Origin of the sequence: Nonomuraea sp. KM90 (genome assembly GCF_052246675.1) — a bacterium.
Taxonomy (GTDB): domain Bacteria; phylum Actinomycetota; class Actinomycetes; order Streptosporangiales; family Streptosporangiaceae; genus Nonomuraea.
On record NZ_JBQQCB010000014.1, the window covers coordinates 57,672 to 114,138 of the forward strand.

A 56,467-nucleotide genomic window follows, 5' to 3' on the forward strand; every position below is an offset into this window, starting at 1 on the left:
AGTGGTCTGACCCGGAAAGAGCGTGCTCATGACCATGGCAACCCTGTCCATCATCGTGCTGGCCGTCCTGCTCGCGGCGACCCTGATCCCCGGCTTCGACCTCGGCCTCGGCGCCCTGGCGGCGGCGTTCCTGCTCGGGCTCGCCGCCGGCGTCCCGACGAACGACGTGACGGCGTTCTTCCCGGCCGACTTCTTCGTGCTCATCGTCGGGGTGACGGCCCTGTTCGCCGTCGCCCAGCTCAACGGGACCCTCGACTGGCTACTCGACCTGCTGCTCCGGCTGGCCGGCGGCCGGCTCGTCCTGATCGCCCTGGCGCCGTTCGCCATCGGCGCCGTACTCACCGCGGCCGGCACCCTGCCCGCGGCCGCGACCGCCATCGTCTCCCCCATCGCGCTCGGCTTCGCCGCCCGGTACCGGATCTCCCCCATGATCGCCGCCGTCCTGGGCGTCACCGGCATCATCAGCGGGCTGCTCTCGCCGCTCGCCGTCTACGGCGTCACCGCCCGCGAGCTGGGCACCAAGCTCGACCTCGGCCTGCCCGGCTCGGCCCCGGTGACCTTCCTGGCCGGCGGGCTGCTCGCCGGGCTGGTCGTGTGCGCGGGCTGCCTGGCCGTCGGCCGGTTGAACGGCGGCATCCCTCGCGGCCGCGCCTCCACCCCGGCCGATTCCCCGGCACCCCCGTCCAGCACCACCACCACCGCACCGGCCAGCCCCGCCTCCGACCCCACCCCCGCGTTCAGCCCCGCCCCCGCCCCCGCGTTCAGCCCGGCTTCCGCCCCCGACCCCGCACCCGCCTCCGACCCCGTTCCCGCGTCCGACCCCGTTCCCGCGTCCGACGCCACCGCCGGCACCGCCAGCACCGCCTGTGCCAGGACGGCAACGGCCGACCTCGCCGACTCGTCCGACCGGGCCGACCCGGCCGCGCCCGCGGCAGGGGCGCAGCGCCCCGGAGCACGCGCCTTCACGCTGCTCTGCATGGCCGCCGTCGTCATCCTGTCCGTCGGCTTAGACATGAACGTCGGCTATCTCGGCCTGACCGCGGCGCTGATCCTGCAACTGGCCTTCCGGCTGCCGCTCGGCGCCATCGTGTCCAGGATCCCGTGGAACGTGGTCCTGCTGATCGGCGGCCTGCTGACCTACGTGGGCCTGATGCAGCACCTGGGCGCGTTCAAGCAGATCAGCGAGCTCCTCGGGGTGGCGGGCTCGCCGCTGCTCAGCCTGCTGGTGCTGTGCTACGTCGCCGGCATCACCTCCTTCGCCGCCAGTTCCATCGCGGTGTTCGCGACCGTCATGCCCCTCCTGCCGCCACTGGTGGCCGCCGGCGTCTCCCCGGTCGGCGGCGTGCTCGCCCTGGCCCTGGCCTCGGTGCTGGTCGACCTCAACCCGCTCGGCATCACCGGCGGCCTCATCCTCGGTGCCGCCGAGCCCTCGGCCAGATCCCGCCTGTTCCGCCAGTTGCTCATCTACGGCCTGATCTCGATCGTCGTCGCCCCCATCCTGACCTGGGCCGCCTTCGGCTGGTGGTGAACCGGCAGGGACAGAAGGCAGGCGTACGGCCTTCAGACGGTGCAATCGGCCCCAGGCGACGTACGCGCCCGTCAGGGAAACCGCCCTTACGTAAAGCGCCGTTATTGGACGGCGAATGAAAAGCAACTTCGCAAATCGAGCATCGACCGGCTCAAGAACTTCCGGGCGTGGCAATCCGATACGGCAAGCGTGCCTACATCTTTCCCGGGCTTTATCAAGCGCTTTGAGCACTCATTTGAGTCAGCGTAGGAGCCATGGCGTTCACCGCAGTTCACGACGAGATTTGAAGCGGTACAGGTCGTTCCAGTGCCCGCCCCGACGGCGGCTTACGCCGCTCCTACTCGGTGCTCGTCAAGTCACCCCGTCCCTCACTGACGATGTACGGCCGGGCGCCGTCGCGGTCGTAAGCCTCGTAAACGACGCCCTGCCCCCTGCCCCCTGCCCCAGGCGGCGAATGGTTCGGCCGCCCACCTGGTCGCTCCTCACCTGTCGTCGAGCTGAACCCGGGCCGGCGCTCTGACCGAGCACGCGCAAGATCGAGTCGACCAACAGTTGGATTTCCTGCCGCTCAACCTGGAGGATCCGATCGGCTTGCGGCCCTGCTCATCGCGATCTTCCGGGAGATACGGCTCAGTAGTCGGCGACCGTGATCTTCACGCGGACCGAGCCGTCGTTGTCGCGCAGGCAACCGTCGGCGTCGTTGACGCGCAGCTCGAGGAAGCCTGCCTGGCGCGCCTGGATCAAAGCACTCCTGCCGACCTTGTAGTGGGCGCCGTTGATCTTCGCGATCATCGAGCCGTACGGGTGCCCGTTGAGGATCTTGCACCCCTGGTAGATCCTGCGGTCGATGTGCCTGGCGTAGCCGGCCGAGGACACGTAGGGGAACTTGCGGTAGTCGACCGTCCACCGGCCGGTGACGTAGTGGATCCGTACCATGTCGCCTGGCTCGACGTACACGCCCGCGTGCTGCCAGCCGCTCTCCGAGTTGATCCATTTGCTTTTGCCGTAGGACGACGTGGCCGAGGCAGGCGAGGCGCCGGCGAGGACGCAACTGCCGGCGGTGAGTGTGGCGAGGAACAGGGTGGTCAGCTTCGATCGCATCTGTGGATGCCCTTCCGGAGTCTGTTTTTATGTTCCTTGTACATTTGGGTTGGATAGCGCCAGGGGAAGGAAGGTTCGCGGCCTTACGATCTTTTTTCCGCCGCCACTCACGTGTACCCCGCCTCAAAAGTCATTCGGATCAGATCTCACCAGGACAATGAGGTCCTGGTGCGGGGAGATGCGTTAAGCGGCTGATCCCAAAAAGGTGACCTGCGCCCGGCGCAGGCCACCCTCCAGCGAAAGCCGCGCCGGCCGGCATCCCGTCAAGCGGCGTCGAGCGCTTCGGTGATCTTGCGGCTCATGTCCGTCACGGTGGGGCTTGGCCGGCCCTGGTGGGTGCGGGCGGACGCTTCGACGGCGACGAGGACGGTGCGGCGGAAGTTGTCGGCCTCTTCCGGGGCCTGCTCCTTGAGCAGGGCCATGGCCGCGGTCAGGGCCGGCAACACCTGGTCGGCGATGGCGGCTACGGACTTGCTGTCCAGCTTCAGTTCCTTGGGGTACGTGGCGAGCACGTGCCCGACCAGCCCGGTCGCGGAGGACAGGGCGATGGAGCCCTCGGTGGCGGCCTTGTGGGGCGAGCCGGCGGCATCGGCGGCGGACATCAGCGTGACGGCGCCGTACGCGGCGGTGCGCAGGGTGAGCTTGTCCTGGTCGGTGAGGGTGACGGACATGGTCGTGTGCTCCTTGATCGTGTTCTGACGTTCGATGGATCGGATGAGGGGTGGAACGCGGTCCTGGTGGGTGCCAGGGGTGTCTGGATGGCTGAGGCGGGGGTCGCCGAGGGAGTCCCGCCCTCGGCGGCCCACCGGCGTCAGTCGTCGATGGCCTGGTAGAGGGTGGTCCAGAAGTCGTTCATCAGGTGCGCCGGGTTCGGCACGGTGTAGCCGAGCTGGCAGAGCAGGATGCCGGTGAGCTGGTTGGCCGGGTCGGCGTAGGCCGAGGTGCCGCTGCCGCCGTCCCAGCCGAACTGGCCGATGGGGGCGTAGTCGCCGCGGTAGGTGCGTACCGCCATGCCGTAGCCCCAGCCGCCGTGCTGGCCCTGGCCGAAGGAGATGTGCACGTTGTCGGTGGCCATGGCGTGGCGGGCGGCCTGCTGCTCGGGCGTGAGCCGGTTGGTGGTCATCAGCTCGACGGCGGACCGGGACAGGATCCGCCTGCCCTGGTGGGTGCCGCCGTTGAGCAGCATCCGGAAGTAGGCGTGGTAGTCGTCGGCCGTGGAGACCAGCCCGCCACCGCCGCCCTGGAACGCCGGCGGCCGGCTCCAGCGTCCGCCCTTGGCCTCGTCCCAGACCAGGAACTCGCCGGTGGCCGGGTCGGGCGCGTACAGGGTGGGCAGCCGGTCGATCTGGTCGGCGGGCACGTGGAAGCCGGTGTCCTTCATACCGAGGGGCTCGAAGATGCGCTCGCGCAGGAACTCCTCGAACGACTGGCCGGTGACCCGGGCCACCAGCACGCCTACCAGGTCGTTGCTGAGGTGGTACTGCCAGCGCTCCCCGGGCTGGTACTGCAGCGGCAGCTCGCCCAGGCGGCGGATCCACTCGTCCGGCCCGGGCTGCGGCTCCGGTCCCGAGGGAGTGAGGTTCTGCTCGAAGATCGCGTTCATGATCGGGGTGCCCAGCGATGTCATGTCCATGCCGAGCCCGAAGGTGGAGGCCAGCACGTCCCGTACGGTAATCGGCCGGCGCGCCGGCGCGGTGTCGTCCAGCGGGGCGTCGGGCCGCGTCAGCACCTGGCGGTTGGCCAGTTCCGGCAGCCACGCATCCACCACGTCGTCCAGCCGCAGCCGGCACTCGTCCAGCAACACCATCGCCGCCGCCATCGACAGCGGCTTGGAGGTGGAGGCCATCCGGAAGATCGTGTCCCGGCGCACCGGCGCGCCACCGTCATGCCGCATCGTGCCGAGCGCCTCGACGTGCGTCCGGCCGCCCCGGCTGACCAGGGCGACCAGCCCGGGGATCTTCCCGGACTCGACATGCCGCGCCAGCACCTCACGCAGCCTGCGCAGCCCCGCTGCGGAGAAGCCGCTGTCGCTGTGTTCCATCATGAATCTCCTTGCCGACAGTGTTCGATCTTGCGAAAACCGCGTCCCGGTGCGCCGCTCATGCGTGTCCATGAGCGGCGCGTGCGGGCCGGGGGTGAGCTCGGCGTGGCCCGGTTCGCGACCCGAGGCCGGGAGCGGTGGGCCTTGCATGGGGTCAACCATCGCCGAACGCTCTGATACCGGGCTGTCGCCGTCCTGACACCGCCGCTGACACGACCCCTGCGGGCGATGACGTTGCCGGGGTATGGGGGCGGCGCTGCTGTCGGCTCGGATCCGGGGGCCGAGGAAGAGGCGCCCGCGCGTGCGCGCGCCGCCCGCTACTTCACCCGGCCTGACATCGCATCCGTCCATGCGCGGCGCCCCTCCGGCGCGATGGGCGCTGATCTGGTGCACAGCCGTCGAGAGCAACCTCATCCGGGCTCGCGCTCGCCCGGGTTCAGGCTCACTCGACACATCGGCCCCGTGGAGGTGGTCAGGCCGGTCGTCGTCTTCCCCGGGCCACCCGGACCGGCCCTGAACGGTCACCGGCCCGCACCTGCAGCGAGATCGCGCGGGCCGTCCACGTCGACCCCACGTTGCGGCGCCGCGCGCCTCGAAGGCTGCTGGGAATGGTCGGCGATTCCCTCGCGCCATCGCTCCCTCAACCGGGGGGTACCGCCGACCGACGTGGCGGCATCCGCCTCACATCAGTGAACTTCTGATCGATTCCGGAGCTGACACTTCCGAGCGCCTATTTGGCCACGTACTGCTGGACGAGCTCGTCTGTGGCCCGCGCGACATGGTCGAGGTCGGCCCCGAGCGTGACCAGCACCTGGGCCGCCGCACTCGCACGATCGCGGACGAGCCCGAGCAGGAGGTGCTCGGTCCCGATGTAGTCGAGGCCGCGCTGCAAGGACTCCTGGTCCGCCGACTGGAGGACTTCGCCGGCCGACGGGGTGAACGGAAGGTGCCCCGACGCAGCGGTCTGGCCTCGGCCCTGGCTCTCCTCAACCTGCCGGCGAACGCCGTCAAGGCTCAGGCCCAGGTTCTTGAGAACCGTGGCGCCCACGCCCCCATCCTCGCGGATCAGACCGAGGAGAACATGCTCGGTACCGATGTAGTCGTGGTTGAGCATCCTGGCCTCGTCCTGGGACAGGACGACCACACGCCGCGCCCGGTCGGTCAACTTATGGAACATCCCGCAGCTCCTCGCAAAGCAGTTGGTCAGGCCGATGACTTTGTTTCATCGATACGCATGCTAGGGAGCGACCGACAAATGATCAAAGTTCGCTGTTGCTCGCGGGTGGAGCTGCCGGTGACCGAGTGTTGGCGCCGGTGTTCGGGATCGAGCCGGGCGATCCGCGATCGGGCTCAGCGGTCGGTGGGCAGCGGGACGCGGTCAGCCGCGCGGGCGCACGCGATAAACCAGGCGACGTCATTGGTCGCTCCCGCGATAATGGCCGACGTGAAGCAGGTCGAGGTCGTCGTCGCCCATCACGAGTGCGCGACCCTGCGCGTCGGCGACGTGTTCCTGAAGGTCGACGCTGATCAGACGCGCACCGACGTCGAGGTCGAGGCGATGGCCATGGCGCCGGTCCCGACACCGGAGGTCCTGTGGCGGAAGCCGCCCGTGCTCGCGCTCGCCGCCCTCCGAGGGACGGCGCTCGGCCGCCTCGGCAAGCCGTCGATCGCGTCGCCGGCGGCGTGGGCCGCGGCGGGTGCCGCCGCACGGATGCTGCACGACGCGCCGCTGCCGCCATGGCCCGGTCGGAGCATCGACGAGATCGCATCGCGCCTCGACGGCGAATGCGAGTGGCTCGTCACGAACGGCGTCCTTCCCACCGACCTGGTCACGCGCAACCGCCGGGTTGCCGAGGCCGCGCTAAAGCCGTGGACACCGGTGTTCACGCACGGCGACCTGCAGGTCAGCCACGTGTTCGTCGACGGTGACGAGATCACCGGCGTGATCGACTGGTCCGAGGCGGCCCAGGGCGACGCCTTGCACGATCTCGCCATCTTGACGCTTGGTCACGAGGAGCACCTTGGCGACGTCGTCGCCGGCTACGGCACCCACGTCGACCTCGACGTGATCCGCGCGTGGTGGTCGTTGCGAAGCCTGCTGGCGATCCGCTGGCTGGTCGAGCACGGCTTCGACCCGTTCCTGCCCGGCTGCGAGGTCGACGTGCTGAGAGCCCGGATGTGAGGCTGCACGAGCCCGACGGGCGCCTCGGCCGAGGACCAGCGACTGCGCCGGGTTGGCGGAGCGTACGAGCACGCACCGAGCACGCCCGCGACCACTGCTCCCTTCGGCGCGCGCAGAGTCTCCGGGATGGCCGCGGCGTTCGTACGGTGGCCGACCGGACGCTACGACGTGACGTCCACCACGACCTTGCCGACCGCGCCGCTCTCCACCGCGCGATGCGCGTCGGCCGTGCGCTCGAGCGGAAAGCGGATCAGCGGCAGGCCGTGCTCCTCGCCGACCGGCAGCGCGCCGGCGCGGACGGCGGCGGCGACGTCCTCGACGGCCGCGGCGCGCGCCTCCGGACCGACCGTGTAGAGCACCAGGAACTGCAAGCGTGTGTTCAGCACCATGTTCTGGAGCACGTCCAGTTCGACCGGCTTGCCGCCGTCGTTGGCGTAGGTCGAGATCGTGCCGCGCGTCCGCAGCACGGCGAGGTCGAGTGCGAGGTTCGCGCCCAGCGCCACCTCGGCGACGATGTCGACGCCATGCGGGGCGATCCTGCGGATCTCAGCGGCCGGGTCGCCCTCGCGATAGTTGACCACGTGATGGGCCCCGGCGGCGGTGGCCAGCCGGGCTTTCTCCGGGCTGCTGATTGTGCTGATCACGGTGGCGCCGGCCCATCGGGCGAGCTGGATCACCGCGTGCCCGACCGCTCCGGCCCCGCCCGCGGCGAGCACCACTTTGCCGTCGAGCGCCCCGGGCCGCAGCCGGCCCGGGCCGTCCTCGGCGACCGTGAGCGCGCGGTGAGCGGTGAGCGCGGGGACGCCGAGTGAGGCGCCGACGTCGAAGCCGGCCTCGTCGGGCAGCGGCACGGCCTGTTCGGCGGGCACGACGGTGAACTCGGCGGCGGTACCGGTGGGCCGCCCGGCGGCGGCCATGAACAGCCAGACCCGCTGACCGACCCGGCTCCGGTCGATCCCCTCACCGACGGCGTCGATCGTGCCGGCGCCGTCGAGGTGCGGGGTGACCTCGGGGAAGTGCTTGGGATGGGAGGCGCCGGAGCGGGCCTGCCAGTCGGTTGGATTGACCCCGGAGACGGCGACCCGGACCCGGACCTCGCCGGGGCCGGGCGCGGGCAGGTCACGGTCGACAAGCTGGAGAACGTCGGGGGCGCCGTTGTCGCGGTAGATGATGGCCTTCATGATCCGTCCTTTTGGCCTGGTGGAGCGGGGCCTCCCGGCACGGCCCGGCGTTCCGTCAGGGTGTGTGGTGGGCCGGGTCGCGTCGGTTCCGGTCAGCCGAGAGGGACCTCGTTGGAGCGGGACTCGATGGCATCGAGGGTGGCGAGGGTCGCGGCGTCGAAGGCGATCTCGCTGACCGCCATGTTGGCCTCCAGGTGGGCGGGGTCGGCGGTGCCGGGGATGAGCAGTACGTTCGGGGCGTGGTGCAGCAGCCAGGCGAGGCCGACCTGGGAGGGCGTGACGCCCAGGGCCCTGGCCACGGCGTGCACCGCCGGCTCGTCGCCCGCCTTGGGCAGGCCCGGGAAGGCCCCGCCGAGCGGGAAGAACGGCACCCAGGCGATGCCCTCGGCCGCGCACAGCCGCAGCAGCTCCTCGTCGTCGCGGGAGACGAGACTGTACGCGTTCTGCACGCAGACGATGCCGGCCGGCAGGGCGCGGCGCAGGCCGTCGAGGGTGACGCTGCTCAGGCCGATCGCGCCGATCTTGCCCTCGTCACGCAGGGCGATCATCATCGCGAGCTGGTCGTCGAGGTCGACGACCTGGTCGCCCTCGGGACGCAGCCCCGGGCCGGTGTCCAGGCGGCGGAGGTTGACGACCGCGAGGCGGTCGACGCCGAGGCTGCGCAGGTTGTCCTCGACACTGGCGCGCAGCTGCTCGGGCCGCTGTGCCGGACGCAGCGGCGCGCGCCCGCCGGGGTCGGGGTCAGCGCCGACCTTCGTGACGACCAGGACGTCGTCCTCGGGACGCAGTGCCTCGCGGATCACGTCGTTGGCGAAACCGAAACCATAGAACTCGGCGGTGTCCACGTGGTCGACGCCCAGCTCGACCGCGCGGCGCAGCAGCGCGACGGCCTCCTCGCGGCGATCGTGCAGGCGCTCGAGCTGCAGCGCGCCGTACCCGATCCGGTGAACGGAGCGGTCGGCGAACGACGCGGTCGCGGTGGTCATGACGCTGTCTCCTCGGTCGATGATCGCAAGGCGATGTACAGCAGTTCGGCCTGGTAGAGCGCCATGAGCCGGTGGGCGATCGGGGCGGCGCGCTCCCGGGCCGCGGCCGGCTCGTGGCGCTCGACCTTGACGAGCCAGGCCGTGACGCAGTCGTGCAGCATCGCGCGCATCCGCTCGGTCATGTCGACGACGATGTCGCGGACGTCCGGGTCGGTGGTCGCCTCAGCCCAGGTCTGCACGCCGACCCGGGCCTCGGCGGGGTCGACCGCGGCGATCAGGCGGGAGAGCAGCTCGTCAGGGCCGGGCGGGGCGTCGCCCGCGGCGTACTCGCCGAGGACGTCGGCGCGCTTGGCGAACACCTCGCGGGCGGCGGCCCGGACCAGGTCGGCCTTGTCGCGGTAGTGCGCGTAGATCGAGCCGGCCGAGAGGCCGGACTCGGCGGTGATGTCGGCGATCGAGGTCCGCTTCAGGCCGTTACGACCGAAGCAGCGTACGGCGGCCTCGGCGATCTGGGCACGCCGGAGTTCCTTGCGCGCGTCGGTGAGCCGCGGCACCACACCTCCACAAAGAGAATGACGGTTCTGCTTGTGGAGCACACTAACAGAATGCTCGTTCTTTTTGTGTGGAGCGCCCCGAACAGGCCAGGTCGTGGCGACCTGTCCGGGATGGAACCTCGGCGCGCCGGCTGACCGAGCGCCGCACGAGCTGGAGCGCCTACCGGACCGGCGTCATCGGGGTGGCTCTTCGCCGCAGAGCGCTCGGCGGAGGGCATCGTGCCGGTAGCCGCGGACTCGAACGCTCAGCCCGGCGTCGGGCGCGAGGGTTTCACCGCCGTGGATGCCGCCTGGATAGACGTGCAGTTCGACGGGCACGCCGGCCCAGGACAGCCGGCGTGCGTAATCGATCGCCTCGTCGCGCAACAGGTCGAGGTCGCCGACGTCGACGTACGCCGGCGGCAGGCCGGAGAGATCGCCGGCGCGCGCTGGCGCGGCGTACGGCGGCACCCGGTCTGTGCCGAAGTCCTCGCCGAGCAGCGCCCGCCAGGCCTGGATGTTGGCCTCACGACTCCACGCGCCGAAGCCGGTGTTGGCCGTGGTCGAAGGGGTCGACGACAGGTCGTCCAGCATGGGGGACACCAGCATCTGGTGGGCGATGGCCGGGCTGCCGCGGTCGCGGGACAGCAACGCCACCGCCGCGGCCAGCCCGCCGCCCGCGCTCGTCCCGTAGAGACCGATCCGGCCGGGGTCGATCCCGAGCTCGCGGTGCCGGTCCGCGACCGCCACGAGTCCGGCGTAGCAGTCGTCCAGCGCCGCGGGGTACGGGTTCTCCGGTGCCAGCCGGTACTCGACCGAGACGACGACGAGGCCGGTCGCCCGGGCCAGCCCGACGGCCTTCGCCTGATCGCCGTCGACGCTGCCCGCCACCATGCCGCCACCGTGAACGTAGTAGACGCAGGGCGACTGCCGGGCGCTCGCGTGCGGTCGGTACACGCGCACCAGCACGGGCACCGCCACACCATGAGTGATCGGCAGGTCGTACACCTCGATGTCGTCGGGCACGGCAGGGGCGGCTCGCCGGGCGGACAACTCGGCCTGCCGCCTGCGTCGCTCGGGAATGTCGCTGACACCGCTCAGACCTTGGGGACCGACCAGCCGCAGGTACTGATCGAGGCGCGCGCGGACCTGGGGATCGATGCGCTCGGTGATGTCCACGGTAGGCAACCTAGGAATCGGGTGGCGGTTGGACAACGCCGTCGCCGGCAAAGCGACCTTTCTCCACGGGAAAGCGCCGTCCCACCGGAGCCGGCGATCCCGTCCGGCGATCCGGTCAGGCGATCCGGTCAGGCAGGCGTGCGGCCAGATGGTCGACCAGCTCGCTGATCCGTCGGGGCACGTGGACGTCGTCGGACAGGAGCGCGTAGATGTCGGCAGGCGGCGTCGGCACCCCGGGCAGCACGCGCACCAGGGCCCCGCTCTCGAGGTGAGACCGGATCTGCCATTCCGACCGCATGATCACCCCGCGGCCCTGCAGCGCCCAGTCGGTCACGATGTCCCCGTCGTTGCTGGACAGGCGGCCGTGCACGCGTATCTGGCGCGGGTTCCCGGCGTCGCCGAAGCGCCACAGGGCGAAGTCGCCCTCGTTCTCGCGGAGCACGATGCAGTCGTGGTCGGCCAGGTCCTCCACGCGTTCGGGCGTTCCGCTCCGTTCCAGGTAGGAGGGTGCGGCGCAGGGAACGCGGCGGTTCGCCGCCAGCCGGCGCATCCGCAGGGAGGAGTCCGGGGGCGTGCCGACGTGGACGGCCAGGTCGAACTCGCGGCGGTGCGGCCGCAGGGGCAGCGCCGTCGTGCGCAACTGGATGCTCAGCCGGGGGTGCCGGGCGGTGAACTCGCCGAGCAGCGGCGCCACGTGCGCGCGTCCGAGGCCCAGGGTCGCCTGGACCACGACGGAGCCCCGCAGGTCGCCGGAGCGATGCGTGACCAGGTCATCGAGTTCGCGGACCTGGTCGAGGATCGTCTCCAGGCGCGCGGCGTAGACCTCCCCCTCGGGGGTCAGCGCGAGCCGGCGCGGGCCGCGGTGCACCAGACGTACGTCGAGCCGGCGTTCCAGGGCGCTGAGGCGCTTGCTGACGACAGGCAGGGAGCAGTCCAGCTCGCGGGCGGCCGCCGTGAGCGTTTCGCTGGAGGCGACCACCTGGAAGAAGTGGAGGTCGTCCATCGAGGTGGTCATCGCGTCGTACCGCGGCGGGATTGGCGCCGGCGTCTTTCCATGAGCGAAAGGATAGGTTGCTCCAGGCGTTCTTGTTGCGGCGTTTCCCGCCGACGAAGGTGGAGGCGCACCCGCCGGCCGGACCGGGTGCGCGCACTGTCGACGAGGCCGGAGGAGCGCCTGTGTCCCACCGTCACCGCATCGCGGTCATCCCGGGCGACGGCATCGGAGGTGAGGTCGTCCCGGAAGGGCTGCGGTGCCTGCGCGCCGCCGCGGAGGCCCATGGATTCGAGCTGGAGACCGTCGAGTTCGGGTTCGCCTGCGCCGACTACTGGGTGCGGCACGGCGAGATGCTGCCGCCGGACTGGCGGCAGGTGCTCGGCGGCTTCGACGCGATCTTCTTCGGCGCGGTCGGGTGGCCCGAGGTCGTGCCCGACCACGTGTCGCTGTGGGGCAGCCTGCTGAAGTTCCGCCGCGAGTTCGACCAGTACGTCAACCTGCGTCCGGTACGGCTGCTGCGCGGGGTGCGCAGCCCGCTGCGCGACCACGAGCCGGGCGACATCGACTTCCTGGTCGTCCGCGAGAACACCGAGGGCGAGTACTCCGACATCGGGGGCCGGATCTTCGAGGGCACCGACCGCGAGACGGTCGTGCAGGAGACCGTGATGACCCGAACCGGGGTGGACCGGGTGCTGCGGTACGCGTTCGAGCTGGCCGGCTCCCGGCCACGCAGGCACCTGACGTGGGCGACCAAGAGCAACGGCATCTCCATCACGATGCCGTACTGGGACGAGCGCGCGGCCGCGATGGCGGAGCGGTACCCGGACGTGGTCGCGGACAAGGACCACATCGACATCCTCGCGGCCAAGTTCGTCCTGCGCCCCGAGCAGTACGACGTCGTCGTCGCCAGCAACCTCTTCGGCGACATCCTCTCCGACCTCGGGCCGGCGTGCGCGGGGACGATCGGGATCGCCCCGAGCGCCAACATCAACCCGGACCGCACCTGGCCCAGCCTGTTCGAGCCGGTGCACGGCTCGGCTCCCGACATCGCCGGACGCGGGATCGCCAACCCGGTCGGTCAGATCTGGAGCGGCGCCATGATGCTCGACCACCTGGGAGAGCCCGCCGCGGCGGCGCGGATCGTGGCCGCGATCGAGACCGTGCTCGACGAGCGGCCGGAGGTGCTCACTCCCGACCTCGGCGGCTCCGGGACGACCGCGGGTCTCGGCACGGCGATCGCCGCCGAGATCGCGACCGGGGCAGCCGGGCGACGCGGTTCGCGGCCGAAGGCGACCACGACGTCATGACACCATCCTTCTCCGACCCGATCGGCCTGGAAGTGCGGTGGGACCGGCTCGCCGCCGCGACCGACGAGGCCGCCTCGACGATGCTGCGCACGGCCTTCTCGACCATCATCCGCGAGTCCAACGACTACACCGTCGTCCTGATGGACCGCCAGGGACGCACCATGGCGGAGTCGCGCGCCGGCATCCCCGGTTTCGCGGCCCTGATGAGCTCCCTCTGCGCCGTGGTGCTGGACAGGTTCCCGGCCCGGGAATGGCGGGACGGCGACTGCGTCATCACCAACGACCCGTGGATCGCGACGGGGCACCTGCCCGACATCGCCATGATCACCCCGATCTTCCACAGAGGCGCGCTCGTCGGCTTCGCCGGGACCGCGGCGCATTCCCCCGACATCGGCGGCACGCCGTCCATGGGAGCCACCGAGCTGATCTCGGAGGGCATCCTGATCCCGCCGTTGCGGCTGTTCCGGGCCGGCGGGGTGGAGCAGGGGGTCAAGGACCTCCTGCTGGCCAACGTCCGCCTCGCCGACCAGCTGTGGGGTGATCTGGAGGCGCAGGCCGCCGCGCACGCGGTGTGCCGGCGGCGGGCGCGGGAGTTCCTCGACGACTTCGGCGAGCCGGACTTCGAGCGGTTCGCCGCCGAGGTGCACGCGCTGGCCGATGCCGCGCTGCGGGCGGCGATCCGCGACCTGCCGGACGGCGTGTACCGGGCGGGCGTCGACGCCGACGGTGTCGAGGGGCACCCGACGCACATCGAGTGCACGGTCACGGTGAGCGGGGACCGGATCGGGATCAACTACGCCGGGAGCTCGGCCCAGGTGCCCTACTCGACCAACTCCACGCTGAACTACACGCGCGCGTACTCGATGTATCCGCTGAAGATCCTGCTCGATCCGGCCACGCGGACGAACTGGGGCTCTTACCAGGCGATCACCGTGACCGCTCCGGCGGGCACGATCGTCAATCCCACGTTTCCCGCGCCGGTCGTGGCGCGCCACCTGACCGGGCACCTGCTCTCGTGCGCGATCTACCAGGCGCTCGCACCGGTGCTGCCCGACCGGGTCATCGCCGACAGCGGCGGGGCGCCCGCGCTCCGCGTCCGATTCGCCGGTGTCGACGACGACGGTCGCCCCTTCTCGCAGATGCTGTTCGCCAACGCCGGCATGGGGGCCTCCAGGGACAAGGACGGGCTTTCGACCACCGCGTTCCCGACCAACTCCGGGAGCGGGAGCGTCGAGGCGATCGAGGTCGCCTCTCCCCTGCGGTTCGTGCGCAAGGAGCTCCGGGCTGACTCGGGCGGTCGCGGGCGGCGCCGCGGCGGGCTGGGGCAGGACATCGAGGTGCACAACCCGACCCGTCGTCCGGTGCAGATGGTGCTGCTGGGGGATCGCGAGCGGCACCCGGCCCTCGGGCTCGCCGGAGGGGAGCCGGGGGCGACGGCGTACGCGGTGCTGGACACCGGCGAACGCCTGTCCCTGAAGTCGATCTCCCAGCTGGCCCCGGGTTCCTCGGTGGTCATCTCGTTCCCCGGCGGCGGAGGGTTCGGTGCGCCGGAGGAGCGGGAGCCGCACCTGGCCGTGGCCGACGAGCTGGGTGGATATGTCCGTCCACCTGCGGTGGGACGGGAACAGACGGGTGAGGAGTCTCATCGATGAGTCGTACGGTCCGGATCGGGGTGGACGTCGGTGGCACGTTCACCGACCTGCTGCTGCACGACCCGGCACGCAACCTGACATGGCCCGGCAAACTGCCCTCCACGCCGCACGCCCCCAACGAGGCGATCACCGCGGGCATCGCGCGTCTGCTGGCGGAGACCGCCACGCCGGCCGGTGACGTCGCCGGGGTGGTGCACGGCACGACCCTGGTGACCAACACGCTGCTCGAGCGCACCGGCGCCGTCGTGGGACTGCTCACCACCAGGGGTTTCCGCGACACCCTGGAGATGGCCCGGGAGATCCGGTTCGACACCACCGACCTCCTCGCCCGCCCGGCCGATCCGCTGGTCCCGCGGCACCTCTGCCGCGGGGTGCGGGGGCGCATCGCCGCCGACGGCACCGAACTGGAGCCGCTGGACGAGGCCGAGGTGCTCGCGCAGGTGCGGGAGCTCCTCGATCGAGGCGTCGAAGCGGTGGCGGTGGCCCTGCTGCACTCCTACCGCGACGACAAGCACGAACGGCGGGTGCAGGAGCTGCTCGCGAGGGAACACCCGGCGCTGCCGGTCACCGTCTCCAGCGCGGTCGCTCCCGTGATCGGCGAGTACGAACGGGCGAGCACCGCATGCCTCAACGCCTACGTGCAGCCCCTGGTGGTGCGCTACCTCGACGCGCTGCGTGACGACCTGCTCGCGATGGGCATCGACGCGCCGCTGCACGTCATGCTGTCCGGAGGCGGGGTCACCTCCTTGGAGGAGGCGAAGGCGTTCCCCTTCCGCCTGCTCGAGTCCGGTCCGGCCGCGGGTGCGATCGCCGCTGCCGCCGTGGCACGCCGGCTGGGCGAGCCGGATGTCGTCTCGTTCGACATGGGCGGCACCACGGCCAAGATCGCGATCGTCGGCGGCGGTGAGCCTCGCCGCAAGCACGACTTCGAGGCGGGCCGCGTCGACAAGTTCAAGCCGGGCTCGGGGCTGCCGTTCAGGCTGACCGTCGTCGACATGATCGAGATCGGCTCGGGTGGCGGCTCGATCGCGGCGCCGGACCCGCTGGGGTTGCTCAAGGTCGGCCCGCGCAGCGCCGGGTCCGTGCCGGGGCCCGTCGCCTACGGCAGGGGCGGGGACCATCCGACCGTCACGGACGCGGATCTCGTGCTCGGCTATCTCGATCCGGCCGCCTTCCTCGGCGGGGAGATGGTGCTGCGGACCGCCGAGGTCCACAAGGCGGTGGACCGGGAGGTGGCGGGGCCACTCGGCCTCGACCGGGTCGGCGCCGCGTCGGGCATCGTCGAGGTGGCCACCGCGAGCATGGCGGCCGCCGCCCGGATGCACCTGTCCGAGCACGGCAGGGACCCCGCCGACTTCGCCCTCGTCGCGTTCGGCGGGGCCGGCCCGGTGCACGCGTACGGTCTGGCCAAGCAGCTGAAGATGTCACGGGTCATCGTCCCGATGCGCGCCGGCGTCATGTCCGCCTACGGGTTCCTCGTCGCCGCACCCACCGTGGACCAGGCGCGCAGCCTGCCCTCGGCCCTCGCCGGCGTCGAGTGGGACCGCGTCGCCGCCGTCTATGACGAGATGGCCGCGCACGCCACCGCGGTGCTGCGACCGGACCGTCCCGATCTGGTGCGGATCCGGCGGTCAGTCGACATGCGGTACGTGGGGCAGGGGTTCGAGATCGAGATCGGGCTCCCCGGGACGGACGTCGCCCGCACCGACGTCGAACTCCTCCACCGGGCCTTCGAAGAGACCTACCGCGCGACGTTCGGTCGCTCCCTCGACGGACCCGCGGAAGTCGTCAACTGGCGGCTTTCGGCACAGCTGCCCGGCCACGACATCCCCGTGGGATGCGCGCCCGTGGCCGGCGACCCCCGGCGCGGGGTACGCGAGGTGTGGCTCCCCGGGCACGGCCGGCTCCGGGCGACGGTCTGGGACCGGTACCGCCTGCGACCGGGAACGGAGATCACGGGGCCGGCGATCTTCGAGGAGCGCGAGTCCTCGTGCTGTTTCGGACCGGAGTGCCGCATCCGGGTCGACCGTGATCTGACGCTCCTCGTCGACCTCGCGCGCTGACCTCGGGCGGCCGGGCATGGTCCTTCAGAACCGGGCGACGGTGGCCGCCGCGGGTGTCGTGGGCGCGGCGAGCAGGTCCCCGAGCCCGCCACGGGCGTCCTCGATCACGAGCGCCTCGGCCGCCGCCGAGTCACGCGCCCGCAACGCCCGGACGAGCGCCCGATGGCTCGTGTAGCGGTGCAGGCCGAACTCGGCGTCGTGGCTGATCCGTTCGATCAGCCTGGCCCGGCGCTCCGGCCACGAGAACACCCGGGTCTGGTCGAGCAGCCGCACGAGGACCGGGTTGCCGGCGCAGGACTCGACGACCTCGTTGAAGCGCTGCATGGCGTCGAGCAGCCGGCCGAGGTGCCGCGACAGCTCCTGCCCGGCCTTCTGCCGCTGCTTGATGAGGATCAGCAGGTCGTCGGCCTCGTCGAGGATGGCGTCGAGCTGGTCCAGCTGCTCCGGGGACGCGTGCCGGGCGGCGAAGCGGGCCACCATCCCGCGCAGGGCCACCTCGACCTCGGCGAGGTCCTGGATGGCGACGTCGCCGAACGTGGCCACCTGCACCGTCCTCGGCCCCGTCCGTTCGAGCAGGCCGTCCTGCTCCAGGCGCCGGATGGCCTCGCGCACCGGCGTCGGGCTGACCGACAACCGCTCGGCGAGCCCCCGTTCGGTGACCTTCTGGCCGGGACGTAGCTCCCCGATCGTGATCGCGTCGCGGATGGCGCGGTACGCGCGGTCGGCCAGGGTGCCGGCCGTCAGGCCCTTCAACGTCTCATCCGCCATGCGATCAGTCTAACTGCCATGGCAAAGCCCACTTGAGACTCTTGACCGTCTTGCTATAGCAACCGTAGCGTTGTGCTCGCCACAACGGCGAAGTGAAGGGAAGGTGTCCAATGTCCACGACGATGAGCGGGCAGCCCACGCGAGCGGGACGCATCACCTTCCTCGTCTCCCTGGCGGTCTTCGCGCAGGAGTCGACGTGGAACCTCTACGACTCGCAGGTGCCGCCGTTGCTCCGCGAGCACATCGGCAGTGCCGCGCTCATCGGCCTGCTCATGGGGATGGACAACCTGCTCGGCATCTTCATCCAGCCGTGGATGGGCAACCGGTCGGACAACACCCGCACCTCGTGGGGAAGACGTATCCCGTACCTCGTCGTCGGGATGCCGCTGGCGGCGCTGCTGTTCCTCGTCATCCCGCATGCCGCGGCCTCGTTACCCCTGCTGATCCTGGTGATGTTCGCCTACGCGCTGGTCGCGAACTCGTTCAAGCCCATCGCCGAGTCCCTGCTCCCGGACTTCATCCCGCCGCAGCGCCGGAGCCGGGCCAACGCGGCGGTCAAGATCGCGTCGAGCCTCACGGTGATGGTCGCGGCGCTGATCAGCATCTTCCTGATCGACGACTTCCCGAGATTGTCGTTCGCGATTCCCGCGGTCCTGATGGTGGCGTCCGTGGCCCTGCTCGCCGCGAAGCTGCGGGACAGCCGGTCCCCGGCCTACCGGACGGCACTCGAGGAGGACCGCGAGCGGCAGGGTACGGCGGCGGCGAACGTGCGGGTGCGGGTGCGGGACGTCGTGCTCGACATCGTGCGGGATCCGAACCGCAGCAGGTTGCTGCTCATCGTGGCCATCCTCCTCTTCGGCGGTGCGTGGGCCGCCTCCCGGGCCCTCATGACGCCGTACGGCATGGAGGTGCTGGACCTGTCCCGCGGCGAAGCGGGCGGGCTGACCCTGCCCAGCGGGGTGGCCTTCATCGTGGCGGCCTACCCGGTGGCGATGCTCGCGGAGCGCTTCGGCCGGCTGCGCGTGATGATGGCCGGGATGGCGGTGTTCGCGGCCGGCCTGGTGCTCGGCACCGTGGTGCAGACGCCCACCGGCGCGGTGGTCGGCCTGTGCGTCGCGGCGGCGGGCGCGTCCTCGTTCCTGGTCAACGCGGTCGTCGTCCTGTGGAACCTCGCCCCGTCCGACGGGGTGGTCGGGACCTATACCGGTCTCTACACCGTCGGATGGGTGGGCGGCGGCTTCCTCGGGCCGGCGGTGGTCGGCGGCATGGTCGACCTGACGAGCTGGTCCCTGCTGCTGGTCCACGTCGCGATCATCGCGGTCGTCGCCGTGCTGACGGTCGCGCGCGTCAGCGCCCTGCAACGACGCTCCTCCTCCGGACGTGTGCTGTGACGGCGACCCGCGTGCTGATCACCACGGACTACCTCCGCCCCGGCGACGAGGTCGACGAGTTCCTGCGACTCTCCGGCCTGGAGACCGTGCACCTGCCCATGGTCGGCCGGCGCGACCCCGAACAGCTCGTGGCGGCGCTCGCCGGGATCGACGCCGCGCTGGTGGCCAACGAACCGCTGACGGCCGACGTCCTCGCCCGCGCGCCGAGGCTGAGGGTCATCGTGCGGACAGGCGTGGGCTACGACTCGGTCGACGTGGCCGCCGCGGCCCGGCTGGGGATCAGCGTGAGCAACCTGCCCGGCATCAACGCCAACGCCGTCGCCGAGTACACCATGGGTCTGTTGCTCGCGGGCGCCCGACGCCTCGTGCAGTCCGCACACGGTGTGGCCCGGGGGGCCTGGCCGCGCGAGGACGGACGTGAACTGCGCGGGTCGACCCTCGGGCTCATCGGCTACGGCGCGTCGGCGCGGGCGGTGGTGCCGCTGGCTCGCGCCTTCGGCATGAACGTGGTCTGCTCCACCGGCGTGCCGGCGCGGCTGCGCAGCGATCCGTCGGTCGCGTTCGTCGACCTGGCCGAGCTGCTGGCCACCGCCGACTACGTCTCGGTGCACACCTCGCTCACGGAGCGGACCCGAGGCCTGCTCGGCGAGTCGGCGTTCAAGCGGATGAAGCCGACCGCGCTGCTGGTCAACACCGCGCGTGGTCCCATCGTCGACGAGGACGCGCTCGTCGCGGCCGTACGGGCGGGACAGATCGCGGGCGCCGCGCTCGACGTCGTGAGCGAGGAGCCGCTTCCGCCCGGCAGCCCGTTGCGCGGCGTCGACGGCATCGTCGTCTACTCCCACATGGCCGGGCAGACCGCCGAAGCACGAGCCGCCGCGGGGCTCAGAGGGGCCGAGGAACTCGTGGCGGCGCTCGAAGGCCGAGCACGGTTCCCGGTGAACTGACACCGAGAGAAAGAGGGACATGGACAGCGAACCCGTCAAGCCGGTCCGGGTCCTGTCGCCGAGCGGCATGCTCGGCGCGGGCTGGGACCACGCGACGATCGAGCGCGGCATCGCCCTGGGTGCCGACGTCATCAGCATCGACGCCGGGTCGACGGACTCCGGCCCCTACTACCTCGGCTCCGCGACCCCCAAGACGACGGCCAAGGCGGTGGCACGCGACCTGCGCAGCCTGCTGACGGCCGCGTCCGGAGCGGGCATACCCGTGATCGTGGGCTCCTGCGGTACGAGCGGGACCGACAGCGGCGTCGACTGGGTCGCCGGGATCGCGGCCGAGGTGATGGCGCAGGAGGGCCTGGACCTGAAGGTCGCCCGGATCTACAGCGAGCAGGACGCGACCCGGTTGAAGGAGCACCTCGACGCGGGCCGGATCCACCCGCTGCCCCCGTTGGGACAGCTGCGCGCCGAGACCCTCGAGAGCTGTACCCACATCGTCGGCGCGATGGGCCACGAACCGATCGTCGAGGCACTCCGGGCCGGTGCCCAGGTCGTGCTCGCCGGCCGTGCCACCGACACGGCGGTGGCCGCCGCCTACCCGCTCATGAAGGGGCTGCCCGCCGGGCCGACGTGGCACGCCGCCAAGATCGTCGAGTGCGGCGGTCAGTGCACCGGCAACCCGCGCGCGGGCGGCGTCCTCGCCACCATCGACGCCGACGGCTTCACCATCGAACCGCTCGACCCCACGGTGTCGTGCACGCCGATCTCGGTGGCCGCCCACATGCTCTACGAGACCGCGAACCCGTTCGAGATGCGGGAGCCCGACGGCACCCTCGACGTCCGGGACGCGCGCTACACCGCGGTCGACGACCGGATCGTCCGCGTCGAGGGGTCGCGGTTCCACGTCGCCGACCAGTACACGATCAAGCTGGAGGGCGCCCGGATCACCGGCTACGAGACCATGTCGTTCACCGCGATCCGGGACCCCCTCATCCTCGCCGACATCGACGCCTGGGCGGACCTGATGCGCACGATGATCAAGCGGCGGGTGGGCCAGACGCTGGAGCTGGCGGACCACGAGTACGCCTTCGACCTGCGCCTCTACGGCCACAACGCGGTGCTGGGCGACCTCGAGCCCGAGACCGGGCCGCCGCGGGAGGTGGGCGTGATGCTGCTGGTCAACGCGCCCGACCAGGCGACGGCCACGGCGATCGCCAAGGTCGCCAACCCGCTGATGCTGCACCTGCCGACGCCGGCGATGGACTACCTGCCGAGCCTGGCGTTCGCGTCCTCGCCGGCCGAGGTCGAGCGCGGCGCGGCGTACGAGTTCGTGCTGAACCATGTCGTCGACTGCGCCGACCCGACGAGCCTGTTCCGCATCGAGACGGGAGACGACGCCGATGCCTGAGACCACCCTGGCGGACCTCGCCCACGAGGTCCGGTCCAAGAACGCGGGCCCGTTCTGGGTCACCATGGAGCTCTTCATGCGCGACGCCGACGGCTACCGGATCGCCGCGGACGAGTCCTTCCTGAACGAGCGCGTGATCGCCGAGCTCTACCGGGTCGAGGAGAGCACGGTCCAGATGTTCCGGATCCCGTCGCTGAACGTCGTGAAGATCTCCTTCCCGCGTCCCATCAGCCAGGGATCGCTCCGGGACCGCGACATGCACGCCGGCCAGCACCACGTCCCTCTCGCGCGCATGCCGATCAGGCGGCCGGCCGACCATGATCGCTGACGACCTCGGCACCTGGGCGGCCGCGCTGCGGTTCGACGACCTCAGCGAGCACGCGGTCCACACGGTCCGGCAACGCCTGGTCGACACCCTCGGCTGCGGGCTCGGCGCGTTCGACGCCGAGCCCGGCCGGGCGGCGCGACGTCTAGCACGCGCCCTTCCCCCGGGCCCGTCGACGGTACTGGGCACGAGAAACACCGCCACCGCGGACGTCGCCACGTTCGTCAACGGGACGATGGTGCGCCACCTGGACTTCAACGACGGCTACCTCGGGCTCGAGCCCGGACATCCCAGCGACAACATCGCGGCGTGCCTGGCGGTCGCCGAGGCCGAAGGGCGCTCCGGCCGGGACCTCGTCACCGCCATCGCGCTCGCCTACGAGGTACAGGTCCGGTTGCAGGACGCCGCGAACCTCTACCGCCGCGGCTGGGACCACGTGAACTACGTGCTCGTGTCCGCCACGCTCGCCGCGGGCAAGCTCATGGGCCTGGAGGCGCGGCAGCTCACCCAGGCGGTCAACATCGCCCTGAACGGGCACATCGCGATGCGCCAGGTCCGGGCAGGCGAACTGTCGTCGTGGAAGGGTTCCTCCGCGCCGAACGCCGCCCGGAACGGTGTCTTCTCCGCCTGGCTGGCCAGGGAGGGGTTCACCGGCCCCGCACCTATCTTCGAGGGCGAAATGGGGTTCATGCGGCAGGTGAGCGACTCCTTCGTGCTGGAGCCACTGGCGTTCCCTCGCACCCCCGGCAGCACGTACGCCGTGTCCCGGACGCTCACCAAACTGCTGCCGACCAACGGTGAGATGCAGACCGCGGTGTGGGCGGCGCTCGACCTGCGCGAGAAGATCGCCGACCTCGCCGAGATCGACCGCGTCGTCGTCGACACCACGCACATCGGCTGGACGATCCTGGGCAAGGACCCGGAGAAGTGGCGCCCCACCACGCGCGAGACCGCCGACCACAGCCTCCCGTACACGGTGGCCCGCGTGCTCGTCGACGGGGAGCTGACGGCGTCCTCGTACGAACCGGACGCGCTCGCCGACCCCGCCGTCGCGGCGTTGATGGCCCGCGTCGAGGTTCGCGAGGACCCGGTTCTCACGGCGATGCTGCCGACCCGCATCCCCAATCGGGTCACCGTCCGCCTCAGGTCCGGTGAAGAGCTCGTCCGCGAGGTCCACGACGCCCCCGGCGGCCACCGGACCCCGATGACCGACGAGCAGTTCGAGAAGAAGTTCGTGGCCCTGGTGGAACCGCTGACGACGGCAGCGCGGTGCGGCCGGATGCTCGACGAGATCTGGAACGTCGACCTGGCGCCGACCGTCACCACCCTCATGCGGGCCCTGGTCGTCGACGACGAGCCCGATGGCGGATGAGCCCGCCTGCTCTCGCCTCGATCCGAAAGGGGAGCTCTCGTGATCCGTCTCGCGGACCTGCCTGCCGCACACCCCGGCCGCCGGCTGCTGACCGGCCGTACCCCGTTCTTCGCCGCGCCGGCCGAACCGCGCTGCGGCTACTGCGCCTACGTCCCCAGGACCTGGACTCCCGATGCCCGGATGCCGGTGCTGGTGGCCGTGCACGGCACCGGGCGCAACGTCGGCGCGTTGCGGGAGGGACTCATCCCCTTTGCCGACCGGCACGATGTCATCGTCGTGGCACCGCTGTTCCCGGCCGGCATCGACGATCCGGACGACGTGCACAACTACAAGAGCATCGACGCCCACGGCATCCGGTTCGACCTGGTGCTGCTCGATGTCCTGGAGCAGGTCCGGGTCCGGTGGAACGCGCGGGTGGACACGGTGATGCTGTGCGGGCACTCCGGCGGTGGCCAGTTCGCCCACCGGTTCCTCTACCTCCACCCGGAGCGGCTCGCCGCCGTCGCGGTGAGCGCGCCGGGCAGCGTGACCCTGCTCGACCACTCGCTCGCCTGGCCGGCCGGCATCGGCGACACCCGGGAGCGATTCGGGATCCCCGTCGACCCCGCCGCGGTCGCCCGGGTGCCGGTGCTGCTGGTCATCGGCGGTGACGACGACGGGCGGGCCGACCTGGCCGCCATGGGTCATCCCGGCCGCAGCCGGCCGGAGCAGCTCGACCGCCTGGCCGGGAGCCTGGCACGGCACCGAACCACCGTCCGGAAGGTCGAGGTGCCGAAGGTGGGCCACGATGCCGCGGGAACGCAACCGCCGATCATCGACTTCTTCGGCGACCTGCTCACCGGCCACGCCGACTCCGGGATGCGGTCGGAAGCCCGTTCGCCCGGGCGCGACGCGCCGCCGGCACAACAGCGCACCCCGGTCCACCGCGAGCGGTGAACTCGAAGACGCCCCCTGGCCGAGGCGACGGCGCTGACGGCGGAGCTCACGTTTCGCTGATCGTGTCGCCGCAGGTTCGGGGTCACCAGGGGATGACGCCGTCGTCCTCGAAGAACGAACCGGTCGGGCCGCCGTCGGGCAGCGTGGCGAGCCGGATCGCTGTGGCTGCGCCCTGTTCGGGCGCGGGGTCCTTGGAAGCCGGTGAAGTCGGTCGCGACCAGGCCCGGGCAGGCGGCGTTGATCAGGATGCCGGTATCGGCGAACTGCCGGGCGTACTGCACGGTGACGGCGTTGAGGAACGACTTCGACGGCGAGTAGGCCGCCATGACAGGGCCGATCTCGATGTCCGGGTCCGCCTGCCGGGTCAGGGACGCGACGCTGCTGGAGACGTTGACGATGCGTGGCGAGGCCGAGCGCCGCAGCAGCGGCAGCATCGCGTTGGTCACCCGGATGACACCGATGACGTTGGTCTCCACGACCGTGCGGACCACGTCGAGGTCGAGCGTGGTCGGGTCCTGCACCCACCCCGGACCCACCTCTCCCGAGATGCCGGCGTTGTTGACCAGGGCGTCCAGGCGCCCGGCCTGCCGTTCGACCAGCTCCGCGGCATCGGTGACGCTTCGGTCGCCGGTCACGTCCAGCGGCACCCCGAACGCGTTCACCCCGCCGGCGCGCAGCTTCTCGACGGCGGTCTCGAGCCGGGCCCCGTCTCGGGCTCCCACGCCCACGCGGTATCCGAGGGCGCCCAGCCCGGCCGCGATCGCGTAGCCAATCCCCTTGTTCGCGCCGGTCACCAGCGCGATCCTCGTTTCGCTCATGCCGTTGATGTTCGCTGCCGGACGAGCGGGGCAGCCAACACCGATCCGGTGCCCTGTCATACCCGGTAGGTATCACTGGCTATGCTGTGGCCGTGGACACCTTGGAGACCCGCGAGCTGAGGTACTTCATGGCCGTCGCCGAGGAGCTGCACTTCGGCCGCGCCGCCGAGCGCCTCGGCATGGCCCAGCCGCCACTGTCCCGGGCGATCCAGCAGCTCGAGCGGCGCCTCGGCGTCTCCCTGCTCGAACGCAACCGCCGCGGCGTCTCCCTGACCGGCGCCGGGGAGGTGCTGCTGCACGAGGGCCGCGCGGCCCTCGACGCGACCACCGCTGCCGCTCGCCGCACCCGTCGCGCCGGTGGCGCTGACCGTTCGGGCAGCCCCCGCCATCGCCTGGTCCTGGCGGTGAAGGCCGCCGGGTCTCACGAGCTGCTGCGGAAGATCCTCGACGCCTACGCGGCCGAGCCCGACGCCGCCGAGATCGAGGTGCTGCCGTGCGGCATCTGTGAGCAGGAAGAGCTGCTGCGCGACGGCCGCGCCGACGTGGCGCTCATGCACGCGCCGTACAACTCCCTCGCCGGGTTCGACAGCGAGGAGCTGATGACCGAGGGGCAGATCGCCATCCTGCCCGCCCGGCACCCGCTCGCCGCGCGCAGGACGTTGTCCCTGGCCGACGTCAGCGACGTCCCCGACCTTCCGCTCGCCCGCTGGCCCCACCACGGCACCTACCCACCCGGCCCGGGCCCCGAGGTCCACGACCAGACGCAACTGGCCCAGCTGATCGCCCTCGGACGCACCGTGGCCGTCCTCCCCGACTCCGCCCGCGCCTGGCTGTGGGCCGAGCACACCGCCGTCCCCTTGACCGACGCGCCCCCCGTCGTCACCCACATCGCCTGGCCCGCGCACAGCCGCTCCCTCGCCCTCGCCGGACTGATCCGCACGGCCACACAGCTATGACCCTCTCTTGCCGTTCATACTGGTACGCACCTCCAAGAGCGGTCTCTTAGTGGTCCGGCTCGCCTGCTGTACCCGGCTCGTGCCACGGGCGGCCGTTCCGATGTTCCTGTGGGAGGGGTCACTCGGCCTCCGGCTGGTCGTCAAGGGGTTCAAGCCCTCCCCCTCACCGCCGCGATGATCGCGCCCGGCACGCCCTGACCCGCGAACCACCGCGTGGGAGACGCCGCGGCGGGCGCCGGGCGGTTGAGGCCGGGCGGGCCAGAACTCGTGAATCAGAGGTCGCGCGGCGAGACGGTCTCCATGGCCCGCTTCTAGCGACCTCGGAGGGGGTGGTCAGGATCATCGCCCGTGGTCGGGCTCGGGACCCGGCGCAATCTCGATGGCGTGGGTGGCTGTGGCCAAGGCCGAGATCGGCGCGCGCCATCTCAGAATCAAATCTCACTAACATTAGTTTTTGAGATGGCGATAGATGGTCGCTCTGGAGACCTCGAAACGGGCGGCTAGCTCTTCGGCGCTGCGGCCCGCGGCGTACAGGGAGCGTGCCTGGGCGATCTGTTCTTCGGCCAGAAGGGCTCGTCGTCCGCCGTTGCGTCCCCGGGCGCGGCCACGCGCGCGGGGCGCGGCCGGTTCGTTCAGCAGCGCCCTGGCGCCGTCCAGGATCAGGCCGCGCAGCCGTTCGGCCGGCTCGTCCCGGAACAGCACCACCGGATCGGCCAGCCCGGCGACCACCTGGCAGGCGCGCACCCGCTGCTCGAGCCCGCCGCCCGGACCGGCCACCAGGTCGTTGGCCAGGGCGATCGCGGTGCGGAAGCGGTCGGCGATCGGCGCCTGTACAAGAAGCGTCATGTCCTTGACCAGCATGGTGAGCGTCTGACGGTGGCGCAGGTGCACGTCGACATAGCCCTCGATCGCCCGCCACCGCACCTCCTCAACGCTGTCGCACGACTCGGCCCGGGCCAGTACCGCCTCCAGTTCGTCCAGCAGCGGCAGGGTGAGCCGGCGGAGGATCTCCTCCTTGGAGTCGAAGTGGTAGTAGAGGGCGGCCTTGGTGATGCCCACCTCGTCGGCGATGGCCTGCATGGAGGTGGCGCGGTAGCCGCGGGCGGCGAACAGGGCACGCGCCGCCTCCAGGATCCGCTCGGATGTCATGGATCTCACTTACCTGCGGTCAGTTTCTTCGCTAGAGTACTTACCGGCAGTCAGTCTATTGCCGCAGGGATGATCTGTATGCGAACCAAGGTGTCCTTCACCGCTGACGGCGTCCGCTGCGCCGGCTACCTCTATCTGCCCGCCGGGTCCGGACGGGTGCCGTGCGTGGTGCTCTGCCACGGCTTCAGCGGGACGATGGACCGGCTCTTCGACTACGCCGAGCGCTTCGCCGCCGAGGGCTTCGCGGCACTGGTCTTCGACTACCGAAGCTTCGGCGAGAGCGACGGCGAGCCCCGCCAGGTCCCCGACATCGACGGCCAGCTCGTCGATGTCCGCGCCGCCGTGGCCTTCGCCCGGCGGCACGAGCGGGTCGACCCCGGCAGGGTGCTGCTGTGGGGCAACTCGCTGGGCGGCGCGCACGCCATCACCGTGGCCGCGAGCGATCCCCGGATCGCCGTCGTGGTGGCGCAGATCCCGTTCAACGGATTCCCGAAGAAGGTGGAGGGACGCTCGGCCGGTGAGACGCTGCGGCTGCTGGGGGCGATCGTCTGGGACGCGCTACGCGGCAAGCTGGGCCTGCGGCCGTACTACATCCCCATGGTGGGACGGCCGGGAGAGCTCGCCGTCACCGCGACTCCCGAGGCCGACCAGCACATCCAGACCCTGACCGGCGGGCAGACGACGTTGTGGCGCAACAGCGTCGCGCCCAGAGGGCTGCTGCAGATGATGCGCTACCGGCCCGCCGAGGCCGCGGCCCGCCTGGCCTGCCCGCTGCTGGTCTGCGTCGCGGCCGAGGACCGGGAGACGCCGCTGGAGACCACCCGGGTGCTGGCCGACCGCGCGCCGCGCGGCGAGCTGCGTGTCTACCCCGGCAGCCACTTCACCTTCTACACCAACCCCAGCTTCCGGGATCGTGTGGTCGCCGACCAGATCGCCTTCTACCGCCAGACTTCCGCGACCGTGTGACGGAGGACGCCAGTGAGCGAAAAGGATCATGGCCGCCAAAAGTAAGCGTCTCGGAACCCGCATCGAGCGCTTGATGCAAAATGACAAGTACTTGCTATCGTCCGTCAAGTGAACCACGCAAGTACGGCAGCACACGTCGAACTCGCCGGGGAGCTCCTCCGGCTGGTCGAAACCCGGGTCGTCGACCCGCTGGAGATCCTTCTCGAGTCGGATGACCAGGTCCGGCCGATACGGGAACGGCTGCGCATCGAGGCCGAGGTGTGGGCGGCACAGCTGCTCGGCCCGGACGACGCCCTCGCGGTCCGTACGTCGGCGCGCCTGATCGCGGCGGCCTTCCCCGGCGACGGGCCGTTCGACCCGCCGGAGGCGTGGTGGCGTTCGGCCTTCGGGCAGGCCGTCGCCCGCCGCGTGGGCCACCCGGGGGCGGTCGCCGTGTCGTACGCCACGGCCGCGGCCATGCTCGGCATCACCCGCCAGGGGGTTCACGACCTCGTCAAGCGCGCCAAGCTCGTACGCCATCCCGACGGCGGGGTGACCACCGAGTCCGTACGCGCCCGGCTCAACCAACCGAAGGAGCAGCGTGCCCCCTCAGGACATCACCCTCGCTGACCACGTCATCCCGCCCGCGGCCCGCGACCACGGCGGCGCCGGCTCCGCCGTACCGCGCCTGCATGGGCTGGGCGGGCGCTCGAAGCGCGGGACACCCTCGCACCGCTCCAGGCCCGAAGGCACCGGGTCGTCACCGTCGACCTGCGCGACCTGCGCGACCTCGCCGAGCTGAACGCCCGGTTCCCCGCGGAAGGGTGAGCAAGCGCAGGCCGGCCCCTGGCGTCAGGCGGTGCGGCGGGAGCGGGCCAGAGCCAGCCCACCGGCGACCATGGCGATCGGCCCGACCACCAGGTCCACGTAGCCCCCGACGATTCCGTAGCCGGCGCCGGGACCGCCCTCGGCGGCGGCCACGACCAGCCCGCCGATGACCGTGCAGGCCAGCCCCGCCGCCAGGGCCACGACGGCTCCCCTCCTCCCCCCGTTGCCGATACGACCGGCGGAGCGGGCCAGAGCCAGGCCGCCGATGACGACGCCGGCCAGCCCCAGCAGCGCGGCCACCGCGGACCACAGACGCCCGGCGGTCAAGGCGTAGGCACCGACAGGCTGGGCCACAACGTGCGCGGCTGCCGGTGTGGCGAGCCCCACGATTCCTGCGAGGGCGGCCGCGGCGGTGGTCAGCAGGTTACGGACGGACATGGGGATCCCTTCTGTAGAGCTGTCTGCCTGTACGCACACACGCACAAGATCACGAGAGGATCGAGGGGTACGGTCATCGGGGCCTCGATCGCGCGCTTGGATTCGCTGCGGTCAGCCGCTCGGCTCGGTGCGCCGGGAGCGAGCCAGAGCCAGCCCGCCGAGAACCGCACCGACCAGCCCGAGCATCAGGGCCAAGGCTGCCCCGAAGACTCCGTTGCCGGTGCCGAGACCGCCGTCGGCGACAGCCAGTTTCACCGCGCCGTTGAGCCCGCCGGTCAGCGCCACCACCAGGGCCACGACGGCTGCCCTCCGCCCGCCGTCGCCGACACGACGGACTGAGCGCAGCGCCAGCCAGCCGATGGCCACGCCGCCCAGCGCCACCAGTGCGGCCACGCTGGCCCAGATCCGCTCAGGGGTTCCGAGGAACGTGTCGACACCCTGGCCCGCGCATTCCGCCGCCGACGTACACACGGGCGAGGCCGCCTGTGCGGCAATCACATACAGGACGGACATTGAGCTTCCTTTCGGTCGCATGACGGGCGTCGGCAGCGTGTGCAGCGCGGTGACCCGGCCGATGCCGGCCGAGGTGCCGGTGACGAGCGCGAGCGCCTGGGAGGGGTTTCACGAATCGATCGTCGCGCCGTCGAGGCGGCCACGGCCTCCGGCAGCGGACGGCAGCGTCTACGCAGCTCCGCGTACACGGTTCGTGCCTCGGTACGCCCGTCGTCGTAGGCGGCCGCGCGTCTGGTCGGAGTGTTCTCGCGGGCGGCAACCGTAGGATCGCGGCATGGAACACCGCGTGGTGTCGTTGCGCCTGCCCGCGCCGGCGCAGGACCTGTTGCTCGCGCTCTTCATCACCGTGATGCAGGTTCAGGGCACGATAGTCCGCAATGCCGGCGAGGTGGTGCAGCGTCCCCTTACCGACCTCGGGAACCTGGGATATGTCCTGCTGGTCGTGAGTGGCGTGGTCGTTGTCGCCCGCCGCCGGTGGCCGGTTCCGGTGTTCGTCGTCACCGCGCTCACCAGCCTGGTGTACTACGGCCTCGACTTCCCGGACGGGCCCGGTTGGCTCGGGCTCTTCGTCGCCCTGTACGCCGTCGCCGCCTACGGTGACGGGCGCCGGTCGCTGGTGATCGCGGGCGTGGGCACCACGATGCTCGCCATCGCCTGGCTGGTCGCCGCGGCCGACATCGAGCCACGCGCCGCCATCGGCTGGGTGTTCTTCCGGATCGGCGCGTCGGTCATGAGCGCGGCCCTCGGCGAGTCGGTGCGGTCCCGGCAGGTCATCGCGGCCGAAGCGCAGGAGCGCGCCGCGCTGGCCGAACGGACCCGCGAGGAGGAGGCGCGGGCGCGGGTGGACGCCGAACGGCTCCGGATCGCGCGCGAGGTCCACGACACCGTCGCGCACGCCATAGCGATCATCAACGTCCAGTCCGGCGTCACCGCGCACGTGCTCGACAAGCGGCCCGAGGTGGCACGCGAGGCGCTGCGGGCCATCGAGCAGACCAGTTCCCGGGCGCTGCAGGAGATGCGGGCCATCCTCGGGGTGCTCCGTGACGACGACGGTGACGGCGGGCGCGTGCCGTACCCCGGGCTGGGGCAGATCGACGAACTGGCCGCCAAGGCACGCGAGGCGGGACTCGACATCCAGCTAGAGGAGACGCCGCCCCCGACCCCGCTGCCGAGCGCGGTGGGAAGTGCCGCGTACCGGATTGTTCAGGAATCGATCACCAACGTGGTCCGCCACGTCGGCCCGACTCGGGTGACGGTCGCGCTCAACCCCGGACTCGAGGCCTTGGAGATCCGCGTGACCGATGAGGGCCGCCGTGCCGCCCCAGTTCATGGCCCCGCGGTCCCGCGCCCACCGGCCCCGCATCCGGCCGGCGCCGGCGGCTCGGCCAAGCCCGGTCGCGGCATCCTCGGAATGCGCGAGCGCTGTCAACTGCTGGGCGGAGAGCTCGACGCCGGGCCGCTCGCGGGTGGCGGGTTCGAGGTCAAGGCACGACTGCCCCTCGCGCCGACCGGGGCGCGTCTATGAACGCGGCGGTCGCGTCACCGCTGACCAACGCGCCGATCAAGGTGCTGGTCGCGGACGATGAGCGTCTCGTACGTTCCGGGTTCAAGGTGCTGCTCGACCTCGAGGACGACATCACGGTGGTGGGAGAAGCCACCAACGGCGCCGAAGCCGTCGAGCGGGCCCGCGCCACCCGCCCCGACGTCGTCCTCATGGACATCCGCATGCCCAAGCTGGACGGGATCCAAGCCACCGCCCAGATCGCCGGGACGCGCGGGCTGGAGCAGGTCCGAGTCCTCATCCTCACCACCTACGACACCGACGAGTACGTCTTCGACACCTTGCAGGCCGGTGCCAGCGGCTTCCTGCTCAAGGACGCCGGGCCGGCCGAGCTCCTCCAGGCCATCCGGGTGATCGCCGCCGGAGACGCGCTGCTCGCGCCGCGGATCACCCGACGCCTCATCGGCCAGTTCACCGCGCGCCGAACAGCCGCCCGGGACGCGGACGAGCGGCTCGCGGTGCTGACCGAGCGCGAGCGCGAAGTGCTGGCCCTGGTGGGACAGGGCCTGAGCAACCACGAGATCGGTGCCAAGTTGTTTCTCAGCCCGGCCACCGCGCGCACCCATGTCAGCCGCGCGATGACGAAACTGGGTGCGCGCGACCGTGCGCAACTGGTCGTCATCGCGTACCGAACCGGACTGGTCAGCCCTGCGACGTAAGGCACGGGCCGCTTCGAGCCCCCACCGACGGCTGGTGGGCTCATCAGCGACCACCAGCGGGCCGGCTTCTGAGCCGAGCTCAGGGCCGCTGCCGGAACGAGGCCGGCGTGGCGCGCACGAGGTCGGCGGCGCCCCAGCCGGGGTCGAACTGGGCGCCGGGGGTGCCCCGCGGTCGCGGCGCAGCACCGGGTAGGCTACGGCAGCCGGCGGACCGGGACGGTGGTGGACCGGTTCTGGCTGGACGGCCCGCTGAGGAGCTCAGCGGTGGAACAGGCCGGGTTCATGGAGCGGCCGGCCACCCTGCGCCCGCCCGCCTCGCGCGCGCACCAGCGCGCCGTCCCGCGACCTGATCGAGCAGGAGAAGAAGGACGGGTACGTGCTGTACGCCAAGTCAGGCCGGCAGAACGCCCCCGGCCCCGGCACGGGCTGGCGGGCCGGGTGGGTCGAGCGCGCCACGCTCGCGCGTGAACCGCTGCACCGGCTGAACGTCCCGCCCACGGCGTGAGCGTTTCCCACAAGGACCCCTCCGACCACGGCGACCGTCGCACGGTCGCCGTGGTCGTCGCCATCCAGGCGGCCATCTCGCTGGGCTACTTCGCGGCGATGGCGCACGTCGTCATACACCTCAGAGTCGACCTGGGGTTGGCCGCCGGGCTGATCGGCCTGGTGCTGGCGCTGCGCAATCTCGTGCAGCACACGCTCTCCCTGCCGGTCGGCGCGCTGGTGGACGTGCTCGGCCCGGTGCGGATCGGAATGGTGGCGTGCCTGCTGCGCGCGGCCGGGTTCGCGCTGCTGGGCACCGTGTCCTCCCTGCCCTGGCTGGTCGTCGCGGCGGTGTTGCTGGGCACGGGCGGGGCGCTGTTCCATCCGGCGGCGCAGTCGCTGCTGGCCGGGCTCGCCGAACGGCGAAGGGCGCGCGGATACGCGGCGTACGCGATGACGTTGCAGGTCGCGGCGGTGCTCGGCCCGGTCCTTGGGCTGGCGCTGCTGAGCGTCGGCTACTGGCTGGTGGCGCTGACGGCGGCGGCGCTGTGGGCCGGCGCGGCGTTCCTGTTCTCACTGGTGCGGCACGTTCCGCGCGTCCGGGTCGGGAGCGGGGTCGTCTCCGGGGTGCGAACGGTCCTGCGGGATCGGGTCTTCCTCTGGTTCGCGGCCGTGTCGACGCCCGCGGTGCTGCTGACGGACCAGTCATCGGTGGTGGTGCCGCTCGGCGGCGTGGACGCGGGGCCGGTGACCGTGTTCTCCTGCGTGCTCGCCATGGTGTCGGCGGCGGTCCAGCCGTGGTACGCGGTGCCCGGCCGCGCCGACCGGCCCCGCGTGCTGCGCGTGGGGCTGTTGTTGGCCGCGGGCGGCCATCTGCTGCTGGCGGCCGGCGCGGGCGGCGGGTTGACGGGCCTGGTGGTGGTGGCCGTGTTGCACGGGCTCGCCGACGGCCTGCTGCAACCGGCGGTGTTCCAGACGATCGCCCGGCTCGCTCCGCCGGCGCGTTTCGGGACCTACCTGGGCGTGCAGACGTTCCTCTCGGGTCTGTTCGCGTTCGCCGGCGGCATTGCCGTGGGCTGGTCGTTCGACCGGGGGCCGAGCGGGGCGACGGCGGCGCTGGTCGTTCTGGCGTTGACCGGTTGTGCCGCGGCGGCCTGCACCCGCTCGCTCCCCGGGCAGGGGGCCGACGCCCGGGGCGTGTGGCAGGCGGTCAAGAGCGACAGCGGCTCATCCGGTTCCCAGGAGCACCAGCAGCCGGCCGAATCCCGGTGACGCCGAGGCTGATGGGCCGGGACGGTGGCCACATTGCGCGAGGCAGATGGGAGGGTTGTTCGGATACGCGAGAATGCCCGGTGTGATTGTGAACAAGGCGATCTACTGCAACGGCGTGCGTGAGACCATCAGCGGCGACATCAGCGATGCCTTCAACGCGGCTCGGGCCAGGGGCGACTGCTTCCTGTGGATCGGCCTGCACGAGCCCACGCAGGAGGAGTTCGATCTGATCACCAGCGAGGTGAAGCTGCATCCGCTGGCGGTGGAGGACGCCATCCATGCCCATCAGCGGCCCAAGCTCGAACGCTACGACGACACCCTGTTCGTGGTGCTCAAGCCCCTGATGTACGTGGAAGAGACCTCCGACATCGAGGTCGGCGAGATCAACATGTTCCTGGGCGACGACTTCTTCATCAGCGTCCGCCACGGGCAGGCCAACCCGCTGAGCGGGGTGCGCAGGCGCGTCGAATCCGATCCCGACCTGCTGGCGGCCGGTCCGGCCGGGGTGCTGTACGCGGTCTGCGACCAGGTCGTCGACACCTACTCCCAGGTCTCCCACGAGGTCGAGCACGATCTCATCGCGCTCGAACGCCGCGTCTTCAGCGGCGAGAACACCGATGTCACCGCCGACATCTACTCCCTCAAGCGCGAGGTCCTGGAGTTCCGGGCCGCCCAGGACCCGCTCGTCCCGGTCCTGGAGGAGATCGTCAAAGGCCGGGTGGCATTGTGCGCCGGCACCCGCGACCAGTTCCGCGATGTCCTGGACCACCTGCTCCGCGTGGACGCCCAGGTCGACGAGCACAACGAGCTGCTCACCAGCGCCTTGAGCGCCCACCTGGCCCTGGTCGGCCGTGAGCAGAGCACGGTGGCCATGCAGCAGAACGCCGACATGCGCAAGATCTCGTCATGGGCCGCCCTCATCGCCGTCCCCACCATGATCGCCGGCATCTACGGCATGAACTTCGACTACATGCCCGAACTGCACTGGCTGCTCGGCTACCCCTTAAGTCTCACCGTCATGGTCATCGCCGTGCTCATCGTCCACCGGCTGCTGCGAAAGAGCGGATGGCTATGAGAACACCCAATCTCCCCCGCAGACCCTCCCCGAGCAGACTTGTTCTTGCCGCGGTCGTCGCCTGGATCGTCCTGTTGACCGTCATCATCCTGCTCGATCCCCACGGCTCCGGCCCGTGAGTCCGCACCCGCTGTCAGCCACCGCGGGCAGGGCGGCGTGACCAGGCCGGCTTGATCGGGGCCAGCAACGACAGGCCGGCCAGCGCGAACGCCGGCACGAGCGCCCAGCGCAACACCACGGACCCGACTTCCTGCGTTCTGGCCATGGTGCCGAGCGAACTGCCGATGCTGCGGTACACCTCGTCCAGCGAGTCGGCCGTCTGAGCGTCGTAGGTCCGCCCGGCGGTGCCCTCGGCCAGGGTGCGCAGCGTTTCGGTGTTCGGCGGGACCGGCAGTTGGCGGCCGTCGATCTCCACGGTGCCGTTCGGGGTGCCGAAGGCGATGGTGGAGACCGGCACCTTGCTCCGGGCGGCGTCCTGGGCGGCCTCCGGCACCGTCCGGCCCGCGGTGTTGTCGCCGTCCGACAGCAGCACGATGGCCGCCGGCGGCGGGTCGCTGGCCGCCTGCTGGTCGAAGGAACGGATGGCGTCCAAACTGGAGAAGACCGCCTCGCCGATGGCGGTGCCCGACGCGGGCTGGAGCGTCTCGATGGCCTGAGCCACCGCCTCGTGGTTCACCGTGGGCGAGACCACCACGGCCGCCGATCGGGCGAAGGACACCAGGGCCACGTTGAAGCGCTCAGGCAGGCTGGTGATGAACGTCTTCGCCGAGGACTTGGCCGCCTGCAACCGGGACGGCGGGATGTCGGTCGCCACCATGGACAGCGACACGTCGATCGCCACCACGATGGTGGCCCGGTCCCGGGGCACGAGAACCGTGGCGGTCGGGCGCGCGGCCGCCACGACGAGCAGCCCCATCACCAGCGCGAACAGCCCCGCGGCGACGTGCCGCGACCAGGTCGCCCGGTTCGGTGCCACCAGGTCCAGCAATCTCAGGTTCGTGTAGCGCGCGGCATAACGAGGCCGAAGGAGCTGCACGACGACGTATCCGGCCACGGCGGCGGCCAGGACCACGAACAACCACAACCATCCGGCGGCCTGAAAGCTCATCCTGCCTCCCCGCGGACAGCACCGGCGCCCCGGAGCGGCGCCCGCGGCCTGACTTCTCCTCGGCGCGCCTGTCACATGCGGACATCCGCAGGTCTACCCCCGGCCGGCGGACACATGCGCCGCATGAGACATGTCTGCCGGTACGAAGGAGTGTGCGGTATCTTGAGCAGGTTCTTCCGGATACCGCCGGGACCGGCGGCCAAGGGCGAGGAGGTGAGGCTGCATGAGCAGTCAACCTCCCAGTCCGGCTCGCTGAGCGTCTCATCCCTTTCTGACCAGCGCCGCTCTGCGGCTCGTTCGGCTGTGCCGCCGTGCTGGTGACCCTTGAGGTGTCTCCGGAGGTCCCCCATGATGATGTCCGATTGGCGTTCGCGCGTCCTGCGCCCGGTCCGGCGAACCGAATCAGCAACGGCCAAGGAGCGGGAGCCCTCCCCCGAGCAGTCGATGGACCCGCGTGGCCACCGCCCCGTACGGTCGGCCGACGGCCAGGTCGTGGATGCCGCTCTCTACCGGCACGGCAAGCGCCTGGACAGCCCGTCCACCCCCACCGAAGTCCGCGCGCGCCTGAGCGAGCAGTCCGGCGGCATGGGCTGGATCGGTCTCTACCAGCCCGACGAGGCACACCTCGCCGCGCTCGGCGAGGAGTTCGGGCTGCACGAGCTGGCCATCGAGGACGCCATCGTGGCCCACCAACGTCCCAAACTGGAACGCTACGGCGACACCCTGTTCGTCGTGCTCCGCGCCGCCCGCTACGACGACGACGCCGAACAGGTCGAGTTCGGCGAGATCCACCTGTTCGTCGGCCCCGACTTCGTGCTCACCGTCCGGCACGGCAACGCGCCCCCGCTGCATCCGGTACGCGAACGCATGGAAGCCGACCCGGAGCTTCTGGCCCGCGGCTCCGAAGCCGTCCTGTACGCCGTGCTCGACCACGTCGTCGACGGCTACGCCCCCGTCATCGCCGGGCTGCAGAACGACATCGACGAGATCGAGACCCAGGTTTTCGGCGGCGACCCCGGCGTGTCCAGGCGCATCTACGAACTGTCCCGTGAAGTGATCGAGTTCCAGCGCGCCACCCGTCCCCTGCTGGTCATCCTGAACAGCCTGACCGCGGGCTTCGACAAGTACGGCACCGAGGAGGAGCTCCAGCGTTACCTGCGCGACGTCGCCGACCATGCGACCACCGTGGCCGAGCGCGTGGACGGCTTTCGCCAGATGCTCGCCGACATCCTCACCGTCAACGCCACCCTCGTCTCCCAGGCGCAGAACGAGGAGATCAAGCACATGACGGAGGCCAGCCTCGCCCAGAACGAGGAGATCAAGAAGATCTCCTCCTGGGCGGCGATCCTGTTCGCCCCCACCCTCATCGGCACCGTCTACGGCATGAACTTCGAAGCCCCCGGCATGCCCGAACTCCGCTGGCCCTACGGCTACCCCTTCGCTCTCGGCCTGATGGCCCTGACCTGCCTGGGCCTGTACCTGATCTTCAAGCGCCGGGACTGGCTCTGACCGCACCTCCCAGGCAGCATGTCCTCCGAGGAGATCCTCACGGTCTCGGCAGGCGGAGCGCTATCACCGCGATGTCGTCCAGCCCGCTGGTCGGGAGCCCGCTGACCACTGTGTCGCAGAACCTGTCCGCCGGCTCGTCGGCGACCGACTCCGCCAGGCTGCGCAGCCGTTCGAGGCCACGGTCGAGATGCTCGCCCGGCCGCTCGACGAGGCCGTCGGTGTACAGCAGGAGCGTGCTGCCCGGCGGCAACGGCTCCACCTGCGAGACGCGCGCCCCCTGATGGGGGAGGCCCAGCAACGGGCTGACGGCGCCCTCCAGGAAACGTCCCCGGCCTTCGGCGGTGACCAGCAGCGGCGGCGGATGACCGGCCGCCGCGTACCACAGCCGGTAACCGCCGTCGGACTCCTCCACGCGGGCGTACACGCACGTGGCGGTGACGTCGTCCGCCAGCGACTCCATCGCGATGTTGAGCCGGGTGAGGATCTCCCCCGGCGGTTCGCAACGATCCATCGCCAGCGCGCGCAGCATGTTCCGCAGCTGGCTCATCGCGACGGCGGCGCTCAGATCGTGGCCGGCCACATCGCCGATCACCAGGACCGGGACACCGTCGGGCAGGACGAAGGAGTCGTACCAGTCGCCGCCCACCTCCGCCGCCGCCGGGCTCGCCCGGTAGCGGGCCACGATCTGCAGACCGGGCAGGCGTGGTGGCTCGGCGAGCAGGCTGTACTGCAGGGCGAGCGCGATCTGCTGTGCGCGCTGGAAGCGGATGGCCCTGCTCAGGGCGTCATGGGCGTGGTCGAACATGCGGTTCAGCAGGCTGATGTCGGCTTGGCTGATCGGCGGGCGGTCGCCGCACGTCACCACGCAGACCACGGCGGGCACCGCACCGTCGACCACGACCGGCAGGACCAGCGCGCTGTTGGCGTCGTTCGTCGTCAGCCACGGCAGCGTGCCCGTGGGGACGAGCGCCGGTGGCGGCGAGCCGGCGGGGAACCGCTTCAGCAGGGGCCGCCGCCGCCGTACGGCCTTGACGAAGGCGTTGCCGGCGGGAAGCTGCTCCTCGCTGTAGGGCGGCAGCCGCTTCAGGCCGGGGCGCGCGGCGGTGGCCAGCCGCTCGATGACGAACGGAGCGCCGCCATGGCGCTCGTCGGTCAGGTCGGTGACCAGATAGACACCGCAACCGTCGCCCAGTTCCGGCACGATGACGTCGGCCAGCGCGCCGAGCATCTCCTCCAGGCTGTGCAACTGCGTCGTGACGGCGGCGGCACGGTCGAGCAGGCGCTGGCGCCGCTGCTCCTGCCACTGCTGCTCGACGTCGGTGGACGTGCCCACCCACTCCACCACCTGGCCGTCCACGCAGATCGGCACCGCGCGGAGCTGGAAGTGCCGGTAACCGCCCTCGACGGTGCGCAGCCGGTAGACGTGCTCCCACATCTCGGTGGTCTCGGCGACCGCCCGTGACCAGGACTCCACGGTGGCCGGTCGATCATCAGGGTGGACCGCCCGCAGCCAGCCCTGCCCGCGGTAACTCTCCCACGGCTGCCCGGTCACCCGCTCCCAGCTGGGGCTCGGCTCGGACACGTAGCCTTCCCTGCTGGTCACCCAGAAGATGTCCGCGCTGACGCGCATCAGGCTCTCGTAGCGCCGCAGGATGCGGTGGCGCTCCTCGGCGTTGGCCGTCAGCCGGTGCGCGGCGGTGGTCTGCTCGGTCACGTCCATCACCACCACGAGCACCCCGTGGTCGCCGGGCCCGAAGACGACCAGCGACAGGCTGAAGGTGAAGAACCGCTCCCCCAGGTCCCGGCGGCCGCGTATCGGCACCGCCGGCTCGGCCGTGCTGATGACCGGCTCGCCGGTGGCGTACACCTGGTCGAAGAGCGGAAGGTAGTGCGGCAGCACGGATTCGGAGAAGGCCTCCTCGACGGACACCCCACCCCCGGGATCGCTGACCAGCGACTGGTACACGGCATTGCTGTAGATCAGCCGGTGCCCCGAACCCCGGGTCACCGCCACCCCCACCGGCGCGGGATCCAGCATCTCGAACGAGAGCCCGCTGCTTCCGCGATCTACGACATCCATCGTGACCTCCCCCGACGGTCACAAGCACCCTCAGCCCTACCCATGGATGGCAGAGCACGAACTCGACCTCGCCTTCAGCGCACTGTCTTCGAGGTGGCCAGGGCGCCCCCTCCCGGCCCGATCACGGATCCCGAGCGAATCACCGATCTGAACGTACGCCGACGAGACCGGCTCGGCGGCGTACTCCACGCGTGTTCACATGCCACTTCCCGCACCACTACGCCGAACACCACGGAGGGCTTCGGGCCGAAGTGGTCGCGCGACCGGGACCGCGCCTCCACCCTCGAAGGCAGCGGGCCTAGGTGGTCACGAGCTGGCGGGTGATGCTGGGATCGCTGATCCTGGTGTCGTCCGCCAGCAGGAACGCCTTCGACAGGATGACCGACAGCATCCCGCCGTCCTCCTCGAACGGCAGGAACACCGATGCGGCGGAGCGGTCGCGGCCGGGGACGATGCACAGGTAGGCGTCGTTCGGCTCCATCAGGATGTTGCCCGACCCCAGATGAATCCGATAGGTACGCAGTTTCCCGCGCACGCGCAGGAACCGGTCGGTCAGCTCCGCCCGGTCGGCGATCTTCAGCCGGGGCAGCAGCCGGGCCAGCGCGTCACGCCGCGTGCGAGCGGTCTCGTTCAGTTCGCCGAACCCGTACGAATGCCAGTAGCCGTCGTACCCGACCGCCGCCTGCTGGTCGAGCCCCAGGGACCCGACCCCCACGGCGAGGTCGGCGTCGCGCAGCAGCTCCGACAACACCAGCGGCGGCACTTCGGTGAGCGGCGCGTCGCCGGGCAGATCCGCGCGGCGGAACCGGATCGCGTCGGTGGCGGCGCAGGAGGCCGTGCCCCAGGCGTCCTGGTGGGGGTCGGAGGCGACCTGCATGCCCCAGCTCGCCTGCCAGCCGGCGAGCGTCTTGACGGCCGCCCCTACGTCGCCGCCGCACTCGTAGTCCCAGTGACCGATCGACAGCCCGCTCCAGCCGCGCTGTTCCAGCAGCGCCTTGGCCTGCCCGTAGCGCACGAAGTGACCCTTGAACCGGTCGGAGTGGGTGCGGGTGCGCTCCTCGGCCGGGGTGAGCAGGTAGACCTCGCGGAACGCCTGCTTGAACGGCTGCCTGATCCCCCGCTCCAGCAGGTGGTCGCGCCAGCCGCGCACCCCCTCGGCGCTCTCCTGGACAGGGTGCCACAACCGGACGGGCGTGTCGGCGCCCGGACGCACGGATCTGCCGCTCGCGCCGGCCAGTGCCCAGCCGCCGCCGCTCCTGACCGGCAGCCCGGCGAACCCGTCGGGGAGCCGCCAGATGAGGGCGCGGGTGTAGGGGCCGGTGACGGGATGGTCCAAGAAATATCGCTCGGCCTGTTGGCCTTGGCCTTGCGCCAGTGTTTCAGCAGGGGCAGCACGGCGGGGTGAGCCAGCCGGGCGGCGTATTTCCCTGCCATGGCGCGGGCGATGGGGTCGCCGTCCCAGACCAGGCTGCGCACGACCCCGGCCGGCCCGTGCTCCGGGGGCTCGGTCAGGACCCGCTCCAGGTCCTTGCGTAACGCGGCCCGGCCGGGGCTGCGGTGGGCCGGGTGCCACGGCGGCGCGTCACCAAGGATCTGACGGCGCTCGGGGTGTCCGAGCGTCGCGATGGCGGCCAGCGGAATCCGGTACACCTCGGCGTGCCCGGTGTGACCGGAACTCGACAGCGCGTCGGCGATCTCCCACAGAGAGCGCGTGTCCTCGAACGTCCAGGGGATGTCGCCGCCGGCCACCTCGCGCACCAGCCGGAGCACCTCCTCGGGGTGCTCGTGGCCGCCCTTGTCGCCCAGGCTGAGCCGCAGTTGCGCCCATAGGCCGAACGCCCTGCGCCCGGCCTCGTCGGTGCCGGGCCGCCCGCCCGCGTCGTAGCGGGCGAACAGCGCACGCGGCAGCCCCTCGAGGCGGTAGTTGAGCAGGTGGCTCTGGGACCGGGGAAAGTTGTCGAGGACGCCCATGTCAGCCTCCGGCCCGCGACACGAGGCGGACGAGCTCGCGCGCCGGGCTCGCGCCGGGCCGAGCGGGAGGCGGGATCTGGACTGAGCACCTGCCGGCAGCGCTCTCGTCTCTGAAGATGGCCGTGGCCATGGGGGGGCTCCATCGTCGTCGGTCGGTCAACGTGACAGGCCATAGGTATCAACGGGCACCGACAATCAGCCTCACTCGCGGAGCCGACCAAGATTTTTTCCGTTCCCGGACACCTGACCCGGTGATCAGGGCTCGACGACCACCTTGATCGCGCCGGCGCCGCGGTCGGCCGCGACGCGGAACGCTTCCCGAGCCTCCTGGATCGGGAACCGATGCGTGATGATCGTCCGCGCGATATCGGGCTTCTTGGCCAGCATCGACGCCACTTCCTCGACTTCGCGGACCCCCTCGTGCCTGCCGTAGGCGATGCTGTTGACGTAGGTCAGCTCCTTGACCAGGCTCTGGGTCCCCGGGATCGGCAGCGTTGTCCGGTACACGCCCAACGCGACGATCCGGCCTCCCGGACGTGCGGCGTCCGCGGACCGAGCCAGGCTCGACTCGCTGCCGGCCGCATCGATCACCACGTCGTAGGTCCCCTCCGGCCGCCCTAATCCGAGTCGCTCGGCGGCGGTCAGCTGATGGCTGTGCCGGGTGTCCACATCGGCGTCCAATCCTTGATACTGGGCTGCCGCACCTGCCAGGAGCCCGATCGACCCCCCGCCGACCACGAGAATGCGCTCTCCTGGTTGCGCCTGCGCGCGGCGCAACGCGTGCCAGGCGACGGCGCCGGGTTCGATCAGGCACGCGTCCTTCACGTCCAGCTGCGGGGGCAGGGCCAGCAAGGTGTATTCCGGCACCACGACCGCCTCGGCAAGGCCGCCGTCCCGGTACATCCCGAGGTTCCCGTGGCCGGCCTCGGTGCACCGCTGTGGATTACCGGCACGGCATTCCGCGCATTCCCCGCCGTAAATGGTCGGTTCGACGAAATAGGCGTTGCCGGTGTCATCCACTCCGGCGAATTCATGGCCGTAGACGAAGCTGGTGACGCCGAGGTTGGCGAACATGACGTCGGTGCCGCAGATCCCGGCGGCGGCGACCGACAGCCATACCCCCGCTCCACCAGGTTCATCGACCTCGACGGTGCGGATTCCGTCATCGGTGTTCACTACCGCGAACATGTTGCGTCTCCCCGCTCTTCAACCACCGTCTCGGTTCTCCTGCTTCAACCTGGCGGGTGACAGGGTGAGGGGACGTCACCTCATCAGGGTGATCAGCCCGAGCTGCGCACCGCGCGGCTGGTGGCCACCGCGGCGACCTCCAAGGTCCTGAGCGCGCGCACGATCGACACCGTGCGCCCGCGCAACATCTTCGACGAGCTCGGCATCACCTCCCGCCGACAGCTCGGCGACCTGCGGCTTCCCTCACCCCAACCGGGGTGCGCCACACCCCCGAGAGACGGTCGAGTCGAACGTCCGGCTCCGTAAGGAACTGCCCGGGTCAGCGGCGGCGAGCGAGCGGTGCGAGCAGGCCCAGGGCGCGGGCACGGGTGACCGCCTCGGCCCGGCGGTTGATGCCGAGCTTGCGGTAGAGGTTGCGCGTGTGGGTCTTGACGGTGTTCGGCGAGAGGGACAGTTCGTCGGCGATCTCCGGTGCCGACAGATTGGTCGGCAGGTACCGCAGCACACGGATCTCGCTGTCGCTGAGCGGCTCGAGCGGCGGCGGAGGTGCGGTCCGCCCGGGAGCGGGGCTCCTTCCGGCGAGCAGGCTCTGGATCTCGGCGATGAGGGAGGCGTGCCGGGTGCGGTGTGCGCTGTGCCTGCTGAGCAGGTGCTGCGTCGGCTGCAGCAAGAACCAGATCAACACGCCGCCCGGTTCGGCCAGATCGAGAGCGCGTTCGAGGGCGCGCTCGGCGGCTCCGGGGTCGCCGAGCGCGTCCCTGGCGATCGCCTCCAGCAGGAAGGCCTGTTCCAGCCAGTCCGGCCAGGGCACCGATGCGGAACCGTCCAGGACCGGCGCCAGGGCGTCGGTCGCGGCCCGTGGGTCGGCCTGGGTGAGCCGCAGCATCGCCAGCGCTATCCGCATCTCCCCGCGGTCGCGATCGTGCTGGTCCAGGTCGGCGAGGGCCTGGGCGGCGCGCTTGGTCTCGCCGGAACGCACGAGAACCTGAAGCCGGAACGCGTGCATCGCCATGCCCATCGGATTGGGCCCGGCCAGCAGTTCGGACAGCGGCTCGGCCGCGTGGAAGGCGGCCAGTGCCTCGACGTGCCGGCCGCGTGCCATCTCCAGCATCGCGCGAACCAGGCAGATCCCTATCCCGGCCAGGGGCTGGGCGTTGGCCACGAGGGTGCGTTCGGCGCGCTGGACCCAGGCTTCCGACTCGTCCAGCCGTCCTTGCCAGACCCGTACCGCCCCGAGCGTCATGTATGCCACCCCAGCGGCCGGCTCCTCGGTCCAGCCGTGCCGCCGGGCCAGGTCCACCGCCTGCATTCCGTGGTCGGCCGCCTGCTCGAAGGAGAGGAAGAACTCGTTGGCCGCCTGGTAGGCGAGGCTGCTGAACTCCAGGTACGGTCGCCGGATTCGCCGGGCCAGCGCGCGGCTCAGTTCAAGGTCCCGTCGTGCCTGCGCGAATTCGGCCATCCAGTACTCGGTGCTGTCCAAGCTGATCAACGCGAGCGCGCGCAGCTCCTCGCCGAGCCCGGGCCGCATCACGTTCCGGGCCGCGGCCATCTCCTGCAGGTTTCGTGCCTGCTCGGCCGCCGCCGGCAGGTCCGCGCGCCGGCGGGCCAGCATCAGCCGGACGATCCCGAGCACGAGACGCGCGTGTTCGCGCCGTTCGGCGGGCACGGCCGGGAAGTTCCGCTCCGCCAGACCGAGATGTCGCTGCGCGGCCTCCACCGATCCGTGCGCGAGTTCCTCCGCGGCGAACAGGGCCGCGAGTTCGCCGTCGGTCGCCACCACATCGTCGGGGAATCCCTTGAGCAGGTCGCGAGTGGTGGCGGCCTGACCGTCGAGGCACAGGACGGGCCAGTGGTCGGCGAGCTGCCGGGCGGCCAGGTTCCAGTCGTGGGCGGCCTGGCTGTGCCGGATCGCGCCAACCGGGTGCCCGTGCGCGGCGAGCCATCCGGCGGCCGTCCGATGCAGTGCGGTGAGTTCACCCGGCGCGGTGCGGCGCAACTCCAGCCGCAGCAGGTCGGTGAACAGCCGGTGGTAGCGGAACCACGACCGTGTCGCGTCCAGGCAGACCACGAACGCGTTCGCCTGCTCCAGGTCCTGCAGGATGCGCTCCCCGCCGCTGCCACCGGTGAGCAGGTCGGCGAGCTCGCCGTTCACCTGCTCCAGGACGGACGTCCGCAGCAGCAGCTCCCGCACCTGGCCGCTCTGCCGCTCCAGCACCTCGGCCAGCAGGTACTCGGCCACCGTCCGCTCGCTCCCGGAGAACTCGGCCACGAACCGCTCCGGGGCCTGATGTCCGGCCAGCGACAATGCCGCCAGGCGCAGCCCCGCCACCCAGCCCTCGGTGCGGTCCCGCAGCAGCGTCAGCGCGGGCTCGGGCAGCCGTACCCCGGCGCCGTCCAACAGCTCCCGCGCCTCCTCCAGCGTGAAGCGCAGATCGGCCGTCCTGATCTCGGTCAGTTCGCCGTCCAGCCGCAGGCGATGCAATCCCAGCCGCACGTTCTGCCGGGTGAGGAGAACGAACCGCAACGCGGACGGTGCCCGCATCACCAGCAGCTCAAGTTGCCGGCGCACCTCTGCCGAGCCCAGCTCGTGCACGTCATCGATCACGAGCCAGGTCCGGTCCGCCAAGGGCGCCAGGTCGGTCAGCAGCCGCTCCACGATTCCCCAGCCGTCCAGATCGGGCGCCGCCGTCAGTGCCCGCACCAGCGCCGACCCCGGAACCGTCCCACGCAGCGCGTCGAGCACCGACAGCCAGAACCGCTGCGGGTCACCTTCGTCGTGTCCGACCGCCACCCAGGCGACCCGCTCGTCGATGCTCGCTTCATCGATCCACGACTGGACCAGGACCGTCTTCCCGCTACCGGCCGGCGCCGCTATCACGGTCACCCGACCTGCGGCTGTCAGCCGTCCGAACAAGACCGGTCGCGGCACGAATCCACCCAGGCGAACGCGGGGGACCCCGTCGTCAGGTCGCATAGCCCAGATCTAATCACCCGGATGAGGTGACGTTCCCTCACCTCTTCTGTTGCGCACTTTCAAGATCGCGACGCGACGTCCCGCCCCGAACTCGATCACCGGTCCGGCCGCAACCGTCGTCCTGAACGTACGCCGACCGGTCGTCATGAGCCGGCGTCCGGTCACGGCCACCCGAGCGGAGGTCCTCATGGGCGGTGGGATGGCCACTGGATCGTGCTGCGGCACGACCTGGCCCGCGGCGCCATCCACGGTCTTTCACATGGTCGGGTCCCAGGTGACGGGCAGCCCGTACAACCCGTAGATCAACATGTCGTCGCGCAGCGGAACCTCCCCTTCCGGTACGGCGAGCCGCAACGTGGGAAACCTGTCGAACAACGCCGGCAGTGCCACCTCCATCTCCACCCTCGCGAGCTGCTGTCCCAGGCACTGGTGGATGCCGTGCCCGAAGGCCACGTGCCCGGAAGCCGACCTGTGCAGGTCGAGTGTGTCCGGCTCGGCGAAGTGCTGGGGGTCGCGGTTGGCGGCGGGGATCGAGACGGTGACCGACTGGCCCGCCTTGATCTGGACCCCGCCGAGCTCGAGGTCCTCCAGGGCGGCGCGCACGCCGGCGGGGATGATGCTCAGATATCTGAGCAGTTCCTCGATGGCGCCGCGCCGGCGCAGGGCGGGAATCTGGTCGCGGTGGCTCATGAGAGCGTAGGCGCCCAGGCTGATCATGTTGGCTGTGGTGTCGAGTCCCGCGCCTACCAGGATGAACCCGATGGTGGCCAGCTCGTCGTCGGTGAGGTCGGAGCTGCCGGCCAGGCCGCTGAGCAGGTCGTCGGTGGGATTGGCGCGTTTGGCGTGGATCAGCTCGGCCACGTACCCGCGTAGGGACATGAAGGTGGCGGCTTTGTCTTCCGGCGAGACGTCCATGCGCCCCAGGACGGCCATTTCATCGTAGAACCGGCTCCTGTCGCCGTCGGGCACCCCGAGCAGTTCGCACATCACCTGGCCGGGGATGGGCACGGCGAACGCCTGGACGAGGTCCACGGGCGGGCCCTGCTCCTGCATGGCGTCCAGCCGCTCTGCGGTGACCTGTTCGATCCTTTCGGTGAGCCGGCGCATCCGGCGGACGGTGAACTGGCCGGTCAGCAGCTGCCGGTAGCGGGTGTGCTCCGGCGGGTCCATCGCGGTGAAGGCCCCCGGCGGCGCCGGTTGCGGCTTGTCGCTGATGCCCACCCCTGTCAGCGGGTTGTGGAGAAGCTCGGCCTTGTGGCTGAAGCGCGGGTCGGACAGCACCTCACGGACCAGGGCATGGCTGGTCACCAGCCAGCCCTCGTGTCCGTCTGGATAGGTCAGGGGGGAGACGGGTTGCTCGGCGCGCAGGAGCGCGAGCTCCGGTGCCGGGTCGAAGGGGCAGCCGGCCTGGCGTTGTGTCAGCAAGGACATCTGTTCGCCTCTCTTTGATGCCTTCACTTCCGAGATAACACCACTATGAGTAAAAGTACAACTTATGTAAGTTTAGTGATGATGTAAGATGGCGCCCATGGAGGACGGCAGGCGCGAGCGCAAGAAGCGCCAGACCAGGAAGTTGCTCGTCGACACCGCGTTCAGGCTGTTCGCCGAGCAGGGTTACGAGCGCACCACGGTCGCGCAGATCGCCGCCGCGGCCGACGTGGCGATGAAGACCTTCTTCAACTACTTCCCGAGCAAGGAGGACGTCGTCTTCGGCAACGCGGGCTCCTACGTGGAGGCGGCGCGGCGGCTGATCGCCCAGCGCCAGCCTGACGAGAGCGTTCCCGACCTGCTGATACGGCTGTACGACGGGGAAATCGTCAACTACTTGACCGAGGGGCCCACGGCAGGCGACGTCGAGCGGATGGAGGTCTACAAGCACATGGTGATGACCGTGCCCGCCGTGCAGGCCAAAGGGCTGCAAGTGCTTTTCGACATCCAACGGGGGATGGCTGAGGCGCTGGTCGAGGCGTACCCTGACGAGCTCGACCCGATCAGCGCGGCGGCAGCGGTCGGCTCGATGATCGGCGCGGCGCAGGCAGCGGCGATGGCCAGCTACGAGCGGTCCGGCCCCGTGGAGCAGGAGCAGCTCAAGGCGGCCAGACGCGGCCTCGACCTGGCGATGAAAGGGCTCAACACACTAGGCCGTGGCCTCGTACAACCAGTGAAACCGTCTGCACCGCTTCCTACCTCCTCGCAGGGTGCTTGATCTGCGGTTTCGACCTTCAGCGCCCGTGGGTGCAAGATCGTGATCGAGCGCTCCTGACGGCGCCGGCCCGCTTCCTCCCGATGGATCGTTGACGTTGCGAACGCATCCCGCGCTCGTGCCGAAACAGGCCGGCTCCCCGCCGCCTCGTGATGGAGGTGGCGACGCGGCGCGTTCACATTCTGGCAACCGGTCAATTGACCGGGCACCGATGACTTCCGGGCGGCATTGGCGTCTAAAGCCCTGGCGACAGGCCACGGCCGCCGCGGCCACGCGAGCCCTGCGGCACGGGACACGCACGTCCCCCAGCAAGCACGGTCCCCAGACGATCCGAGACCACGGAGATTCGATCATGCGGAAACTGATAGCGACGGTGTTCAACTACTCCCTCGACGGCCTGCTCGCCGACGAGGGCACCGGGTTCTGGAAGTTCTGCTTCGACCTGCCCGAGAATCGTCAGCCCGACGACCCGGCGCACCTCGACTTCCTCCAGAGCGCCTACGCGCACATCATGGGCCGCACCGCCTACGAGGGCATCGCCGAGGGCATGACAACCTCCACCGACCACCCGTTCGCCGACATCCTGACCGCCGCGCGCAAGGTCGTCTTCTCCCGGACCCTGAAGACAGCCGACTGGGCCAACACCACCATCGCCGCCGGTGACACGACAGAAGAGATCGACAAGCTCCGGCAGGGCGGCGACGGCCACATCGTGGTCTGGGGCGGCGTCAGCCTCTGGCGGTCACTCATGCGACTCGACCTGATCGACGAGCTCCAGCTGAGCATGTTCCCTTACGTCGCGGGCGAGGGCACCCGGCTGTTCGACGGCGTCCCCAAGTCCTACCAGCTCGACCTGGTCTCCAGCACCGCCTCCAGCAACGGGATCATGTATCTGCAGTACCGGCGACCCCGCTGACCCAGCGGCCGGCATGCACGACGAGCACCGGTCAGACGACCGCCGCCACCTGTCCGAGGAGTCCACGACCCCACTCGAACCGACCAGCGGTACCGGCGGCATCGCCGCGATCGACAGCGCTCCTGCTTCTCACCGACATTCCGGGGCCGCCTGGCTCCCCGAAGCGGTGACACCTCCCGGCGGACGCCGCGCCGGGGCCTGCCCTCCCTCAGCTCACCGTCTGCCCCGCGCTCACAGGCGGCTTCAGGAAACCAAGCCCATTCCAGCCGATGAGGGGCCGGTGACGAGCCGTTAGCCCTGGGCTGTCCCGGCCTCGATACGCTGCGTGGAATGGAACAGGCGCCGCAATCGACGCACGCGGTCGTGCACCGGCTGCTCGACGCTGCCAACGCCCATGATCTCGATGCGGTGTTGCGGTGTTACGCGCCGGGCGCGGTCGTGGTGGGACCTGAGATGGAGGCGGCCGGCCCCGAGGAGATCGGCTCCTACTACACGCAGATGTGGGACGGCTTTCCCGACCTGCGCTTCACACAGTGGGAGACGATCACTGTCCGGGACACGATCGCGACCGAGCTGACGGCGGCCGGGACACACACCGGCCCGTACCTGGTGGCCGGAGGCGACGTCCTGGCCCCGACTGGCCGTCACGTCAGCGTACGGGTCTGCTGGTTCTGGCACCTGCGCGACGGCCTCGTCTCCAGCCAGCGCTTCTACTACGACCAGCTCGAGATCTACGCGCAGCTCGGCCTGCGGACACCCTTGTCCTTCGGAGCCGGCGGCGTCGAGAACGGCGCCGAAGGCAGGCAGTGATCAGACTGCCGTTCTGGACGGCCCGCGTTCCGCGCCGAATCGGCTCAGGCCCGGGGAATCGCCACCGTCTTGGTCCGGCTCGCGGGCAGTACGGCCGTCAATACCGCGAGGACACCGCAAAGGCCGATCACCCCGGTGACTGGTTGCCAGGGTACGTCGATCGCCACGGGCCCGGACAGTTGCGCAGACCAGCAGAGCCCAACTCGCCGGCCTCGACCTGACCTGACCTGGATCACCTCGTCGCCCGCCGAGATGCGTATGTGCAGGACAGGGCCAGGCGGCGCGGCGATCCACCAACCAGGGCTGGCGCGGCGCAAGGACCGCGAGCGCCCGATCCTGCTCAGAGAGCGGTACGCGAGTTGATGCCCCTTTGATCGCTTGCGCCGGATGGGGAGGGCTGGTCATGGGTTCGTTGCCGGGCAATGGACCCGGCTCAATCTCCACCGGAATGCCCAGGCTGGCCAGGCGTTTGAGCTTGGCGCGGGCGTCCTCGAAGTTCTTACGCTCCAGGGCCGAGCAGAGATCCCGCGCTCGTGTGGGCCGGCCGGTGCCGGTCATAGGGCGAGAATCTGCTGGTAGCCGGGATGGCCGCATGCGGTGAGCACTGGCTCGATCAACGCCCATCGCTCATCGGACAAGTCGCTCGCGTACGGCTTGCGCTCACTCACCCGGCTACCCCGGCACATTCGGCCCGCCCGTGCTCGATCCATGCGGCGACTTGCAGCACTTGGCAGGTGTCCGGATCACGAGCGCCACCATCTGAGCGGTCGCTCAAATCGAAGCGCCGGAATTTCAGCGTGTCGAGCGAACCCACCGATCACAGGCGGTGACTGCATATTCGAACCCCACTGGGCTGCCGCACGGAACCCCGGTGACGAGCCGCTCGACGCGGCGTAGCGTCAATACGTGGAAGAGGACTCTGAAGCGCGCCGCCTCCTCTATGACGTGCAAGGCGCCTACGCGCACGTGAACTCCGCACGCGATCTGGACGGCATGCTGCGGGCCGTGACCCGGCTGAGGAGGCAAGCACGGTTCGCCTCGTGGAAGTTGAGGAGGTTACGGCGCCTGCGCAGGGCTGCGGCGCGGAAGGCCGCTCAGCAGGGGCAGTGACGAGTCGGCCACCCCCGGCGTAACGTCAGGTCGTGGATGAAGAATCCGAGATCAAAACCGCCATGATGGGGCTGCGTTTCGCGATCGACCGGCTAACGCCCGGCATGGGCGTCAGCGACCTGCTGATCGCTGTCGCCAACATCGAGGCAGCGGCCAAGGACGCACAGAAGAACCTGCGGGACATCAGCACCCAGCGGGCCATTGACGACATCAACCGGGGCAAGAAGCCCTTCCTCTGACTTGCCTGGTGGCTGTGAGATTGTTTCGACGAGCAGCGCGCGAGCATCGCCGAGATCCTCCGCCCGTCATGGACGCCGCCCTGACTTTGGAGGCGTCGAGGACTTGGACGTGGCGTTGCAGAGGGTCCGGCAGGTGGAGGTCGCCGTCGGCTTGGCCATGGACCTACTGATGCGGAACAGGAACGCCCTGCGCCGTGAGCTCCTGGACAGCATCCTGATCCCTGTCCCGCGCGAAAACACGGTTCCGTACTGTGAGCTGGGGTTTTGCTGCGCGATCAGAACGGCGGCTGCCACCATCGCAGGGTGTTGTTGTCATCGGTCTACCGGTTGGTGAGGGGCTTGTTCGGCCTGCTGGCGGTGCTGGTCCGCGCTGATCTATCCAAGGACGTTGAGCTGCTGGTGCTCCGTCACGAGAGTCAGGTGCTGCGCCGCCAGCTCGGTGACCGGCTGCGGTGGGGTCACCTCGACCGGGTCTGGCTTGCGACATTGTCGAGGCTGGTTACACAGATTGAATGCGTAGAGTCTTAACCTCGTGACGGATCGCTTCGGGTGAGGTCCGACCGGAGCATGCGGTATGGGCACAAGGGTGGGTACACGCCTGCGGAGCAGGAGCGGCGCGAGCGTGTGCGGCTGCAGGTGGCCGAGTGGTTCGAGGCCGGGGAGTCGACCAGGGCGTCGCGGTGCGGTTGCGGGTGCATGAGCGGTCGGTGACGCGGTGGCGGAAGGCCTGGCTGGAGGGCGGCACGTCGGCGTTGCTGTCGAAGGGGCCGGTCTCGGTGGAGAAGTTGTCGGCCCGGCAGTGGGCGCGGCTGGATGCCGAGCTCAAGCGTGGGCCGCTGGCCTGGGGCTACGTCGAGGATCAGTGCTGGACGCTGGGCCGGGTCAAGACGCTGATCGGGCGGCTGTTCCACATCGGTTACACCATCGAGGGGGTGGGCAAGCTGCTGCATCGCCACGGCTGGTCGGTACAGATGCCGGCCCGGCGCGCTCTGGAGCGGGACGAGGAGGCCATCGCGCTGTGGAAGGCCGAGGTGTGGCCGGCGGCAAAACCACCGCGGCGGACCTGGGTGCCTACCTCTGCTTCGAAGACGAAGCTGGGCAGGGACTGAGGCCGCCGAAGGGACGCACCTGGGCGCCGGTCGGTGCCCATCCGGTGGTGACGGTACGCGTCAGAGGCTCCGGCCGGATCAACATGGCCGGCGTCGTCTGCTTCCGCGACGGTGAACGACCGCACCTGTTCTACAAGCTGCACATCTACCACGGCCGCAAGGGCGAGCCCAAGACGTTCTCCTGGATCGACTACCGGGACCTGATCGTGGCCACCCACCAGCAGCTCGGCGCACCACTTGTAATGGTGCTGGGACAACCTCAACGTGCACCTGGCCGGACAGTCGGCCGACTTCGCCGCCGAGCACACCGACTGGCTGCGCATCGTCCAGCTCCCCACCTACGCACCCGAACTTAATCCGGCCGAGGGCGTGTGGTCGCTACTCCGCCGCTCCCTGACCCACTTCACCGTCACCGATCTGGCCGGCCTGGCGCGGATCATCAAACGCAAGCTGAAGAAGATCCAGTACCGGCCCCACTTGCTCACCGGCTGCCTGACCCAGACCGGCCTCACCCTCGCTACCCCGACAAAACCATGACCGACTCTACGAGTTCCACCTGTGTAGCATCTCCGGCATCGTGCGGCAGCAGATCGCTGAAGGCCGGCAGATCGCCTCCGGCCGGCTCTGCCAGCTCGCCCCCTTCCTACGCGCCCACATCAGCCGCTTCGGCGCCTACGCCACCGACAACCTGTGCTGCCGGCCCGACCCGCTCGACCCCCTCCTGAAGGAGGGGTCGACTTCACCGACGTCGGCATGGACGCCTGATCGTCAGCGACCCGGGAACGACATGATCAAGGACGTGGTGTCGGCGGTCCTCACGCCCGCGCGATGGGCGCTCAGCCCCGCTGGCCGGGACGGTCGACGATCACCGATGCCAGTAGGGCTGTGCTCCACACCGCTCCCTTGCGGGCGAGGGGTTCCGTCATGCCGGGCCGCACCTCATCCTGCAGCCAGACTGTCCGGCTACCCAGATAGCGGTAGGTAGCGGGGTCCAAAATCTCATATTTGCGGTAAGGCCATGCATCACCGGCTAGCTCCCGCCAGACGCCCAGCCCGCTGCGGCCGGCGGCGTCGCTCACGCCCTGCTCGATCCGGACGCCGGGAATGAGAGCGAGAGCGCGGAACATGGCCGCCTCCAGCCGCGGTGGCATCGAACCGTACCTGCTCAGGTAGAGCATGATCACGTTATACGCCCGAACATCGGCGGGCACGACGGTCTTGGGAACCCCCTCCTCACGGGCTCCCTTGATCCAATGGCGGTCCCCCGTGACCTTGGCCAGCAGTTTCCTCGGGTCGGTCGGCAGCTCGCGCAGCTTGGCGTCGTACTTCTGCGGCGACAGGTCGTCGTCGCCGGAATCCAGGGGATTGCCCTCAGGGCCGACGTGCAGTTTTCCGTCCTCACCGAAATTAGCGGCCTGCATGCCGTCATAGCGCATCCAGTGCTCACGAGTCTCGATCGTGTCCGAGTTCGGTTGCTTGTCCAGGGTCTTGGTGTAGTGCCACTGCGTCGGCAGCGGCACCGGGGTGCTCTCGCGCCTGCTTGCCACCTCGGCGGCGCGGGCCAGCACCACATCGGAGTCAAGTTGGACGACCGAGGGTGTAGCCGCCGGCTCCTGAGCGGGAGGTTGCGGCCGAAAAGTCGCCACGGCGACCGCGGCGGCGGCCCCCAACGCCCCAACCACGAGCAGGCGACGCCCCAGTGCCCGCCTGCGCCCCCGCATCCGCTTCAGCAGCCGCCGCCGCTCCGGAATGATCCAGTCCTGGCCGGGCTCGGGCACCTCGGCGCGCCACTCGCGCAACGATCGCAGCTCATCCATCCGAAGACTCCTTTCGCGTCATCGCGGGGTCTGATCCACCGAGCGCCTGGCGTGTCCTGGTCCGGGCCCGGTTCAGGCGGGATCTGACGGTGCCGACCGGAATGTCCAGCGCACGGGCCACGTCCTCGTACGACATATCGGCCCAGGCCACGAGTAACAACACCTCCCGGTCCCCGGGTGACAGGTGCATCAGAGCCGCCGCCAGCCCGGCCTGCTGCGCGGCGACCCGGTCGTCGACGCACTCGGCATACGGCTCGACGATCTCGTCGACGCCGCTGCGGACCAGCGCCCGGTAGAAGCGGATCTCCACCCGCCGATGCCGGCTGACGAGCCGGGCGGCGATGCCGTACAGCCAGGGCCGCGCGTCAGGACGGCTCAGGTCGTAGCGGCCGCGACGCCGGAAAGCGGCCAAGAACGCGTCGGAGACGATGTCGTCGGCCAGGGACGGGCCCAGCCTCCGGGCCACATAGCGCCGCAACGCGGGTGCGTGCCTCTCGAACAGGTCGGCGAAGGCCTCCGGATCGCGCTCCGAGCGCCGTATCAGCTCGGCGTCATCGGCCCTGCCGGATTCGTTGGCGATCACATGCTGCTCCCGTCCCTACGCGTCGATTCGCCAGCTTTCGCCCGGACGGCCGACGCGAGTTCACGTTATGAGATGTGATCTGCGTCACCTTGCGATGGATCGCGGTAAAGGAGGATGCGCCGATGCCCGTCAGCCCGGACCCAACCTCCTTGAGAACCTCACCCACCGGATCACTTTTACTGAAGACAGCGTCAACCCCCTAGGGGTATCAAGCCCGGTCGGGCCGGAGCGTGAAGACGTTGTCGGGGGCGGCAGCCTCGTTCCCAGCGTTCGTGCAGGTAGGGAAGAAAAGCATCGAGGATCGTCTGACGTTGTGCGCGCTCGTCGCTGATCAGTTCGTCGGCGCCGGCGGCGGTAGCGTAGCGACGCAGAGTCTTGCGAGAGAGTTGCAGCGCACGGCCGATCTGAGTGATGGTCATCCCCTGCGAGCGGAGCTGGTGAATCTCAGCGTGCCGCGCCCTGGTCCGAGCCGCCGAAGCCCCTTCCTCGCGGGCCGGCTCCGACGCCTCGGCAGGCGGTTCGGTTGTCTCGGGCTTGGCCGGTTCGCGCAGATGCACACGGTTTTGAGAGACCGCCCGCCGCAGCGCTCGCCCCGGTGCTCACGGCTACCCGGCCACGCGGGCCAGCGAGTACGCATCGCGCTCGCGCCACAGCAGCCACCCGTCGGCGGCGTAGGCCTCGGCGGCCAGCCGGACCGTGTCGCCGGTGCGCAGGTCGTACACCAGGGCCGCGTAGTGGCTCGGGTCGGTCTCCGCGGGCCTGGCCGCCAGCACGACCAGTCGGCCGCCGACCGTCAGGTCGGTGGCCTGCGCCGCGAGCGCGCTGTCGAGCGAGACCTGCCGGCGCTCCCGCCCGGCCAGCACCGTGAGAACCCGCCCCGCGACCCAGGTCACCGTGTCTCCTGCGGCGGCGAAGATCACGGGCCGGTCCTCGACGGAACCGTCCGGCAGCTCCGCCACCGTGCTCTCCGCGCCGCCACCGCGCACGTCGACCCGCAGCAACCGGCGGCCGTCGGCCACGTAGGCGTAGGGATGGGAAAAGGCAACCGCACGGCCGGATCGACGGACTTCGCGCGGCTCCCCGGCGCATCCGGTCGCTGTCCGCACCACGTCGGTCTCGTCGGTCCACACAAGCACGTCGCCGGAGATCCGGATCGGGTGCGGCCAGCCCTTCGTGACTCCGGTCGTGCCCACCTGGCGCGGTGTGGAGCCGCTCTGGACGCACATCAACTGGTAGTCGTAGGCGCCGCCGCGCGGCTCCGCCCAGGCGTGCAACTCGCTTCCCGCCGCCCGGGCCCAGGACTGCGGCGCGGTGGCGGCGGCGACCGCCGGGACGGGGTCGGAGGGCGTCGCGAGCCACAGGCGGTCGTCCGTGGCCCGGTACGGATCCGCGTCGAACCCCGTGCCGCCGAGCACCGCTCCCATCTCTCCCAGGGAGTCGGCACGGAAGTAGCGGCCGTCGCGGGTGCGCACCGGGATGCGGGCGGGCGGGTCCGGGCGCAGGAAGGCGTGCAACTCCTTCGGCGCGTCGGGTGCGATGAGCCCCGGGGGCTCGGTCGGAGTCCGTACGGCGGCGATTTCGTCGGGCTCCGTACGCGGGGCGAGAGAGGGGAGCAGAACCGCGGCCACCAGGAGTGCCACCGCACCGGCGAGGATCCCGTACCGTCGGCTCCGGCGCCGCGCGGCCGCGGCGGCGATGATCCTGGCGTGCAGGCCGGGCGACGGGGACGCGTCGCCCGTCATCGCCTCGAACCGCTCCCTCAGCCCGTACGGGTTCTCATCCATGACGTTCCTCCTCGTCGGCCAGTGCGGCGCGCAACTTGGCGAGCCCGCGCGCGGCCTGGCTCTTCACGGTTCCCTGCGAGCAGCCGAGCGCCTGGGCGATCTCCCTCTCGGTGAGCTGCTCGACGTATCTGAGGAAGATGACCGCCCGCATGCGCGGCGGCAGCAGCGCGAGGACACGATCGACGCCGTCCATGCCGGGCAGTCGGGCGAAGGACGGGTCGTCCACGGCCCGCTCGGGCAGCTCGGCCACAGTGATCTCTCGACGGCCTCGGCGCCAGCGGTTGCTCATGATGTTCGTCATGATCGTGCGGACGTAGCGCTCGGGGTCGTCCTTGCGGCGCACCCGCCACCAGGCCGCGCCGGTGCGCGTCAGCGCCTCTTGGACCAGGTCCTCGGCGTCGCGGGCGTCAACGGCGAGGACGAGCGCATAGCGGAACAGCGCCGGCAGCCGGTGTTTCACGAACTCGCCGAATTGCAGTCT

At 70.5% G+C, this 56,467-nt stretch carries 52 protein-coding genes (2 of these 52 only partly in view); 27 read left to right on the forward strand and 25 right to left on the reverse strand.

Features of this window, described 5'->3' with window-relative positions; all coding sequences use genetic code 11:
• Together ACTWPW_RS17775 and ACTWPW_RS17780 are read left to right on the forward strand one after the other, a co-directional pair.
• On the forward strand, positions 1-10 hold the end of the coding sequence (locus ACTWPW_RS17775; RefSeq protein WP_443169299.1) for a CaiB/BaiF CoA transferase family protein. Its footprint begins 1,178 nt before the window's first position; 10 of the gene's 1,188 nt are visible here — the last part of the coding sequence; its start codon lies beyond the left edge, outside the window; the stop codon is at positions 8-10.
• A gap of 18 nt (positions 11-28) precedes the next feature.
• Positions 29-1,528, forward strand: a complete 1,500-nt coding sequence (locus tag ACTWPW_RS17780) for an SLC13 family permease (RefSeq protein WP_443169300.1) — start codon at positions 29-31, stop codon at positions 1,526-1,528.
• Between the two features lie 630 nt (positions 1,529-2,158).
• On the opposite strand, the gene ACTWPW_RS17785 is transcribed toward ACTWPW_RS17780, so the two are convergent.
• The 4 genes from ACTWPW_RS17785 to ACTWPW_RS17800 all read right to left on the reverse strand — a co-directional run bounded on the left by ACTWPW_RS17785 (position 2,159) and on the right by ACTWPW_RS17800 (position 5,847).
• The gene (locus tag ACTWPW_RS17785; protein ID WP_443169301.1) at positions 2,159-2,629 is read right to left on the reverse strand and encodes a hypothetical protein; all 471 of its coding nucleotides are present in this window, start codon (positions 2,627-2,629) and stop codon (positions 2,159-2,161) included.
• 263 nt (positions 2,630-2,892) lie between these two features.
• Positions 2,893-3,300 (reverse strand): hypothetical protein, encoded by a 408-nt coding sequence (locus tag ACTWPW_RS17790; protein WP_443169302.1) that lies wholly within the window; start codon positions 3,298-3,300, stop codon positions 2,893-2,895.
• Between the two features lie 140 nt (positions 3,301-3,440).
• Entirely contained in the window at positions 3,441-4,673 is a 1,233-nt protein-coding gene (locus tag ACTWPW_RS17795; protein WP_443169303.1) for a serine hydrolase domain-containing protein, read from the reverse strand.
• Between the two features lie 727 nt (positions 4,674-5,400).
• Positions 5,401-5,847: a Clp protease N-terminal domain-containing protein gene (locus ACTWPW_RS17800; protein ID WP_375111015.1), complete on the reverse strand. Its 447-nt coding sequence runs from the start codon at positions 5,845-5,847 to the stop codon at positions 5,401-5,403.
• A 258-nt stretch (positions 5,848-6,105) separates the two neighbouring features.
• On the opposite strand from ACTWPW_RS17800, the gene ACTWPW_RS17805 reads away from it, so the two are divergent.
• A complete protein-coding gene (locus ACTWPW_RS17805; RefSeq protein ID WP_443169304.1) occupies positions 6,106-6,852 on the forward strand; it encodes a phosphotransferase family protein in 747 nt (248 codons plus the stop codon).
• A gap of 161 nt (positions 6,853-7,013) precedes the next feature.
• Here ACTWPW_RS17805 and ACTWPW_RS17810 read toward each other — a convergent pair whose 3' ends face one another.
• The 5 genes from ACTWPW_RS17810 to ACTWPW_RS17830 form a co-directional block, all read right to left on the reverse strand.
• Complete coding sequence (locus ACTWPW_RS17810) at positions 7,014-8,033, reverse strand: NADPH:quinone reductase (RefSeq protein ID WP_443169305.1); 1,020 nt, start codon at positions 8,031-8,033, stop codon at positions 7,014-7,016.
• Positions 8,034-8,125: 92 nt separating this feature from the next.
• Complete coding sequence (locus tag ACTWPW_RS17815; protein ID WP_375111020.1) at positions 8,126-9,019, reverse strand: aldo/keto reductase; 894 nt, start codon at positions 9,017-9,019, stop codon at positions 8,126-8,128.
• Entirely contained in the window at positions 9,016-9,573 is a 558-nt protein-coding gene (locus tag ACTWPW_RS17820) for a TetR/AcrR family transcriptional regulator (protein WP_443169306.1), read from the reverse strand. Before ACTWPW_RS17820 ends, ACTWPW_RS17815 begins: the two co-directional genes overlap by 4 nt.
• A 174-nt stretch (positions 9,574-9,747) precedes the next feature.
• Positions 9,748-10,731: an alpha/beta hydrolase gene (locus ACTWPW_RS17825; protein ID WP_443169307.1), complete on the reverse strand. Its 984-nt coding sequence runs from the start codon at positions 10,729-10,731 to the stop codon at positions 9,748-9,750.
• A 115-nt stretch (positions 10,732-10,846) separates the two neighbouring features.
• A complete protein-coding gene (locus ACTWPW_RS17830; RefSeq protein WP_443169308.1) occupies positions 10,847-11,746 on the reverse strand; it encodes a LysR family transcriptional regulator in 900 nt (299 codons plus the stop codon).
• A gap of 161 nt (positions 11,747-11,907) precedes the next feature.
• Between ACTWPW_RS17830 and ACTWPW_RS17835 the strand changes: the two genes are divergently transcribed.
• Genes ACTWPW_RS17835 through ACTWPW_RS17845 form a run of 3 tightly spaced genes read left to right on the forward strand, consistent with a single transcriptional unit; the run spans position 11,908 to position 16,747 of the window.
• Positions 11,908-13,032, forward strand: a complete 1,125-nt coding sequence (locus ACTWPW_RS17835) for a tartrate dehydrogenase (RefSeq protein ID WP_443169309.1) — start codon at positions 11,908-11,910, stop codon at positions 13,030-13,032.
• A complete protein-coding gene (locus ACTWPW_RS17840) occupies positions 13,029-14,684 on the forward strand; it encodes a hydantoinase B/oxoprolinase family protein (protein WP_443169310.1) in 1,656 nt (551 codons plus the stop codon). The genes ACTWPW_RS17835 and ACTWPW_RS17840 overlap by 4 nt, the downstream gene beginning before the upstream one ends.
• Positions 14,681-16,747: a hydantoinase/oxoprolinase family protein gene (locus ACTWPW_RS17845; RefSeq protein ID WP_443169311.1), complete on the forward strand. Its 2,067-nt coding sequence runs from the start codon at positions 14,681-14,683 to the stop codon at positions 16,745-16,747. The genes ACTWPW_RS17840 and ACTWPW_RS17845 overlap by 4 nt, the downstream gene beginning before the upstream one ends.
• 24 nt (positions 16,748-16,771) lie before the next feature.
• Here ACTWPW_RS17845 and ACTWPW_RS17850 read toward each other — a convergent pair whose 3' ends face one another.
• On the reverse strand, positions 16,772-17,515 hold the full coding sequence (locus tag ACTWPW_RS17850; protein ID WP_443169312.1) for a GntR family transcriptional regulator: 744 nt from the start codon (positions 17,513-17,515) through the stop codon (positions 16,772-16,774).
• A 110-nt stretch (positions 17,516-17,625) separates the two neighbouring features.
• Here ACTWPW_RS17850 and ACTWPW_RS17855 point away from each other — a divergent pair, with 110 nt between their 5' ends.
• The 5 genes from ACTWPW_RS17855 to ACTWPW_RS17875 are packed head-to-tail and all read left to right on the forward strand — an operon-like array spanning position 17,626 to position 22,952.
• Entirely contained in the window at positions 17,626-18,906 is a 1,281-nt protein-coding gene (locus ACTWPW_RS17855) for an MFS transporter (protein ID WP_375111031.1), read from the forward strand.
• Entirely contained in the window at positions 18,903-19,853 is a 951-nt protein-coding gene (locus tag ACTWPW_RS17860; RefSeq protein ID WP_375111032.1) for a phosphoglycerate dehydrogenase, read from the forward strand. Before ACTWPW_RS17855 ends, ACTWPW_RS17860 begins: the two co-directional genes overlap by 4 nt.
• A gap of 19 nt (positions 19,854-19,872) precedes the next feature.
• Positions 19,873-21,255, forward strand: a complete 1,383-nt coding sequence (locus ACTWPW_RS17865; protein ID WP_443169313.1) for an acyclic terpene utilization AtuA family protein — start codon at positions 19,873-19,875, stop codon at positions 21,253-21,255.
• Positions 21,248-21,583: a DUF4387 domain-containing protein gene (locus ACTWPW_RS17870; RefSeq protein WP_375111034.1), complete on the forward strand. Its 336-nt coding sequence runs from the start codon at positions 21,248-21,250 to the stop codon at positions 21,581-21,583. The genes ACTWPW_RS17865 and ACTWPW_RS17870 overlap by 8 nt, the downstream gene beginning before the upstream one ends.
• On the forward strand, positions 21,573-22,952 hold the full coding sequence (locus ACTWPW_RS17875) for an MmgE/PrpD family protein (protein ID WP_443169314.1): 1,380 nt from the start codon (positions 21,573-21,575) through the stop codon (positions 22,950-22,952). The genes ACTWPW_RS17870 and ACTWPW_RS17875 overlap by 11 nt, the downstream gene beginning before the upstream one ends.
• Before the next feature lie 683 nt (positions 22,953-23,635).
• Here the strand turns inward: ACTWPW_RS17875 and ACTWPW_RS17880 are convergent.
• Positions 23,636-24,706 carry an SDR family NAD(P)-dependent oxidoreductase gene (locus tag ACTWPW_RS17880; protein WP_443169315.1) on the reverse strand — a complete coding sequence of 357 codons (1,071 nt, stop codon included), beginning with the start codon at positions 24,704-24,706 and terminating at the stop codon, positions 23,636-23,638.
• A gap of 92 nt (positions 24,707-24,798) precedes the next feature.
• On the opposite strand from ACTWPW_RS17880, the gene ACTWPW_RS17885 reads away from it, so the two are divergent.
• Positions 24,799-25,662 carry a LysR family transcriptional regulator gene (locus ACTWPW_RS17885; RefSeq protein ID WP_375111038.1) on the forward strand — a complete coding sequence of 288 codons (864 nt, stop codon included), beginning with the start codon at positions 24,799-24,801 and terminating at the stop codon, positions 25,660-25,662.
• A 447-nt stretch (positions 25,663-26,109) separates the two neighbouring features.
• On the opposite strand, the gene ACTWPW_RS17890 is transcribed toward ACTWPW_RS17885, so the two are convergent.
• A complete protein-coding gene (locus tag ACTWPW_RS17890; protein WP_375111039.1) occupies positions 26,110-26,811 on the reverse strand; it encodes a TetR family transcriptional regulator in 702 nt (233 codons plus the stop codon).
• Positions 26,812-26,889: 78 nt separating this feature from the next.
• Between ACTWPW_RS17890 and ACTWPW_RS17895 the strand changes: the two genes are divergently transcribed.
• Positions 26,890-27,777: an alpha/beta hydrolase gene (locus ACTWPW_RS17895; RefSeq protein WP_443169316.1), complete on the forward strand. Its 888-nt coding sequence runs from the start codon at positions 26,890-26,892 to the stop codon at positions 27,775-27,777.
• A 108-nt stretch (positions 27,778-27,885) separates the two neighbouring features.
• Positions 27,886-28,386, forward strand: a complete 501-nt coding sequence (locus tag ACTWPW_RS17900) for a hypothetical protein (protein WP_443169317.1) — start codon at positions 27,886-27,888, stop codon at positions 28,384-28,386.
• Between the two features lie 222 nt (positions 28,387-28,608).
• On the opposite strand, the gene ACTWPW_RS17905 is transcribed toward ACTWPW_RS17900, so the two are convergent.
• Positions 28,609-29,022, reverse strand: coding sequence for a DUF6223 family protein (locus ACTWPW_RS17905; protein WP_375111042.1), 414 nt, complete (start codon positions 29,020-29,022; stop codon positions 28,609-28,611).
• Between the two features lie 111 nt (positions 29,023-29,133).
• The gene (locus ACTWPW_RS17910; protein WP_375111043.1) at positions 29,134-29,535 is read right to left on the reverse strand and encodes a DUF6223 family protein; all 402 of its coding nucleotides are present in this window, start codon (positions 29,533-29,535) and stop codon (positions 29,134-29,136) included.
• A 274-nt stretch (positions 29,536-29,809) separates the two neighbouring features.
• Here ACTWPW_RS17910 and ACTWPW_RS17915 point away from each other — a divergent pair, with 274 nt between their 5' ends.
• From ACTWPW_RS17915 to ACTWPW_RS17935, 5 genes are all read left to right on the forward strand, one after another.
• Positions 29,810-31,060 carry a sensor histidine kinase gene (locus ACTWPW_RS17915; RefSeq protein ID WP_443169318.1) on the forward strand — a complete coding sequence of 417 codons (1,251 nt, stop codon included), beginning with the start codon at positions 29,810-29,812 and terminating at the stop codon, positions 31,058-31,060.
• Entirely contained in the window at positions 31,057-31,755 is a 699-nt protein-coding gene (locus tag ACTWPW_RS17920) for a response regulator (protein ID WP_443169319.1), read from the forward strand. Before ACTWPW_RS17915 ends, ACTWPW_RS17920 begins: the two co-directional genes overlap by 4 nt.
• Positions 31,756-32,131: 376 nt before the next feature.
• Positions 32,132-32,260 (forward strand): hypothetical protein, encoded by a 129-nt coding sequence (locus ACTWPW_RS17925; protein WP_443169320.1) that lies wholly within the window; start codon positions 32,132-32,134, stop codon positions 32,258-32,260.
• Complete coding sequence (locus tag ACTWPW_RS17930) at positions 32,257-33,510, forward strand: MFS transporter (RefSeq protein ID WP_443169321.1); 1,254 nt, start codon at positions 32,257-32,259, stop codon at positions 33,508-33,510. The genes ACTWPW_RS17925 and ACTWPW_RS17930 overlap by 4 nt, the downstream gene beginning before the upstream one ends.
• A 73-nt stretch (positions 33,511-33,583) precedes the next feature.
• Entirely contained in the window at positions 33,584-34,585 is a 1,002-nt protein-coding gene (locus tag ACTWPW_RS17935; protein ID WP_375111048.1) for a magnesium and cobalt transport protein CorA, read from the forward strand.
• A 133-nt stretch (positions 34,586-34,718) separates the two neighbouring features.
• Here the strand turns inward: ACTWPW_RS17935 and ACTWPW_RS17940 are convergent, their stop codons facing one another.
• Positions 34,719-35,693 (reverse strand): VWA domain-containing protein, encoded by a 975-nt coding sequence (locus ACTWPW_RS17940; protein WP_443169322.1) that lies wholly within the window; start codon positions 35,691-35,693, stop codon positions 34,719-34,721.
• Between the two features lie 354 nt (positions 35,694-36,047).
• Between ACTWPW_RS17940 and corA the strand changes: the two genes are divergently transcribed.
• Positions 36,048-37,202, forward strand: a complete 1,155-nt coding sequence (gene corA, locus ACTWPW_RS17945; protein ID WP_375111514.1) for a magnesium/cobalt transporter CorA — start codon at positions 36,048-36,050, stop codon at positions 37,200-37,202.
• Positions 37,203-37,239: 37 nt separating this feature from the next.
• Here the strand turns inward: corA and ACTWPW_RS17950 are convergent, their stop codons facing one another.
• The 5 genes from ACTWPW_RS17950 to ACTWPW_RS17970 all read right to left on the reverse strand — a co-directional run bounded on the left by ACTWPW_RS17950 (position 37,240) and on the right by ACTWPW_RS17970 (position 46,846).
• Positions 37,240-39,282 carry a SpoIIE family protein phosphatase gene (locus ACTWPW_RS17950; RefSeq protein ID WP_443169323.1) on the reverse strand — a complete coding sequence of 681 codons (2,043 nt, stop codon included), beginning with the start codon at positions 39,280-39,282 and terminating at the stop codon, positions 37,240-37,242.
• Between the two features lie 298 nt (positions 39,283-39,580).
• Positions 39,581-40,855, reverse strand: a complete 1,275-nt coding sequence (locus tag ACTWPW_RS17955) for a DUF4132 domain-containing protein (protein WP_443169324.1) — start codon at positions 40,853-40,855, stop codon at positions 39,581-39,583.
• A 653-nt stretch (positions 40,856-41,508) separates the two neighbouring features.
• The gene (locus ACTWPW_RS17960) at positions 41,509-42,441 is read right to left on the reverse strand and encodes a zinc-dependent alcohol dehydrogenase (protein WP_443169325.1); all 933 of its coding nucleotides are present in this window, start codon (positions 42,439-42,441) and stop codon (positions 41,509-41,511) included.
• 319 nt (positions 42,442-42,760) lie between these two features.
• Entirely contained in the window at positions 42,761-45,325 is a 2,565-nt protein-coding gene (locus ACTWPW_RS17965) for a LuxR C-terminal-related transcriptional regulator (RefSeq protein ID WP_443169326.1), read from the reverse strand.
• Between the two features lie 345 nt (positions 45,326-45,670).
• Positions 45,671-46,846, reverse strand: a complete 1,176-nt coding sequence (locus tag ACTWPW_RS17970; RefSeq protein ID WP_443169327.1) for a cytochrome P450 — start codon at positions 46,844-46,846, stop codon at positions 45,671-45,673.
• Positions 46,847-46,943: 97 nt separating this feature from the next.
• Here ACTWPW_RS17970 and ACTWPW_RS17975 point away from each other — a divergent pair, with 97 nt between their 5' ends.
• The 7 genes from ACTWPW_RS17975 to ACTWPW_RS18005 all read left to right on the forward strand — a co-directional run bounded on the left by ACTWPW_RS17975 (position 46,944) and on the right by ACTWPW_RS18005 (position 52,339).
• Entirely contained in the window at positions 46,944-47,621 is a 678-nt protein-coding gene (locus ACTWPW_RS17975; protein WP_443169328.1) for a TetR family transcriptional regulator, read from the forward strand.
• Between the two features lie 349 nt (positions 47,622-47,970).
• Positions 47,971-48,534, forward strand: coding sequence for a dihydrofolate reductase family protein (locus ACTWPW_RS17980; protein ID WP_443169329.1), 564 nt, complete (start codon positions 47,971-47,973; stop codon positions 48,532-48,534).
• Positions 48,535-48,864: 330 nt separating this feature from the next.
• Positions 48,865-49,344, forward strand: a complete 480-nt coding sequence (locus tag ACTWPW_RS17985; protein ID WP_375111057.1) for an ester cyclase — start codon at positions 48,865-48,867, stop codon at positions 49,342-49,344.
• A gap of 1,142 nt (positions 49,345-50,486) precedes the next feature.
• The gene (locus tag ACTWPW_RS17990) at positions 50,487-50,693 is read left to right on the forward strand and encodes a hypothetical protein (RefSeq protein ID WP_375111060.1); all 207 of its coding nucleotides are present in this window, start codon (positions 50,487-50,489) and stop codon (positions 50,691-50,693) included.
• Positions 50,694-50,957: 264 nt separating this feature from the next.
• Positions 50,958-51,221 (forward strand): hypothetical protein, encoded by a 264-nt coding sequence (locus tag ACTWPW_RS17995; protein ID WP_375111061.1) that lies wholly within the window; start codon positions 50,958-50,960, stop codon positions 51,219-51,221.
• Between the two features lie 116 nt (positions 51,222-51,337).
• The gene (locus tag ACTWPW_RS18000) at positions 51,338-51,802 is read left to right on the forward strand and encodes a winged helix-turn-helix domain-containing protein (RefSeq protein ID WP_443169330.1); all 465 of its coding nucleotides are present in this window, start codon (positions 51,338-51,340) and stop codon (positions 51,800-51,802) included.
• Positions 51,803-52,066: 264 nt separating this feature from the next.
• Complete coding sequence (locus tag ACTWPW_RS18005) at positions 52,067-52,339, forward strand: transposase (RefSeq protein WP_443169331.1); 273 nt, start codon at positions 52,067-52,069, stop codon at positions 52,337-52,339.
• 299 nt (positions 52,340-52,638) lie between these two features.
• Here the strand turns inward: ACTWPW_RS18005 and ACTWPW_RS18010 are convergent, their stop codons facing one another.
• The 5 genes from ACTWPW_RS18010 to ACTWPW_RS18030 form a co-directional block, all read right to left on the reverse strand.
• Entirely contained in the window at positions 52,639-53,619 is a 981-nt protein-coding gene (locus ACTWPW_RS18010) for a CU044_5270 family protein (RefSeq protein ID WP_443169332.1), read from the reverse strand.
• A complete protein-coding gene (locus tag ACTWPW_RS18015) occupies positions 53,612-54,202 on the reverse strand; it encodes an RNA polymerase sigma factor (RefSeq protein ID WP_375111065.1) in 591 nt (196 codons plus the stop codon). The genes ACTWPW_RS18010 and ACTWPW_RS18015 overlap by 8 nt, the downstream gene beginning before the upstream one ends.
• A 191-nt stretch (positions 54,203-54,393) precedes the next feature.
• A complete protein-coding gene (locus ACTWPW_RS18020; protein ID WP_375111066.1) occupies positions 54,394-54,759 on the reverse strand; it encodes a helix-turn-helix domain-containing protein in 366 nt (121 codons plus the stop codon).
• A gap of 48 nt (positions 54,760-54,807) precedes the next feature.
• Positions 54,808-55,986 carry a hypothetical protein gene (locus ACTWPW_RS18025; protein ID WP_443169333.1) on the reverse strand — a complete coding sequence of 393 codons (1,179 nt, stop codon included), beginning with the start codon at positions 55,984-55,986 and terminating at the stop codon, positions 54,808-54,810.
• Positions 55,979-56,467, reverse strand: the 3' portion of a protein-coding gene (locus ACTWPW_RS18030; protein ID WP_375111068.1) for a SigE family RNA polymerase sigma factor. The gene runs 15 nt beyond the window's last position; 489 of the gene's 504 nt are visible here — the last part of the coding sequence; the start codon falls outside the window, past its right edge; it ends in the stop codon at positions 55,979-55,981. The genes ACTWPW_RS18025 and ACTWPW_RS18030 overlap by 8 nt, the downstream gene beginning before the upstream one ends.

What these genes read in the sequence shown, in the direction of transcription:
- ACTWPW_RS17805 (WP_443169304.1), top strand. Translation starts at nt 6,106, where the DNA reads ATGGCCGACGTGAAGCAGGTCGAGGTCGTCGTCGCCCATCACGAGTGC.
- ACTWPW_RS17985 (WP_375111057.1), top strand. Translation starts at nt 48,865, where the DNA reads ATGGAACAGGCGCCGCAATCGACGCACGCGGTCGTGCACCGGCTGCTC.
- ACTWPW_RS17975 (WP_443169328.1), top strand. Translation starts at nt 46,944, where the DNA reads ATGGAGGACGGCAGGCGCGAGCGCAAGAAGCGCCAGACCAGGAAGTTG.
- corA (WP_375111514.1), top strand. Translation starts at nt 36,048, where the DNA reads ATGTCCGATTGGCGTTCGCGCGTCCTGCGCCCGGTCCGGCGAACCGAA.
- ACTWPW_RS17910 (WP_375111043.1), bottom strand. Translation starts at nt 29,535, where the DNA reads ATGTCCGTCCTGTATGTGATTGCCGCACAGGCGGCCTCGCCCGTGTGT.
- ACTWPW_RS17795 (WP_443169303.1), bottom strand. Translation starts at nt 4,673, where the DNA reads ATGATGGAACACAGCGACAGCGGCTTCTCCGCAGCGGGGCTGCGCAGG.
- ACTWPW_RS17850 (WP_443169312.1), bottom strand. Translation starts at nt 17,515, where the DNA reads ATGGCGGATGAGACGTTGAAGGGCCTGACGGCCGGCACCCTGGCCGAC.
- ACTWPW_RS17870 (WP_375111034.1), top strand. Translation starts at nt 21,248, where the DNA reads ATGCCTGAGACCACCCTGGCGGACCTCGCCCACGAGGTCCGGTCCAAG.
- ACTWPW_RS17880 (WP_443169315.1), bottom strand. Translation starts at nt 24,706, where the DNA reads ATGAGCGAAACGAGGATCGCGCTGGTGACCGGCGCGAACAAGGGGATT.
- ACTWPW_RS18010 (WP_443169332.1), bottom strand. Translation starts at nt 53,619, where the DNA reads ATGGATGAGCTGCGATCGTTGCGCGAGTGGCGCGCCGAGGTGCCCGAG.
- ACTWPW_RS17800 (WP_375111015.1), bottom strand. Translation starts at nt 5,847, where the DNA reads ATGTTCCATAAGTTGACCGACCGGGCGCGGCGTGTGGTCGTCCTGTCC.
- ACTWPW_RS17940 (WP_443169322.1), bottom strand. Translation starts at nt 35,693, where the DNA reads ATGAGCTTTCAGGCCGCCGGATGGTTGTGGTTGTTCGTGGTCCTGGCC.
- ACTWPW_RS17855 (WP_375111031.1), top strand. Translation starts at nt 17,626, where the DNA reads ATGTCCACGACGATGAGCGGGCAGCCCACGCGAGCGGGACGCATCACC.
- ACTWPW_RS17920 (WP_443169319.1), top strand. Translation starts at nt 31,057, where the DNA reads ATGAACGCGGCGGTCGCGTCACCGCTGACCAACGCGCCGATCAAGGTG.
- ACTWPW_RS17790 (WP_443169302.1), bottom strand. Translation starts at nt 3,300, where the DNA reads ATGTCCGTCACCCTCACCGACCAGGACAAGCTCACCCTGCGCACCGCC.
- ACTWPW_RS17915 (WP_443169318.1), top strand. Translation starts at nt 29,810, where the DNA reads ATGGAACACCGCGTGGTGTCGTTGCGCCTGCCCGCGCCGGCGCAGGAC.
- ACTWPW_RS17840 (WP_443169310.1), top strand. Translation starts at nt 13,029, where the DNA reads ATGACACCATCCTTCTCCGACCCGATCGGCCTGGAAGTGCGGTGGGAC.
- ACTWPW_RS17845 (WP_443169311.1), top strand. Translation starts at nt 14,681, where the DNA reads ATGAGTCGTACGGTCCGGATCGGGGTGGACGTCGGTGGCACGTTCACC.
- ACTWPW_RS17895 (WP_443169316.1), top strand. Translation starts at nt 26,890, where the DNA reads ATGCGAACCAAGGTGTCCTTCACCGCTGACGGCGTCCGCTGCGCCGGC.
- ACTWPW_RS17950 (WP_443169323.1), bottom strand. Translation starts at nt 39,282, where the DNA reads ATGGATGTCGTAGATCGCGGAAGCAGCGGGCTCTCGTTCGAGATGCTG.
- ACTWPW_RS17960 (WP_443169325.1), bottom strand. Translation starts at nt 42,441, where the DNA reads ATGTTCGCGGTAGTGAACACCGATGACGGAATCCGCACCGTCGAGGTC.
- ACTWPW_RS17980 (WP_443169329.1), top strand. Translation starts at nt 47,971, where the DNA reads ATGCGGAAACTGATAGCGACGGTGTTCAACTACTCCCTCGACGGCCTG.
- ACTWPW_RS17785 (WP_443169301.1), bottom strand. Translation starts at nt 2,629, where the DNA reads ATGCGATCGAAGCTGACCACCCTGTTCCTCGCCACACTCACCGCCGGC.
- ACTWPW_RS17890 (WP_375111039.1), bottom strand. Translation starts at nt 26,811, where the DNA reads ATGACATCCGAGCGGATCCTGGAGGCGGCGCGTGCCCTGTTCGCCGCC.
- ACTWPW_RS17815 (WP_375111020.1), bottom strand. Translation starts at nt 9,019, where the DNA reads ATGACCACCGCGACCGCGTCGTTCGCCGACCGCTCCGTTCACCGGATC.
- ACTWPW_RS17970 (WP_443169327.1), bottom strand. Translation starts at nt 46,846, where the DNA reads ATGTCCTTGCTGACACAACGCCAGGCCGGCTGCCCCTTCGACCCGGCA.
- ACTWPW_RS18025 (WP_443169333.1), bottom strand. Translation starts at nt 55,986, where the DNA reads ATGGATGAGAACCCGTACGGGCTGAGGGAGCGGTTCGAGGCGATGACG.
- ACTWPW_RS17780 (WP_443169300.1), top strand. Translation starts at nt 29, where the DNA reads ATGACCATGGCAACCCTGTCCATCATCGTGCTGGCCGTCCTGCTCGCG.
- ACTWPW_RS17875 (WP_443169314.1), top strand. Translation starts at nt 21,573, where the DNA reads ATGATCGCTGACGACCTCGGCACCTGGGCGGCCGCGCTGCGGTTCGAC.
- ACTWPW_RS17865 (WP_443169313.1), top strand. Translation starts at nt 19,873, where the DNA reads ATGGACAGCGAACCCGTCAAGCCGGTCCGGGTCCTGTCGCCGAGCGGC.
- ACTWPW_RS17830 (WP_443169308.1), bottom strand. Translation starts at nt 11,746, where the DNA reads ATGACCACCTCGATGGACGACCTCCACTTCTTCCAGGTGGTCGCCTCC.
- ACTWPW_RS17905 (WP_375111042.1), bottom strand. Translation starts at nt 29,022, where the DNA reads ATGTCCGTCCGTAACCTGCTGACCACCGCCGCGGCCGCCCTCGCAGGA.
- ACTWPW_RS17935 (WP_375111048.1), top strand. Translation starts at nt 33,584, where the DNA reads ATGCCCGGTGTGATTGTGAACAAGGCGATCTACTGCAACGGCGTGCGT.
- ACTWPW_RS17810 (WP_443169305.1), bottom strand. Translation starts at nt 8,033, where the DNA reads ATGAAGGCCATCATCTACCGCGACAACGGCGCCCCCGACGTTCTCCAG.